The sequence below is a fragment of the Paenibacillus sanfengchensis genome, assembly GCF_036864765.1.
Taxonomy (GTDB): domain Bacteria; phylum Bacillota; class Bacilli; order Paenibacillales; family Paenibacillaceae; genus Fontibacillus; species Fontibacillus sanfengchensis.
Genome location: NZ_JBAGJC010000009.1, coordinates 115,344 through 173,014, shown reverse-complemented (window position 1 = coordinate 173,014; position 57,671 = coordinate 115,344). Strand labels below are relative to the sequence as shown.

Annotated in this window: 53 protein-coding genes (2 of these 53 cut by a window edge); 34 read left to right on the top strand and 19 right to left on the bottom strand. The window is 53.6% G+C overall.

Going from position 1 to position 57,671, the window contains the following annotated elements; all coding sequences use genetic code 11:
- On the top strand, positions 1 to 1,776 hold the 3' portion of the coding sequence (locus V4U84_RS19385) for an alpha-amylase family glycosyl hydrolase (RefSeq protein WP_334077778.1). It extends 1,302 nt beyond the left edge of the window; only the last 1,776 of its 3,078 coding nucleotides appear in the window; its start codon lies off the left edge, out of view; the stop codon is at positions 1,774 to 1,776.
- A 685-nt stretch (positions 1,777 to 2,461) separates the two neighbouring features.
- Here the strand turns inward: V4U84_RS19385 and V4U84_RS19380 are convergent.
- From V4U84_RS19380 to V4U84_RS19365, 4 genes are all read right to left on the bottom strand, one after another.
- Entirely contained in the window at positions 2,462 to 3,004 is a 543-nt protein-coding gene (locus tag V4U84_RS19380; protein WP_334075855.1) for an HXXEE domain-containing protein, read from the bottom strand.
- Between the two features lie 18 nt (positions 3,005 to 3,022).
- A complete protein-coding gene (locus tag V4U84_RS19375) occupies positions 3,023 to 3,613 on the bottom strand; it encodes a TetR/AcrR family transcriptional regulator (RefSeq protein ID WP_334075854.1) in 591 nt (196 codons plus the stop codon).
- A gap of 160 nt (positions 3,614 to 3,773) precedes the next feature.
- Positions 3,774 to 5,579, bottom strand: coding sequence for a SulP family inorganic anion transporter (locus V4U84_RS19370; protein WP_334077777.1), 1,806 nt, complete (start codon positions 5,577 to 5,579; stop codon positions 3,774 to 3,776).
- 44 nt (positions 5,580 to 5,623) lie between these two features.
- Positions 5,624 to 5,953: an ArsR/SmtB family transcription factor gene (locus V4U84_RS19365; protein WP_334075852.1), complete on the bottom strand. Its 330-nt coding sequence runs from the start codon at positions 5,951 to 5,953 to the stop codon at positions 5,624 to 5,626.
- Positions 5,954 to 6,163: 210 nt separating this feature from the next.
- Between V4U84_RS19365 and V4U84_RS19360 the strand changes: the two genes are divergently transcribed.
- On the top strand, positions 6,164 to 6,490 hold the full coding sequence (locus V4U84_RS19360) for an antibiotic biosynthesis monooxygenase (protein ID WP_334075851.1): 327 nt from the start codon (positions 6,164 to 6,166) through the stop codon (positions 6,488 to 6,490).
- Between the two features lie 154 nt (positions 6,491 to 6,644).
- On the top strand, positions 6,645 to 7,436 hold the full coding sequence (locus V4U84_RS19355; RefSeq protein WP_334075850.1) for an exodeoxyribonuclease III: 792 nt from the start codon (positions 6,645 to 6,647) through the stop codon (positions 7,434 to 7,436).
- A 192-nt stretch (positions 7,437 to 7,628) separates the two neighbouring features.
- On the opposite strand, the gene V4U84_RS19350 is transcribed toward V4U84_RS19355, so the two are convergent.
- Positions 7,629 to 8,822 carry a VanZ family protein gene (locus V4U84_RS19350; RefSeq protein ID WP_334077776.1) on the bottom strand — a complete coding sequence of 398 codons (1,194 nt, stop codon included), beginning with the start codon at positions 8,820 to 8,822 and terminating at the stop codon, positions 7,629 to 7,631.
- Between the two features lie 511 nt (positions 8,823 to 9,333).
- Between V4U84_RS19350 and V4U84_RS19345 the strand changes: the two genes are divergently transcribed.
- The 5 genes from V4U84_RS19345 (at position 9,334) to V4U84_RS19325 (ending at position 14,740) form a co-directional block, all read left to right on the top strand.
- A complete protein-coding gene (locus V4U84_RS19345; protein WP_334075848.1) occupies positions 9,334 to 10,743 on the top strand; it encodes a deoxyguanosinetriphosphate triphosphohydrolase family protein in 1,410 nt (469 codons plus the stop codon).
- A 188-nt stretch (positions 10,744 to 10,931) separates the two neighbouring features.
- Positions 10,932 to 11,390, top strand: a complete 459-nt coding sequence (locus tag V4U84_RS19340) for a flavodoxin (RefSeq protein WP_334075847.1) — start codon at positions 10,932 to 10,934, stop codon at positions 11,388 to 11,390.
- Complete coding sequence (locus tag V4U84_RS19335) at positions 11,387 to 12,094, top strand: hypothetical protein (protein ID WP_334077775.1); 708 nt, start codon at positions 11,387 to 11,389, stop codon at positions 12,092 to 12,094. Before V4U84_RS19340 ends, V4U84_RS19335 begins: the two co-directional genes overlap by 4 nt.
- Positions 12,095 to 12,212: 118 nt before the next feature.
- A complete protein-coding gene (locus tag V4U84_RS19330) occupies positions 12,213 to 13,496 on the top strand; it encodes a cytochrome P450 (protein ID WP_334077774.1) in 1,284 nt (427 codons plus the stop codon).
- A gap of 434 nt (positions 13,497 to 13,930) precedes the next feature.
- Positions 13,931 to 14,740: a hypothetical protein gene (locus tag V4U84_RS19325; protein WP_334077773.1), complete on the top strand. Its 810-nt coding sequence runs from the start codon at positions 13,931 to 13,933 to the stop codon at positions 14,738 to 14,740.
- Between the two features lie 112 nt (positions 14,741 to 14,852).
- Here the strand turns inward: V4U84_RS19325 and V4U84_RS19320 are convergent, their stop codons facing one another.
- The gene (locus V4U84_RS19320; RefSeq protein ID WP_334075843.1) at positions 14,853 to 15,422 is read right to left on the bottom strand and encodes a thymidine kinase; all 570 of its coding nucleotides are present in this window, start codon (positions 15,420 to 15,422) and stop codon (positions 14,853 to 14,855) included.
- 174 nt (positions 15,423 to 15,596) lie between these two features.
- Here V4U84_RS19320 and V4U84_RS19315 point away from each other — a divergent pair, with 174 nt between their 5' ends.
- The 5 genes from V4U84_RS19315 to V4U84_RS19295 all read left to right on the top strand — a co-directional run bounded on the left by V4U84_RS19315 (position 15,597) and on the right by V4U84_RS19295 (position 20,897).
- A complete protein-coding gene (locus V4U84_RS19315; RefSeq protein ID WP_334077772.1) occupies positions 15,597 to 16,652 on the top strand; it encodes a DUF1963 domain-containing protein in 1,056 nt (351 codons plus the stop codon).
- Positions 16,653 to 17,149: 497 nt separating this feature from the next.
- Positions 17,150 to 17,953, top strand: a complete 804-nt coding sequence (locus V4U84_RS19310; RefSeq protein ID WP_334077771.1) for an RNA polymerase sigma factor — start codon at positions 17,150 to 17,152, stop codon at positions 17,951 to 17,953.
- Positions 17,842 to 18,675: a pentapeptide repeat-containing protein gene (locus V4U84_RS19305; protein WP_334077785.1), complete on the top strand. Its 834-nt coding sequence runs from the start codon at positions 17,842 to 17,844 to the stop codon at positions 18,673 to 18,675. The genes V4U84_RS19310 and V4U84_RS19305 overlap by 112 nt, the downstream gene beginning before the upstream one ends.
- A gap of 68 nt (positions 18,676 to 18,743) precedes the next feature.
- Positions 18,744 to 19,595 (top strand): MerR family transcriptional regulator, encoded by an 852-nt coding sequence (locus tag V4U84_RS19300; RefSeq protein ID WP_334077770.1) that lies wholly within the window; start codon positions 18,744 to 18,746, stop codon positions 19,593 to 19,595.
- A gap of 201 nt (positions 19,596 to 19,796) precedes the next feature.
- A complete protein-coding gene (locus tag V4U84_RS19295) occupies positions 19,797 to 20,897 on the top strand; it encodes a C45 family peptidase (protein WP_334077769.1) in 1,101 nt (366 codons plus the stop codon).
- Between the two features lie 14 nt (positions 20,898 to 20,911).
- Here V4U84_RS19295 and V4U84_RS19290 read toward each other — a convergent pair whose 3' ends face one another.
- From V4U84_RS19290 to V4U84_RS19275, 4 genes are all read right to left on the bottom strand, one after another.
- On the bottom strand, positions 20,912 to 21,796 hold the full coding sequence (locus V4U84_RS19290; protein WP_334075837.1) for a MerR family transcriptional regulator: 885 nt from the start codon (positions 21,794 to 21,796) through the stop codon (positions 20,912 to 20,914).
- A gap of 76 nt (positions 21,797 to 21,872) precedes the next feature.
- Entirely contained in the window at positions 21,873 to 22,406 is a 534-nt protein-coding gene (locus tag V4U84_RS19285; protein WP_334075836.1) for a hypothetical protein, read from the bottom strand.
- Between the two features lie 61 nt (positions 22,407 to 22,467).
- Positions 22,468 to 22,986 (bottom strand): DinB family protein, encoded by a 519-nt coding sequence (locus V4U84_RS19280; protein WP_334077768.1) that lies wholly within the window; start codon positions 22,984 to 22,986, stop codon positions 22,468 to 22,470.
- A 183-nt stretch (positions 22,987 to 23,169) separates the two neighbouring features.
- Entirely contained in the window at positions 23,170 to 23,760 is a 591-nt protein-coding gene (locus tag V4U84_RS19275; RefSeq protein WP_334075834.1) for a TetR/AcrR family transcriptional regulator, read from the bottom strand.
- 208 nt (positions 23,761 to 23,968) lie between these two features.
- Here V4U84_RS19275 and V4U84_RS19270 point away from each other — a divergent pair, with 208 nt between their 5' ends.
- The 4 genes from V4U84_RS19270 to V4U84_RS19255 all read left to right on the top strand — a co-directional run bounded on the left by V4U84_RS19270 (position 23,969) and on the right by V4U84_RS19255 (position 27,966).
- Positions 23,969 to 25,126 carry an MFS transporter gene (locus V4U84_RS19270; protein WP_416367276.1) on the top strand — a complete coding sequence of 386 codons (1,158 nt, stop codon included), beginning with the start codon at positions 23,969 to 23,971 and terminating at the stop codon, positions 25,124 to 25,126.
- A 102-nt stretch (positions 25,127 to 25,228) separates the two neighbouring features.
- Entirely contained in the window at positions 25,229 to 25,774 is a 546-nt protein-coding gene (locus V4U84_RS19265; protein WP_334075832.1) for a DUF1697 domain-containing protein, read from the top strand.
- A 132-nt stretch (positions 25,775 to 25,906) separates the two neighbouring features.
- Complete coding sequence (locus V4U84_RS19260; RefSeq protein ID WP_334077767.1) at positions 25,907 to 26,404, top strand: PH domain-containing protein; 498 nt, start codon at positions 25,907 to 25,909, stop codon at positions 26,402 to 26,404.
- Complete coding sequence (locus tag V4U84_RS19255; protein ID WP_334077766.1) at positions 26,401 to 27,966, top strand: PH domain-containing protein; 1,566 nt, start codon at positions 26,401 to 26,403, stop codon at positions 27,964 to 27,966. The genes V4U84_RS19260 and V4U84_RS19255 overlap by 4 nt, the downstream gene beginning before the upstream one ends.
- A 31-nt stretch (positions 27,967 to 27,997) precedes the next feature.
- Here the strand turns inward: V4U84_RS19255 and V4U84_RS19250 are convergent, their stop codons facing one another.
- The 5 genes from V4U84_RS19250 to V4U84_RS19230 form a co-directional block, all read right to left on the bottom strand.
- Positions 27,998 to 29,110: an ABC transporter permease gene (locus V4U84_RS19250; RefSeq protein WP_334077765.1), complete on the bottom strand. Its 1,113-nt coding sequence runs from the start codon at positions 29,108 to 29,110 to the stop codon at positions 27,998 to 28,000.
- Positions 29,111 to 29,125: 15 nt separating this feature from the next.
- Complete coding sequence (locus tag V4U84_RS19245; protein WP_334077764.1) at positions 29,126 to 30,268, bottom strand: ABC transporter permease; 1,143 nt, start codon at positions 30,266 to 30,268, stop codon at positions 29,126 to 29,128.
- A gap of 16 nt (positions 30,269 to 30,284) precedes the next feature.
- Entirely contained in the window at positions 30,285 to 31,238 is a 954-nt protein-coding gene (locus tag V4U84_RS19240; protein WP_334077763.1) for an ABC transporter ATP-binding protein, read from the bottom strand.
- Positions 31,239 to 31,299: 61 nt separating this feature from the next.
- Positions 31,300 to 31,887 (bottom strand): TetR/AcrR family transcriptional regulator, encoded by a 588-nt coding sequence (locus V4U84_RS19235; protein ID WP_334077762.1) that lies wholly within the window; start codon positions 31,885 to 31,887, stop codon positions 31,300 to 31,302.
- A gap of 494 nt (positions 31,888 to 32,381) precedes the next feature.
- Positions 32,382 to 33,044 carry a DUF2625 family protein gene (locus tag V4U84_RS19230; RefSeq protein ID WP_334077761.1) on the bottom strand — a complete coding sequence of 221 codons (663 nt, stop codon included), beginning with the start codon at positions 33,042 to 33,044 and terminating at the stop codon, positions 32,382 to 32,384.
- A gap of 113 nt (positions 33,045 to 33,157) precedes the next feature.
- Here V4U84_RS19230 and V4U84_RS19225 point away from each other — a divergent pair, with 113 nt between their 5' ends.
- From V4U84_RS19225 to V4U84_RS19180, 10 genes are all read left to right on the top strand, one after another.
- Entirely contained in the window at positions 33,158 to 33,808 is a 651-nt protein-coding gene (locus V4U84_RS19225; RefSeq protein WP_334077760.1) for a hypothetical protein, read from the top strand.
- Between the two features lie 40 nt (positions 33,809 to 33,848).
- Positions 33,849 to 35,165 (top strand): WD40 repeat domain-containing protein, encoded by a 1,317-nt coding sequence (locus V4U84_RS19220; protein WP_334077759.1) that lies wholly within the window; start codon positions 33,849 to 33,851, stop codon positions 35,163 to 35,165.
- 213 nt (positions 35,166 to 35,378) lie between these two features.
- Positions 35,379 to 36,338 carry an AAA family ATPase gene (locus V4U84_RS19215; RefSeq protein WP_334077758.1) on the top strand — a complete coding sequence of 320 codons (960 nt, stop codon included), beginning with the start codon at positions 35,379 to 35,381 and terminating at the stop codon, positions 36,336 to 36,338.
- Between the two features lie 13 nt (positions 36,339 to 36,351).
- Entirely contained in the window at positions 36,352 to 36,987 is a 636-nt protein-coding gene (locus tag V4U84_RS19210) for an RNA ligase family protein (RefSeq protein ID WP_334075822.1), read from the top strand.
- 161 nt (positions 36,988 to 37,148) lie between these two features.
- The gene (locus tag V4U84_RS19205; protein ID WP_334077757.1) at positions 37,149 to 37,952 is read left to right on the top strand and encodes a hypothetical protein; all 804 of its coding nucleotides are present in this window, start codon (positions 37,149 to 37,151) and stop codon (positions 37,950 to 37,952) included.
- Between the two features lie 614 nt (positions 37,953 to 38,566).
- Positions 38,567 to 39,628, top strand: a complete 1,062-nt coding sequence (locus V4U84_RS19200) for a suppressor of fused domain protein (RefSeq protein WP_334077756.1) — start codon at positions 38,567 to 38,569, stop codon at positions 39,626 to 39,628.
- A 29-nt stretch (positions 39,629 to 39,657) separates the two neighbouring features.
- Positions 39,658 to 40,503: a metallophosphoesterase family protein gene (locus V4U84_RS19195; RefSeq protein WP_334077755.1), complete on the top strand. Its 846-nt coding sequence runs from the start codon at positions 39,658 to 39,660 to the stop codon at positions 40,501 to 40,503.
- A 35-nt stretch (positions 40,504 to 40,538) separates the two neighbouring features.
- The gene (locus tag V4U84_RS19190) at positions 40,539 to 41,606 is read left to right on the top strand and encodes an ankyrin repeat domain-containing protein (RefSeq protein ID WP_334077754.1); all 1,068 of its coding nucleotides are present in this window, start codon (positions 40,539 to 40,541) and stop codon (positions 41,604 to 41,606) included.
- 17 nt (positions 41,607 to 41,623) lie between these two features.
- On the top strand, positions 41,624 to 42,424 hold the full coding sequence (locus V4U84_RS19185) for a hypothetical protein (protein WP_334075817.1): 801 nt from the start codon (positions 41,624 to 41,626) through the stop codon (positions 42,422 to 42,424).
- Between the two features lie 47 nt (positions 42,425 to 42,471).
- The gene (locus V4U84_RS19180; RefSeq protein ID WP_334077753.1) at positions 42,472 to 44,760 is read left to right on the top strand and encodes a hypothetical protein; all 2,289 of its coding nucleotides are present in this window, start codon (positions 42,472 to 42,474) and stop codon (positions 44,758 to 44,760) included.
- A 231-nt stretch (positions 44,761 to 44,991) separates the two neighbouring features.
- Here the strand turns inward: V4U84_RS19180 and V4U84_RS19175 are convergent, their stop codons facing one another.
- Positions 44,992 to 46,281 carry an XRE family transcriptional regulator gene (locus V4U84_RS19175; RefSeq protein ID WP_334077752.1) on the bottom strand — a complete coding sequence of 430 codons (1,290 nt, stop codon included), beginning with the start codon at positions 46,279 to 46,281 and terminating at the stop codon, positions 44,992 to 44,994.
- Between the two features lie 78 nt (positions 46,282 to 46,359).
- Here V4U84_RS19175 and V4U84_RS19170 point away from each other — a divergent pair, with 78 nt between their 5' ends.
- The 3 genes from V4U84_RS19170 to V4U84_RS19160 are packed head-to-tail and all read left to right on the top strand — an operon-like array spanning position 46,360 to position 49,612.
- On the top strand, positions 46,360 to 47,742 hold the full coding sequence (locus V4U84_RS19170) for an SMI1/KNR4 family protein (protein ID WP_334077751.1): 1,383 nt from the start codon (positions 46,360 to 46,362) through the stop codon (positions 47,740 to 47,742).
- 20 nt (positions 47,743 to 47,762) lie between these two features.
- A complete protein-coding gene (locus tag V4U84_RS19165; protein ID WP_334077750.1) occupies positions 47,763 to 49,091 on the top strand; it encodes a DUF1963 domain-containing protein in 1,329 nt (442 codons plus the stop codon).
- 56 nt (positions 49,092 to 49,147) lie between these two features.
- Positions 49,148 to 49,612 (top strand): hypothetical protein, encoded by a 465-nt coding sequence (locus V4U84_RS19160; protein WP_334077749.1) that lies wholly within the window; start codon positions 49,148 to 49,150, stop codon positions 49,610 to 49,612.
- Positions 49,613 to 50,130: 518 nt separating this feature from the next.
- Here V4U84_RS19160 and V4U84_RS19155 read toward each other — a convergent pair.
- Complete coding sequence (locus tag V4U84_RS19155) at positions 50,131 to 50,502, bottom strand: hypothetical protein (protein WP_334077748.1); 372 nt, start codon at positions 50,500 to 50,502, stop codon at positions 50,131 to 50,133.
- Positions 50,503 to 50,631: 129 nt separating this feature from the next.
- Between V4U84_RS19155 and V4U84_RS19150 the strand changes: the two genes are divergently transcribed.
- Together V4U84_RS19150 and V4U84_RS19145 are read left to right on the top strand one after the other, a co-directional pair.
- A complete protein-coding gene (locus V4U84_RS19150; protein ID WP_334077747.1) occupies positions 50,632 to 51,339 on the top strand; it encodes a DUF4274 domain-containing protein in 708 nt (235 codons plus the stop codon).
- Positions 51,340 to 51,395: 56 nt separating this feature from the next.
- Positions 51,396 to 53,078: a DUF6138 family protein gene (locus tag V4U84_RS19145; RefSeq protein ID WP_334077746.1), complete on the top strand. Its 1,683-nt coding sequence runs from the start codon at positions 51,396 to 51,398 to the stop codon at positions 53,076 to 53,078.
- A gap of 118 nt (positions 53,079 to 53,196) precedes the next feature.
- Here V4U84_RS19145 and V4U84_RS19140 read toward each other — a convergent pair whose 3' ends face one another.
- Positions 53,197 to 54,585: an SMI1/KNR4 family protein gene (locus tag V4U84_RS19140; protein ID WP_334077745.1), complete on the bottom strand. Its 1,389-nt coding sequence runs from the start codon at positions 54,583 to 54,585 to the stop codon at positions 53,197 to 53,199.
- 78 nt (positions 54,586 to 54,663) lie between these two features.
- On the bottom strand, positions 54,664 to 55,686 hold the full coding sequence (locus V4U84_RS19135; RefSeq protein ID WP_334077744.1) for a hypothetical protein: 1,023 nt from the start codon (positions 55,684 to 55,686) through the stop codon (positions 54,664 to 54,666).
- Positions 55,687 to 56,089: 403 nt separating this feature from the next.
- Between V4U84_RS19135 and V4U84_RS19130 the strand changes: the two genes are divergently transcribed.
- Together V4U84_RS19130 and V4U84_RS19125 are read left to right on the top strand one after the other, a co-directional pair.
- On the top strand, positions 56,090 to 56,359 hold the full coding sequence (locus V4U84_RS19130; RefSeq protein WP_334074935.1) for a hypothetical protein: 270 nt from the start codon (positions 56,090 to 56,092) through the stop codon (positions 56,357 to 56,359).
- A 447-nt stretch (positions 56,360 to 56,806) separates the two neighbouring features.
- Positions 56,807 to 57,671, top strand: partial view of a WD40 repeat domain-containing protein gene (locus V4U84_RS19125; RefSeq protein ID WP_334077743.1) — the 5' portion only. Its footprint extends 866 nt past the window's final position; only the first 865 of its 1,731 coding nucleotides appear in the window; the start codon lies at positions 56,807 to 56,809; the stop codon falls past the right edge of the window.

The following is a 57,671-nucleotide window of genomic DNA, read 5'->3' as shown; positions in this document are numbered from 1 at the left end:
TTTAACGTATTAAGCTATATTTCCTCGCACGATACTAAGCTGTACGATCGGGGAGGGTTAATTCAAGCCGGCACGGCGCTTCTTTTGTTGCCGGGCGGAGTGAAAACGTTCTATGGAGACGAGGCGGCGAGGGCTTTCGGAGATACCGGCTCGGATCCTCAACAGGGGACGCGCTCTTCGATGAACTGGAATCAGCTCAATCAGAATGTCCTTTCGCATTGGCAGAAGGTAGGCCAATTCCGGAATCAACATATTGCCGTAGGAGCTGGGAGCCATGCCAAAATTGCCGACAGTCCCTACACCTTCAAGCGCACTTATGACAAAGACGGGATTACCGACAAGGTGGTAGTCGCCATAGGCGCTTCGGGGACTACCCAGGTGAACGTGGCGTCCGTGTTTCCGGACGGAACCACCGTCAGGGATGCCTATACCGGGGATGAAGCCTTGGTAAGCGGAGGTGTCGCCACACTCACGCCGGGAGCCCATGGACTCATCTTGATCGAGCAAATCAAGGAATCCGATTTGCCGGCCGTGTCCGCTTCTCCCGCGGGCGGCAGCTTCAAAACCGAGACTTTGGAAATCAAACTGCGTGTCAATAAAGCCGAAAGCGGAAAGTATACCTTGGACGGAAGCGATCCCAAACAAGGGATCAGCTACACAAACGGAACGGAGATTACGATCGGCGAAGCGATGGAGTTTGGCGATTCGGTCATGCTGCGATTATACGCTGAAAATCAACACGGCTCCGCCCTGCAAGAGTTTAAATATACCAAAAAAGACCCCAACAGCGGTTTGACGGTTCACTTCAAGAAGCCGGCCGATTGGGGAGCGCCGCAATTGTATTATTACGATACCATCCCCAAGGTAACAGAACCCACTTGGGCAACGTCTCCTGCGATGATCAAGGAGAGCGGAGAGTGGTATGCTTATACCATCAATGGCGTCGACAGTGCAACGTTGATTTTCCGGGACAGCAACGGTAGGCAGAATCCCGGAAAAGGCCAGCACGGATTCGTAAGAACCTCGGAAGGCTGGTACGACGGAACCTGGCATGAGTCGAATCCGGACGGGGTTGGCGACACGGAGCCGCCTACGGCTCCCGGCGGTTTGAGAGCCGACCGGACTACCGATACGACGGTGACGTTAAGTTGGGACGCTTCTACCGATAATGTAGCGGTAACGGAGTATGACATCTACCGCAACAATGTGAAGGTAGGCAGCGCTTCAAAGACAACGTTTACGGATACGGGGCTGACACCGGAGACGGCTTACCAGTACACGGCAAAAGCGCGCGATGCCGCCGGCAACGAGTCGCCGGTCAGCGACAGGGTGGAAGTGACCACTGAGCCGGCCGGAAGCGGAGGCAACAAGGTGACGGTCTACTACAAGCACGGCTTCACCACACCGTTTATCCATTACCGTCCGGAAGGCGGAAGCTGGACGACTGCGCCGGGGGTGGCCATGGAGCCGTCCGAGGTTGCGGGATACAGCAAGCTGACCATCGATATCGGAACGGCTTCGCGTTTGGAGGCCTGCTTTAGCGATGGGAAGGCGAACTGGGACAGCAACAACCAACGAAATTATCTCTTCAACGCCGGAACATGGACATACAACGGGAATGGCGATATTCAGTCAGGAGTGCCCCATGCCTCGACTTTGGAATCTATCGACCCGGCCCCCGATGCATTGGATACTCCTGATATTCCAAATGGAAAATCCGGTGACTCCGATGGTCCAGGCAGTTCTCCCGAAGAGCGGGGAGCGGAAGCGGCATAATTCCTTAGGAGATGCGAGGAGCCCGTGTCATTAAAAGACACGGGTTCTTTTAAGTTACACCAAGGTTCATTTGTCAGCGCCAGCTTCCCTTTGAAGCCGGGCAGATGAATAAGGGCCTGTGCTGCCCGCCACATTAACGGTCTTTTGGGCACTAACCCGCACACGATCTGAGACAGACCTTACCTTACCTGCATTGATGGAATCGAGAATGAATTCCTGCAAAAGGTCAGGCTTTCCGGCTGGTACTAATGCCTGAGGGAAGTCTAACGGCTGTACCAGCCGCTATTTAACGAAAAGTAACCCTTTCGAAATTCTAGCGGTCGTGAGCGCCGTTATTTCCCTGGATTCTCGCCCAAACAGCCTGTTTATGCGAAATAAGCGCCGTGGCGACCGTTAGAATGGGAAGTCGGCGTTTTTAGGGCAAATAACGGCTGTGGCAACCGTTAGCGTTAAAATGCGCCGGCGGTTAGGGAAATGGGGAGCGCTGGATCCAACTCGCCACACCGAGGCGACAAGTTTCAAAATAGGCAGGACTCTGTCAGGTTTGATGCAGCTTCAGGGCCTTGAATGCAAACCCTGATTTCGGGGCCCGCATCAGGGCAAGGCCCTTTTTGACCGCTATTTTTCCCCCGAAGCCGAATCGGGCCGAAGTAGCGCCCCAAAAGGCCGCTATGGCGGAGGCGGATTATCCGGCATAGCGGTTTCTTCCCCTGATCAGCAGAAACAGAGCGACCGGAACGATAATCAGCATCAAGATCAAGGCCCAGATCAGGTCCCCCAAGCCTACGACACCTTCCGAGAGCAGACGGTAATAGGCATATAGCGAATAAGGGAGCACGGGGAAAACGGCGGTAATCACGCCGGGGGTGTATTTTTTTAAATATAGTGCTTGCCCGACATGGGTGAAAACATGAAGAAAGTAGAGGTGGAGTGCCGCTAGGAAGAGCAGGTACACGTGAAAAAAGACGGCCAGCCCCGTTGCGACGACGATGATCGTATAGACCGCAAATACATCTTTGGCGAAATGGAGCGTGTTCATGCGGAGGGAGGAGCCGAGAATTTTTTTAAAGAAATCGGGTAAAGTGTCGTCGAGATGATCGCGATGCCGGGTGGCCCATTTCTCCACGGTGAGCAGTTCTTCAAAGTCATGGAACAGGAAAGTCACCGGGAATAGCCAGAACAGGCTGACCAGTTGAATATGTTCGTTCAAAAAAGGCAATAAACTCACGGGAATCCCCCCAATATATTAAGCATGACTCGCCGGATGAAGCAAAATGCCGTTCAGGAACAAACGTCCCAACTGTTCACCCATTTCCGCCGCAGTCTTGTCTCCGGCAGTCCCGTATTTGTAAATCAGTCGTTCCACCGAGGCGACAACCGACTCCGCGGCGAGCTCGGGGTCCACCTTGGGGCTGACGATCCTCGCCTGTTGATTTCGGAGCATATTGCCGCTGATTTGCCGGACAATGGAATCCCGGAGGGAAGCCCCTCCCTCCGACTCGAGCAGCGCAATGCGGGTGAGGTTGACGTTTTGCCCCAGCAGGCTGAACAGTCCAGTAAAAGTATGGATGACAAACGCCTCCAGCGCTTCGGGGGACTTGTTTCCGGCCTCGCGTCCCGCATCGGTAAACGGTTGGAGCTGTTCTTCAAATTTGCCAAGCAGCTCCTGCAGGATCTCATCCTTGCTCTTAAAGTATTGGTAAAAAGAGGCCTGAGTGAGCCCGGCCGTTTTAACGATTTGACTCACGGTCGCGGCGTGATAGCCCTTGTCGGCAAAAAGCTGCTCCGCCGCCGCCAGCAGCTTGTTCTTACTCGCTTCTCCTTTAGAGGTAAGCATTTCTCCGGCCTCCGATCATTCATATTTTTATTATAACTAACTAATCAGTTATAAATTAATATAAACGAATGGACGAAAAAGGTAAAGCTCCTTCCGTTCCCAAGCCGGATCGGCGGGTTCGGAAGGAGCCCGGTTAAATGCTCGTTTTGAGAGCGCCAGTCTAACGTAGCGAGGGCTTGGGCCTTTGCTGTTGAAATGCTGGTTCCGCCGCCGTCGCCGTCGCCGCAGCCTTAGCCGTTATGGTGGCTGGGACCTCGGCCAGGCCGCAAAATCCCGCGCATTCGCTGAAGGCGAAGTGCCGGCATCCTTGGCATTTGTCCTTGTTTAACAGCCCCAGCACATATTCTATCGCCTCGCCGGTATGCTCAAAGAAATTCCCCTCGCCGATGAGTTCCAGCGCACCGGTCTTTTGAAGCAACCGGCGCGGCTGGTGGCGCAAGCCGGTAACGACGACGCTCACCCCTGCCGTCTGCAGACGTTTCACGAGCGAGGCAAAATTCGCTTCCCCCGTCGTGTCCATCAGGGGCACCTGGCTCATGCGGAAGATCACGGCCCGAAGCTCCCGGCGCTCCAGCCGGACACCGAAATCGGCAAAGGTTTGGGAGGCTCCGAAAAACAGTGGGCCGTTCACCGTAAAGATAGAGACCTGAGGGCAATCATGATCCTCGGTAACGGTATGTGCGCTCACTTTCTTTTTGCTGGAGGCGGGATCCGGCAGCACCTTATCGACGGTGAGCATATCGCTCATCCGCTTGATGAAGAGCAGCACGGCAAGGACGAGCCCGATTTCCACGGCCGTGGTGAGGGTGGTGAACACGGTCAGCAAAAAGGTAACCAGCAGAATGACGGAGTCGCTTGTCCGCGTCCGGAGCAGCTTGGCGAACGATTTGCGTTCGCTCATGTTCCAGGCGACCATCATGAGAATCGGCGCCATGGCGGCCAGCGGGATATTCGAAGCATACGGCGCGAATACCGCCACGATCAGCAGCACGACCACCCCGTGGATGATGCCGGAAAAAGGCGACACCGCTCCGTTTCGGATATTCGTGGCCGTCCGCGCGATCGCCCCGGTGGCCGGAATGCCGCCGAAGAACGGGGTGACGATGTTCGCGATGCCTTGACCGATCAGCTCCCGGTTGCTGTTATGCCGGGTTCCCGTCATTCCGTCGGCAACCACGGCCGAGAGCAGAGATTCGATGCTGCCGAGCATCGCGATGATCAGGGCCGGCTGCAGCATACTGCCGATATGATCCCACGACAGGTCGAGTGAATGGAGGCGGGGCAGGCCGCCGGGAATCGTGCCATAGGCGGAGCCGATCGTCGCCACCTTCCCCGGAAAGAGCCAGGCCGCGGCCAGCGTGGACACGATGATGCCGACCAGCGATCCGGGCACTTTCGGCAGGACCTTCGGCGTCAGAATTAAAGCGGCCAGACAGATACAGCCCGTCAGCACGCTGAAGATATTCAGGGTAGACAGCCGGCGGGCGATTTCGAGCATACTTTCATGGAAGTATTCGTGCCGCTCGACGCCTTCAAGCCCCAAAAAACCGGCGATTTGCCCGCTAAAGATCGTGACGGCGATGCCTGCGGTAAAGCCGATCGTCACGGGGCGGGGAATAAACTTGATCAAGGCCCCCAGCCGGAACAAGCCCATCAGCAGCAGTATAACTCCCGCAAGAAATCCGGCAATCAGCAGGTTCTCGTAACCGTACTGAAGCACGATCGCCAGCAGAATGGGAATGAATGCCCCGGTCGGTCCACCGATCTGGAACCTAGATCCCCCCAGCAGCGAGATGAGAATGCCGGCCACGATCGTTGTATATAGTCCATACTCCGGTTTGACCCCCGAAGCGATAGCGAACGCCATGCCGAGCGGGATCGCCACAATCCCCACAATACAGCCCGAGATCAGATCCTGGCGCAAATCCCTTGCCTGATACCCGCTAAACCGTCCTGTCCACTTCATTCCTAACCCTTCTTTTCCGCATGTTGTTTTTAAGTCGGATAATTTTACTTTTCTTTACGAATGCCTTCCAGTAAGGAGATGGATTCCACCAAATGGTTGTCAAAAATCTGCCGGGCCACCGCCAACAAATCCTTGATCAAAGGATCGCGGAGGGAGTATACGACTGTTGTGCCTTCTTTTACCGTGTTGACCAGATTCTTGGCCCGGAGCACGGACAACTGCTGGGATACGGCCGAGCCTTCGGAACCGAGTATCGTCTGTAGTTCATTGACATTCCGTTCCCCCTCGCATAGAACCTCCAATATACGAATACGCATCGGATGGGCCAGCGCTTTGAAAAATTCGGCTTTAAACTGCTGCAAGCTCACGTCCATCGATTGAAGCCCCTCCTTTGTCTATATTTTCGTATATTCAAAAATTTGAATATTGAGAACAATGCCAACATTGTATCATGGGCCGGTTTTAAAAAATGTGATGCTGCTCATAGGAGAAGTACTAACAAACTCGCCATCAATTGACATTGATAATTATTATCAATTAAACTAGCAGAGTGATGTGTTTGTAATTTTAAGGAGGCGTTATCCTTGTTTGTCATGACGAGAACGATGCGAATCGAAAAGGGCCACAGCGATAAAGTGGTCGCCCGGTTCAGCGAACCGAGCCCGCTCCATGAAATGGACGGATTAATCGATGTCAGCGTGATGGTGAATACCAAGAGCAAAGAGGAAGAAGAAGTGGTTGTGGTGATCCGCTGGGAATCGCAGGAGGCCTGGAAGAACTGGGAGAAGAGCGATGCCCATATCCAAGGGCACAAGGAAAACCGCGGTAAGCAGCCGCCGGCGTTCGTCCTCGGCACGGAGGTCAAAATGTACGATGCCGAAGTCGTGAAACGGGGAAAGGCTTCCCGCTAAACTCTAACCTTTAGGGCCGAATAATCCGGCCTCATTCATTTTGCCGCCATGAGGCGGCTTTTTTGTTGATTGACGTTTTTTTTGGACAAAGGGTACAATTTTATAAAAAACAGGGGTGTACGGCCAGGCGCCAGCCCCCGGCAGGGAGAGAGAAATGAAGCTGGTTTCATGGAACGTCAACGGGCTGAGAGCCTGTGTGAATAAAGGTTTCTACGATTACTTTAAGGAGGCGGACGCGGATATTTTTTGTGTTCAGGAAACCAAGCTGCAGGAAGGCCAAATCTCGCTGGAGCTTGGGGAAGAATACAAGCAGTATTGGAATTATGCGGAGAAGAAAGGCTACTCCGGCACCGCCGTATACAGCAGAATCCAGCCGCTGTCGGTGCGCTACGGGATGGAAGAGAATGAAGAACCTGAAGGCAGACTGGTCATTTTGGAATATGCTGAATTTTTCCTGGTCAATGTCTACACGCCGAACGCCAAGCGCGACTTGACGCGGCTGGATTACCGGCTCGAATGGGAGGACCGCTTTCGCAACTTTCTAGTGAAATTGGATGGACGCAAGCCGGTGATCGTCTGCGGCGATCTGAACGTAGCCCATCGGGAAATCGATTTGAAGAATCCGAAGTCGAACGAGGGCAATTCCGGATTCACGCCCGAAGAGCGCGGCAAGATGACGCAGCTGTTGGAATCCGGCTTTATCGATACATTCAGACATTTTTACCCCGACCGGGAAAACGTCTACAGCTGGTGGTCGTACATGCCCAAAGTGCGGGAGCGGAACGTCGGATGGCGGATCGATTATTTTTTGGCTTCCGCCCGGCTAGCGCCCTATCTTGCGGATGCACGGATCGATTGCCATATCATGGGAAGCGATCATTGCCCGGTGATCCTGGAAACGACGCCCGAGTCTTTTTCCCATATGGTTAATATTAACAAGGTCTAAGATAGCTATATAAATTGAACTTAAGGGGGTGAATTGATGGGGTTGGTTTATTGAACGATCGATGCAAAAGACTAACAAAACTTTGAACCGGGAACGCCCTTTAATCTCGATAACGTTTTTTAATATCCGTACATATCTGCAGGACAAGAAACGCCCGCTTCCTTTTGGGAAGGGGCGTTTCGTTTCGCCTTGTTAACTTTGGGAGGCGTCCGATTCGGCCGCAGGTTGCTTGAACAGGATGCGATGGTGTGTGCCGCTTATTTTTTCATAGAACAGTGTGGAGTCTTTCTTGAGCAAATGCTTGACGAAATGGATAAAAAACCACCCGTCCAGGATCAGGACGAACATGGCCACGACCCATCTCAACAATCCGCCCAACGATCCCGGAGCAAGGACGACCGTATAATTCAGCCCGATAATCACCCAGTAAAGCAAACCGTAGCGGACTATGAGGGCAACCAGCGAAACGGATTCGGAATCGTTCTCCTTGGTACGGAAATGTTGCAATGCCGCCAGGATGCCCGATTCCTCCGCGTTTTGGCCGGGTTTCGGCACCGTGGCCGTCAACCGGATCCGCACCAGCCATTTGCCGAACGTGCAGCCGCCGGTCAAATAAGGCAGCAGCATGAAATACAGCCCCGTCGCCACGAAATAGGGGCCCGGGATTCCCAACTGGTAGCAAACGGTCGTGAGGAGGACGCAGAGAAAAATATCAAACATCCACGCCAGCCCGCGCCGGGTGTAGGAGACTCTTTTGGTGGACAGGTCGATGTTTTTGTCCAAGTGTTCGATTCGGGGGAGAAGCCCGGACAGCCATTCCGCGGCGAGAAAACCGATCATCCCGCCCAGCGTGTTGGTCATCAGATCGTCGATATCAAACACCCGGTAAGCATGATCGAACACGCCGTAAATCCCGGTGAGCTGTGTAATTTCAATGAATAGGGACAGCAGAAAGGACAGTATTAAACACCGGAAGGCTCCGGAACGAAAATAGTAGCGGATAAACATCCCGAACGGAATGGTCAGGAACACGTTAAACACGACCTGAAGGAAAGCCCGCTCTTTGATCAGCCGCCAATAGGTGGAGGGCTCCCCTTTGACGACCGTCGTTTCTTTTAGAATGTCCTGGATAAAATTAAAGGGAATCCCTTGGACGGCCCCTCCGGCAAGCGAAGGATTGTGGCGGGTCGACGGAAACGGCAGCATAACGAGAAAGACCGCGTTCATCAAATACAGCAGAAACAGATATAAAACGAACGCGCGGACTTTGTTGATATATCCGTGCCGGCGGTATTGGACCACAAGGAAAGGCAGCGTAAACAGCAGCGCCGCGAAAGGAAACGCCATAAAGGCATAAGATATGGGGAACAAGTAGGATTGGATCATTATAAAAAGAACCTCCGGTATCATCAAATTCTCGATTGTATTATCTTATCATACGACGAATGCAACCTGGTTTAAGTTTAGTTTAAATATAAAAAACTTTGGCTTATTAAGCCAAAGCTTGAGCTCGTTCCGGGGAAGCCCCGGCGGTATAGCCTTCCGAGACGATATCGGCAAAAGACAAAGATGGCGATCAAGTAGACGGTAAGAACCATTGGCGGCTACAATAGCATAAAGCAGGGGGCTCCTTCCAACAGGGAACTCTTTGGCTCAAATTAACGGGAATGCTTCCCGGTAATTTGCTGCTTACGCGGTGGCTGGGGCGAATTACCTGGAAAAAGTCCCGCTATACGGCCAGAAATGGCGTGGTTCTGAGGTTGGGGCGTATAATAGATGGTGTTTTTCCAGTTAATTGAATTCAAAGGCCAAGAGCGGCGAATTTAACGGGAGGTTGTCCCGTTAAATTCCGCATCTGGCCTGATGCAGCTTATATAGAGAAAAGGAGTGCGGCAACATGAATATTCAGGAATTGAGAGAACACCGGCAGTATCCCGATAATATCGGGCATGAAACGAATCGCGCGACGTTCGAGCGGGACTATTCCCGGCTGATCCACTCGCCGACCTTTCGGCGGCTTCAGGGAAAATCGCAGGTTTTTGGCGCGGGGACCGGCGATTATTACCGGACGCGGCTGACCCATTCGCTGGAGGTCGCGCAAATCGCCAGGGAGGCGGCACGCAGCCTGCTGCGGGCCTATCCGGCCCTGGCGGCGGAGACGGCGGAGCATCCGGGCCTGATCATCGATCCCGAGGTTGTGGAATGCGCCGCAATCTCCCATGATTTCGGCCACCCGCCATTCGGGCATAAAGGGGAAGAAGTGCTGCAGCACATTCTGAATAACCTTATCGGCGAGAAGGTCCGGGAGGCGATGAAGGAACGCAATGCGGCACCGGGGGAAGAGGAGACGATCCGGCGGGAGATGCGGCATAAGTATGAGCATTTTGAAGGCAATGCCCACAATTTCCGCTTGATGATGTTCCTGGAGAAGCGGGAAAATATCGACGGGCTGAACTTGTCCGACGCCGTCCTGCTCGGCACGAACAAGTATCCATTTCCCGGAACGGAAAACGTAAAGGGACTTTACCGGCACGAGTGGCAGTATATTTCCCATATCCGGGACCTGTGGGGAATGCCGGCCGGGAAGAAGACGTTCGAGGCCCAATTGATGGATCTGTGCGACGATATCGCCTATTCCGCGCATGATCTCGAAGACGGCATCAAAGCCGGAAAGATCGAAGTCCATGAGCATTTTTTGTTCGATTCGCATATTCAGCGGCTGATTGTCGAGAAAATTTTGACGTTGGACGACTTCTTCTGGAAGGGATGGGCACCTGCGCTGATTCAGGTCAAGGTGGAGGAGGTTCTCTCTTCTTTTCTCAACGTATGGAATGCCAAAATGCCGATCTGCGACCACGATTACTCGCGGACCCGCCGTGAAGTGAAAGCTTACTGGGTCAGTCTTTTTGTAGGGAGCCTTGGTGTTGTCGAAGACGGGAACTGGAAAAAGGTCACGTTTGTAAAAGAAGGGCGTGAAGACGAAGATATGCTGCGGACCGTCAGCGTTCTGAAGAGCTTCGCGTGGGTCACCATGATCCGGGACCTGCGGGTTCAGCGGCTCCAGAAGCGCAGCGCCTGGATTATCAAGAGGCTGTGGGACGCCTTTGTCGATCCGGTCACCTCGAAGTCGATCATTCCCGGGGACTGGCTGCGCAGATTCGACCGGGACCAGCAGCGGAGAGATCCGATCTGGACCTGGGAACATATGATCATCGACTATATCGCCGGGATGACGGATGCCTATGCCGAGAAGATCTACAACGAGCTGTACGGGCTAAAGGTCGGAACGATTTACGATATGGACTGAAAAAAGCGTACAGTATGAAAATGAAACCCGCTCAAGTCTGCCGCGACGATGGGCGGGTTTTGTTGTGTGGGAACGTAAGGCACCGGACTGAGAAAAAGGGTGTTTCGCAACCATTCACAATTGACAATGATAATCATTATCAACTATACTTCGGATATTAAATTACTCACCATAAGGGGATGAGGAGTATGAGCAAGATTATCATTGTCTATGCCAGTTTGACCGGCAATACGGAGGAGATGGCCGAACTGATCGCCGAAGGGATTCGTGAAGCCGGAGCGACAGCCGATTTGAAAATGGTGGAGGATTGCAGTGCGTTCCGCTTGACGGAATACGATGCTTTCCTGCTTGGGACATACACTTGGGGAGATGGAGAATTGCCCGACGAATTCATGGATTTTGCGGAAGAAATGGAGGAGATCCCGCTTCAAGGAAGCACCGCCGCCGTCTTTGGGAGCGGGGATACGACGTACCGGTTATACTGCGGGGCCGTGGACGAGTTGGCGGAGCAACTGAGGAAGCTCGGCGCAACGATCGTTCAGGACAGCTTGAAAGTGGAGTATGGGCCAAGTCCCGAGGAAAAAGTGCTGTGCCGCGAATTCGGCTTGAAATTTGCCAAAAGCCTGGAGGCGGTTTCCAGGAAATGACGAAGCGCATCGTGGATTATGTATTGGATGAATGGATCAGGTCGCAGACCGACTGGGGAAGCCGTGACGCTGCTCAGCCCAAAATAACCTGGCAGCATCGCGTACAATACGCCGTAGGTCATGCGGTCAATGATTATTTCACCATGGATCCGGCCGTTCGGGTCCATACGCCGATCCAAGTGCTGCTCAATCGGCGTTGGCCGCGCAGCAGGGCCGATTTTAAAGACCCGCTTCATTATTGGCGGGTATATAACCGTATCGTGGCGCAATTAACGCGGATCACGGGGGAAATGATTTACGAGTACCCTTTAGCGCTATACGAGAATTGGGAGACGCAGGTGACGGAACTGGACGTACAATTGTCCGTCATCTTCCAGGCCGTTTGGAAAAGCGAAAGTGGAGGCGGGCCGAATCAAGTAAAGGTGCAGAAATTTTTAGTGGAAAATAACGAGGAACTTGTCAAAGCGTTTGTCCATACCGCCCATGTGTTCTGGCACAGCGCTTACGGCGAGCCGCCCGGTAAAATTGAAGTACATGCGCTGCTGGATGAGCGAAAGTATATTTTTACAAGGGAGATGCTGGATCTGCAGAAATCGCTCGATTATGTGCGGTTGCTGGCGGAAACGGTGGATGCCCGAAGCGGGACCGAGAAAGCGGACAAGCGGGAAGGCAAAGTGGAATGCCAGGCACCTGCGGAAGCGTGAAGAACCAAAGGTCACTTGAGCTTGCCGGCTGAGCAGAATTTTGGGGACAGTGATTACCGGATGGCAGGAAGCGGTAAAGATATAAAAGAAGCGATGCCATGAAGGGAGAACGGCCAAAATGAGTGAGTTTGAGCGAGAGTCCGTACCGCATGAAAAAACGTTGGACAGCAGTGTGGCTCTGATGACTGAGGGATATGAGTTTATTTTTAACCGGCGCAAAGCGTTTGGCAGCGATATTTTTGAGACGCGGCTGCTTGGCAAGCCGGCCATTTGCATGGGGGGGAAGGAAGCGGCCAGACTGTTTTACGATACCGACCGTTTTCACCGGCAGGGCGCGATCCCGAAGCGGATACAAAAATCCTTGTTCGGCCAGGGGGGGGTGCAGACGCTGGATGGCCAGGAGCATGCCCACCGGAAGCGGCTTTTTATGGACCTGATGACGCCGGAGCGCCTGAAGCAGTTGGAGGGGATCGCGGAGAAGGCGTGGCTGGACGCCGCGGAACGCTGGATCGGGAGAGAAGCGGTCGTTTTGTTCGACGAGGCGAGGGATGTGCTGTGCCGTTCCGCCTATGAATGGGCCGGTGTGCCGTTGGACGAAGACGAGGTGCAGGAGCGCGGCCAGGAATACATCGAGATGGTCGACGCGTTCGGCGCGGTCGGCCTGCGGCACCGGCGGGGAAGACAAGCCCGCGCCAAGGCGGAACGGCGGATCGCGGAGCTGATCGGCGAGATCCGTGACGGCCTGCGTCAGGTGCCGGAGGAAACGGCGGCACACGCGATGGCTTGGCACCGCGGCTTGGACGGCCAATTGCTCGACGCCAAGGTGGCGGCAGTGGAGCTGATCAATATTTTGCGGCCGATCGTCGCGATTAGCTGGTATGTCATGTTCAGCGCCATGGCGCTGCATGATTACCCGGCATGTGCGGACAAGCTGAGAATGAAGGTGGACGGGGATGGGCACGGGGATTACACTCAGTGGTTTGTTCAAGAGGTCCGGAGGTTTTACCCGTTCACTCCGATGCTTGGAGCGGTGGTAAGCCGGGATTTTGTCTGGCGGGGCTGCGAATTCAAGGAGGGAACGATGGTTCTGCTGGACCTTTACGGAACCAACCGGGACCCCGCCCTCTGGGAGGATCCCGAAACCTTCCGGCCGGAGCGTTTTCGCTCCTGGGAAGGCGGTCCGTTCGATCTGATCCCCCAAGGCGGTGGGGATCATTATACCGGCCACCGCTGCGCCGGGGAATGGCTCACGATCGATATGATGAGAGTGAGCCTGGACTTTCTGGTGAACCGGGTCACTTACACGGTGCCCGAGCAGGACTTGAACCTCAAGCTGTCCCGGATGCCGGCGATGCCGGAAAGCCGGTTCGTGATTAGTGAGGTGAAGTGGGCAGGGGGCTAAGGGGCGGAATATTATGCCGCTCCTTCGTCAGTATGGCGCAGACTGCTATTGCGTTAGCCCTGACGGAAATCGCGGGCCCCGGTGCAGCGCAAGTCACTCTAGCGGAGATCGCGGGCTCTAGCGGTGGTTGCAGGCTCTAGCGGAAGTCACGAGGCTAACGGAAATCATAGCACCTATTTGTGCTGATCCCCGGCAAAATGACCTCAATTTAACGAAATAGCAGCTATTTCGTCCGGTTAGAAAGCCAATTGGGCTGGAGCGGTCGAAATAGCGGCTATGGCTTCCGTAAGTGAGAGCCGAATTGGCCGTCGTCTAACTTAATTAGGAAATATTTGGTGGATTTATCTCATAAATCTTGGAATTTGGTCGATACATATGGGTAGGAGTAGAAGTTAATGACATAAGGGGACTATCGGATAAGGGAGGCAAGGGAAGTGAATATATACGAGGTTGGGGCAAGGGATTATCTGAATGCGCTTAACTACTCGAATAATCCAATTGAGAATTCGAGGTTTGAGCCCGACTTTCGGGAGTTACTGGGTACCACTTTGAAAAATGCAAATAACAAAAGTACATTCGTTAGCGCTGAGCATAGTTTAAAAGAAATCTATCCTGATCTGAAATATCATGTTTTGGATGCATCCCGGTTTAAATACTGGGAGAGACTGGACTTTCCGACGTCTAAGCTATTTAAGGACACCGTCGATGAAAATACGATCAATGAACTAAGCTCATGGAAGCCCAAAACTCGTCTGGCCTCAGGCTATGAACCCTGGGTGCAGCAAGATCTTGAAAAAATACCGAGCGGTGCCCACGTTGTGATCATACATCCGGAGGTTCAAGAGAAAATGAACTCGGATTCAGAATACGCGAAACAGATCGCAGCCAAGGTTAAAAAATATTTTGATGACGATATTCGCCTAAATGCAGCCATAGATCCGGAATCCGTTGAAAGCATGTCCCAATTGGTCACTATTAAGGAGAACGGAGAAATTGGGTATCATCACACCGTCTGCGACGGACCGTCAGAGCAAAAAGATGACTTTGAAGAAGCCGGTTTGAAACATAGTATGGAGACGAGCCGCGATTTTGGTGCATTACGGGGGATGAAGCTTCCCTTTTCACCTCCGTTAGTAGAACTTCTGACAACACCGTCGCTCGCGTTTGGGACGGATTACAGCTCAATATACGCTTTATATAGTTTAAATCATAAGCGCAAAACAGATATTGGCTTCTATTTATAACCACCCGGCAGGCACGCATTTTTGGGAGGACAAGCTGCCCAAAAGGGTAATCCGTATAACGGGGATTGCCTCCCTTTATCTGAGTGCCTGCCCGGCAGAAGAGGCAGTTTAGCTACAGCGGAGGGTTCGCATGGCATTTCCGGCATACCGGATAATACGATTCGTTGCCTCCGATTTGGATTTGCTCGCCGGTGTAGACGGGCTTGCCGTTTTCCACCCGCAGGTTCATGGTGGCTTTCCGCGCGCAGAACCAGCAGATCGTCTTCATTTCCTCGATTTTATCCGCATATATGAGCAGTTGCCGGCTTCCCTCAAAAAGGTGGTTCTGAAAGTCGTTCTTCAGTCCGAACGCCATGACCGGGATGTCCAGCTCATCGACGATGCGCACCAATTGCCGGATGCTGCCTTCGCTTAAAAATTGGCATTCATCGATCAGCACGCAATAGAGCTTGGGGGTATGATTTTGGACGATGCCGAAAATATCCGTCTCCTCATCGATTGGGATCGCTTCCCTGCGCAATCCGATGCGGGAAGAGACGTAACCCACTTCATCGCGGTTATCCAACGCTGACGTAAAAATAAGGACCGGTTTGTTCTGTTCCTCGTAATTGTGGGCCACCTTCAAAATTTCGATCGATTTGCCGCTGTTCATCGCTCCATATTTGTAAAACAATTGTGCCAATGTGGGACGTTCCTCTCTTTAGATCATTTCGATATAGCATGACCATTCTATCATAAATCAAGCAGGGCGTTGGTCCCGAATTGCAAATTTCCGCCTTGCCCCTAAAGCTTATTTCCAGGGATTGGATTATAATGGAATACAGATTGCAAAAGAAAATTAAAGGAAGGTAAGCCGATGACAGATGTAAGAAATGAGGAGTTATTTGTATCTTTAACGGAAGCGGATAAAATACTTGATGAGGCGCTGGAACAATTGGTCTCCGGAGATGAGGAGATGTGTAGGGAACTATTATCTTCCCTGGTCTGTTACAGAGAATATAATATTTCGCGCTCTCTGCCCAAACTTATAGAGCATGGGATGTATTATCCCGGGATCCTGTTTAAAGATGCCGGACCGGAGGTGCGGGATCGATTGCTTCAACAGCTGGAATGGGACGTTGAAAATTTCGACTTCCTGCTGCCGGCTTTAAGCTGGATTGGTGATACGGTAGTGGTAACCCGGTTTCAAGAGTGGAGGAAAAATCCCCCTTCCTGGGCGGAAGAGCTGCCTGTTCCTCCGGAACAATATACATATGCGGCCGGATGGGAGCTCGGCCAAGACGGGACGCGTGTGGATCTGATCCGAAGCCCCGCCTATGCCATCCTAAGGAGGAAGGAACCGTCCGCGGCAGTGCTCGATAGCGGGGAACCCGGCAAGTTTTTGCTGCCGGATCGTGAAAACTGCCCTTGGTGCGGCGGTAAGCTGACGACTCTTATGGACGTAGATGCCCACCATCCGTCGCTCTCGGGTTGGTCCTTGCGGCAGGAACGGTTGCATTTTAAAACCTGTATGAGGTGTGGCTGCTACAGCACTATTTTTATGAAGTCGGATGATCGGGGAGTCGCAAGCTGGAGCGAGTACAATGAAAAGCCGGGATATATGCCGGAGATCGATTTGGGAGATTACGGTGAAGAATATCTGAACTTCGGGCCATTGCTTGAGTTGGAAGCCAAGCCGCGTCTCATCTTTCATACGGCGGTTTGGGGCTTGACCCAGACGAATTCCCAAATTGGCGGGCATCCGAGTTGGATTCAGGATGCGGAGTATCCGGCTTGCCCTTGCTGCGGCGAGAGCATGCACTTTATCGCTCAACTGGATTGGAGTGAACTGGAGGAGTACGGCGAAGGAATCCTGTATATGTTTTTATGCGAAAAAGACAAGCTGACAGCTACGCTATTCCAACAAAGTTAAATGAGGGGGCCGGATGCCGGCTCTCTTTTTTAGTTATATAGGTTGAACTATTTGAACTATTGATTTGCCTATTGGACAGCGGGGGAGGGGGGCTTTTCACACTCTTGGCCTACAGCTCATGGTTTGGTTCAAATTAAAGGGAATTCTTCCCGTTAATTCGGTGCCTATGCGGCCACAGAGGCTATTTAGCTGGAAAACATCCCGCTAATCCGCTCAAAATTGTGGATATCGGCCATTGGGCCAGGAAATAGATGGAGCTTTTCCAGCTAAATCCGGCTTCAGGGCCAAGTGCAGTGAATTAACGGGAGGTTTTCCCGTTAGTGTGTAGACGCCGGCGTCGAAGGTGACGCTTTATATCTACAATTGTGGATGTTGGCAACGTTTTCCGAAACCATTTCACTTTTACTAGCGTCAATTCTCTAAATCAACTTATATAGTGAAAAAAATTGTAACGAATTGCGGTTTGGCCGGTCTAATTGTCGTGAGGATGTGAACAAGTGGCTGACTTTGAAGAGATCTATCGCCAGTGTTTTCGCGAGGTGTACCGGTTTGTATATTCACTAAGCCGGAATGAGGAACTGTCCGAGGAAATTACCCAGGAAACGTTTTTTAAAGCGCTTAAGGGGATCGACGGCTTTAAAGGCAACTGCAAGCTCAGCGTGTGGCTCTGCCAAATCGCCAAGCATACTTATTTTTCCCACCTTGAGAAACAAAAGCGTTTTTTGCCGGAGCTTTGCACCGGCCTCTCGTCTACCCGTGAGAACCTGGAGGACGTCTTGTTGAACAAAGATGAAACTCTGCGGATTCATAGAGCGCTGCATCGGCTAAAGGAGCCGTACAAGGAAGTGTTTAGTCTTACTATGAAGTTATCGATGTCGAAAATAAGATTTATCAAGCGAAATACGGCGGGAACCATGAAATTCGGGCTTTTTATTATGGTGAGGGAAAGAACCGCATTCTCGTTTGGAAAAAAGGAATGGACCTTCCGGCGGCCAGCCCTAAGGTGGAAGCCTGGTTTCAGTAGCAACCCGCGATTTCCGCAAACTTTCTCTGTTCATCTCTCCGGGGCTGCGATAAAATTTAGGCTAGGTTATCAGAGGATTAAGGTCCAGGAAGAAGGAACAAATGAATGTCTGAAAAATCAACAAAAACCCAAACGTCTTCATTTTCCGGCGAAAGCCGTTTCCGTTTGCAGGCGGATTGCGAAAGCTGCTTTGGGCTGTGCTGTGTGGCGCTGCCCTTTGCGGCTTCCGTCGATTTTGCCGTCGACAAGCAGGCCGGGCAGCCCTGCGCCAACCTGAAGGAGGACTTCCGCTGCGGTATTCACAGCACGCTTCGCGAGCGGGGGTTCCGCGGCTGTACGGTGTACGATTGCTTCGGTGCCGGCCAGCAGGTCTCGCAGGTGACCTACGGCGGACGGGACTGGCGGCAGGCACCGGAAACGGCCGGGCGGATGTATGAGGTGTTTCCGGTGATGCGCCAGCTGCATGAGCTGCTGTGGTATTTGACGGAAGCGCTGGAACGGCAGGAGACGCTGTCGATTCACCGGGAGCTCACCTCCGCGCTGGAGGAGACGAAGCGGCTGACGGAGCTTGACCCGGAAGCGCTGATCAAGCTGGACGTGGCGGCCCATCGCGCGGAAGTCAACGCGCTGCTGCTGCAGACGAGCGAGCTGGTGCGAAACGGGGCTATTCGCCGCCATAAGGGTCCCTGGAAGCCCCACAAAAAAGCGGGCCGGGGCGCGGATCTGATCGGCGCGAATTTAAAGGGAGCCGATCTCAGGTACGCCAATTTGCGCGGCGCCTACTTGATCGCGGCCGACTTGCGGGGAGCGAATCTGCGGGTGGCCGATTTGATCGGTGCGGACTTGCGCGATGCGGATATCCGGGGAGCCGACTTGAGGGAAAGTCTTTTTCTCACCCAATTCCAGGTGAATGCGGCCAAAGGCGACGCGGGGACGAAGCTTCCCGGCGGGATTTCCCGCCCTTTCCATTGGCTGGCGTCGGGCGGGCCTTCTAAATAATAGGAACGTCGTCAGTCGCCGCGCGGGGGTTACTCCGAACAGCGATCTCTGAAAGGAAGGCTTTTACGATGTACTCAATAGGAAAGTTTGCGGAAATCTGTAACGTTCCGGTTAAAACACTGCGCTATTATAGCGACATCGGGCTGCTTGAACCCTCTATCATCGACCCTGTCACGAATTACCGGTATTACGATTATGACAAAATACAAACCGTTAAAAAAATTGTGCTGCTCAAAAGCTGCGAATTTTCTCTGGCCAGCATTAGGGAGTTTATGGAAAACCCGGATCAAGAGCAGTGGAGCCGCTTATTTGAGGAGAAGCTTCGCGAGCTTGAGTGTCGGAGAAAACAACTGGATGAACAAATGGAAGAACTTCACCGGTTAAACGGACAAGTGACGCAGGAGGCCTGCCTGCTCCCGGGTCCTCCGATGTCCGAATGTTACCTGGAGGAACGTAAAGCCATCCGGGTATATACGATCCGGAACAAGATCAAGCCGGCCTTGATCGATCATCTGGTCAAGGATTTATTTGACCGGGTTTACGCGTTCAACTTAACCGTTGCCGGTAAAATGATGGCGATTTTCCATGCGAGAGGTTTGGATCAGGGGGCAGCGGATGTCGAGCTGCTTATGCCCGTTGAGGATAAGCCTCGGATCAGCGGCTGCAAGATGTTGCCGCAGGGAACCTACGCCTGCATAGACATCCGGGGGCCTTATTCCGAACTGGGCGCGGGATACGAAAAGTTGTGCCGATGGATCGAAGAACGAAGTTTCACCCGGGTTGGCGAATTTATGGAAATCTATGAACAAGGGCTGGTTCCGTCCGAATACAACGGGAAAGAGATTCGTCCCGATCTCAGTCTTCATCCCTCCGAGTTTATGACTAAACTGTGCGCCGCAGTCTCTGTACCTCTTAGTTGAGTGGCTGGTACCGCGTCCGTCGGAAGTCTAACGGCTGTGGCAGCCGCTATTATGCGAAAAATGATCCTCTCGAAAATCGAAAGGGGGTAAACTCTCCAGTTGCTGGAGGGTTTATTCTTTTTTATGTAAAGCCAAAAGGCGCTCGGATACGGTGTTTGAAGCGGTACGGGGGCTTTTGCAAAGAGAGGGGAGACCGTAGAAATGAGAGTTATTCCGGCCTATTTTTCTTACCTGGAAGGTGATAGTTACGCAGTTGGCCAAGAACAAGGTGAAGAGGTAAAGTCGATGGTTTGGGCAAAGGAAGCATGGATTTCGTCCAATCCCATGGGGCAAACGCGCTACAAGGAACTGGCAAAAGTAATGGATGCGTACGCTCCGGGACTTAGCGAAGAAATTCAAGGGTTTGCAGACTCGTTAAACGTGGAGATTAGGGCTTTGAAGTTTTTTGATGAAGCTTATTTGAAGCCCGGCGGATGCAGTTTGGCGGCGGTTTTGCCTTCCAAGGCCAGCGATCGCAAAACTTATGTTCTCAGAAACTACGACTTGTCTCCGGAAATTTCCGATATGCGGCTGTGCTCGACGAACATCACGGGAAAATACAGCCACAGCGGGTTCTCGGTTTCTTGTTTCGGTCGCAGCGATGGGTTGAATGAAAAAGGCTTGTCCGTTGCCTTCGCCTCCTGCGGCATTCCGGTCGGGATGCATCCGGGCATGAAAAAGCCGGTTTCAGCCGGTTTGCAATTTATGGTGATCGTGAGAGCGTTGCTCGAAAATTGTAAAAATGTCGAAGAAGGCATTTTCTGCTTGAAGGATATGCCGATCGGGGCAAATATGAACCTGCTTTTGGCGGATATTAAAGGGGAGGCCGCCGTCGTGGAGACTTATGATGGCAAGATGGCCATCGCAAGGGCCAGCCGGGAGGCGGGTTATATCAGTGCTACGAATCACGCCGTACTGCCGGGAATTGAAGAGAGAGGAGTGCTCCGGCAGTCCAAGGTCCGTTACGACCTCATCCATAGCACGCTCGGAAGAAGTTTGTCGGTATCCAAACAGGAACTAAGGGACTTAACGTTACGGGAGTATCCCGAGGGGATCACCGTCCATAACTATAAACAGAATTTTGGAACCGTTCATTCGGTATTGTTTGATCTTCATGCCGGGCAATTGGAGTTTTCTTTTGGCTCGCCCTTGGAAAATGAAACATATAGTTTAAAAGTAGGAGAAAGGTTCCCTTTCAAGGAGTTAAGTGTCCGGGTGCCCGATCGGGAATACGGACCCGAATTCTGGGCGATGGAGGAATAGAATCGGCCCCCGGCTTATTCCGGGGGCGTTTTTGGATTAAATTCACTTAAAAAGTAGGCGTTCGCCGCCTCCAGTTTCCGATGATATTCCCGATAGGAGCTGCTTAATATTTTCAGGTTGGGTATAAAGATGTCGTGATATCCGCTCCGGCTTTGGAATTCCCTTAACGATTGCTGCAAACGGTAGGCCGGACTCGCTTTAAATGCCGCGGATTCCCGGTACTCCAGCCAGGCGGAGATGGAATCCCGGCGGGCCGACAAATACTGTGGCACATCCAAAAGGGCGTCTTCGAGATCATCATGGATCTTTTTAAAATCCACCCTGCTTAATGCCTCGAACGAATTGCTCAGAATCTGCTCCGCCTCCTCGGAAAGCTCCAGTTCGCCGGTTCGGTCGAGAAAGTCGATGATCCGGTGATAAGCTTCTATTTTTTGCGGGCTATCCAGGGGTTCTCCCAGGTATTTTTCAAAGTGAACGTACAGATATTCGCCGAATTTGCCGGGAAAAGCCTGCAGCAGCTTCTCCTTAACGGGAAGCATTTCGTCGAGTCTCCGCTCAATGTCATCCAAGGTTGCGCCCAAATCGTCCGGATGCCGCTCCAGTACACCGCGCAACGCGTCAAGCCGGGCCTGGTCCTGTCGCAGCTGTCTTTCCTTTGTCAGCAAACAATCCCGCAGCGCACGCTGCTTGTCTCCGCTGCTTAGGACATGCTTAATATCCTGGACGTTAAGCCCGAGCTTTCGCAGCACAGAGATTTCTTTAAGCGTCCGTATATCCTCCGCTCTAAAGTCCCTGTAACCGTTGGAATTATAGTGAACGGCAATCAGCCCTTGCCGCTCGTAGTAAGCGATGGCCTTCTTGGTCAAGCCGCTGATTTTTGCGGCCTCGTGAATCAGCATGTAGCATCACCTCGGGTGTGAGTTTAAACCCGTCCCCAAGGGAACAGTCAATAGAAAGTTCGGGGGCCCAGCGGGGTTAGTATTTTTCCAGTATCAAAAAAACGAGCTTACCGTCGAGTTCTCCGTTTTCGGGATACACAAACTCCGCTTTTAGCCGGTTTTGCTTATCATCATAAATCCTCGCGGTCAGCCCTTGCTCACGGTCATAACCGCGCACGACAAAATCGGTTCCCCAGCGCTTCTCCACTTGCGCCATATCGGTGGTCGTCCCGTCCCCAAAGCTTCGGAGACCCTTATCGGACAAGGTTTGCAGCTTCACAATCGTTCCGCGTGAATCCAAGGCGACCATGAAGTCTTCAAAGTATTTGTATTGCAGACCGTGTTGGGTTCGGTCTTCAAAGTCAGGCGATGGCTTAAACTGAGAGAAATCAACAGAGCCCGCAGTTTGACCCGGCCTTATATTCATGATGGACAAATCCGTCAGAGCGGTCGATTTTAGGGTCCGCATTTGCCATTGATCCCTCAGAAAGGGAATACTCATAAGGATCAGGACGCCCATAAGAAATGAAGCCATGACGAGTATGTATTTTTTATTGCGGCTGTTCAACATAAGTTCCCTCTTTACGTTGGATTAGGAACGGCCCGGAATTCTCATTCCGGGCCGTTTCCGCTCATTGGCTCAAAATATACAGATAATAACCGTAGTCGGTCGGCGTTCCCGGATACCCCAATTGTCTAAGCATCGCGGTGATATTGCCGCGGTGATAAGTCCCATGGTTCACCATGTGCTGGAGGAAGTCCACGCCGCGAGCCTGAAAACCGCCGGACGGGAAATAAGCTTCCAAGTTCTCGTGGCCTTCGATGAACTTCCTGAATTGTCCGGCCAGTTCATCCTGCATCAGGCTTAGCTCTTCAATGTGCTTTCCCCGGGTTTCCGCGACAATGGCATCCACCTTATTTTTCAACTGTTCATAATATTCGGGCGAAGTATCCGTGACCCCGCTGGACTCAAAAAATTCGAGCCACCCGCGGTCAATAACGTAGATATGGACCATCGTATCGTAGATCGTCGGAAATACGCTTTGAACTTCTTTGCGGTAAACTTCTTCCGTCAATCCCTCTAAATGCTCGCAAACCTTCCGGTTTGCCCATGCGTGGTATTCAAATTGCTGCAACGCATATCGGTTCAAAATGCTCTCCCCTTTTCTCAAGGGAATCGCGCAGGTTAAGGGCAATTATACGCGGGTCCCCTTATTCATTTGCCCGTGGTTCGCTATCGTTTTCATTGTGAACGCCTCCGTTTTGTAGGATATCCCTATATTACCATCCAATAGGTGGCGAAGAGGGGGAACTTTGTTTATATTTATTTTTTCTTACCTTATAGAGTCAGGAAGCAGCATTAACGCCGTAACAATGCAGCTTTCGATCCATGCCGGATCCGGATTTGATTTCTTCAGAACTGTAATTCCGATAAAAGAGGCAACCAGAGTCTGCGCGACGGCCCGTTTATCCAGGGGTTCGCTGAGCTCTCCGGAAGCGACTCCGCGCGCAAGCGTTTCTTCAAAAATCGCCGCCAGATATTGTTGATGCTCACGGGTCAATATTTCAAACCTCGCCTCATGGGGAGCCAGTTCCACCATCGTATTAATGCAAAAACAACCGTTCCGCCCTTGATCGGACCCCGGAAACGCCCCCTCCCGAAAAAGTTTCCGAAAAGCTTCTTTCACGGAGGTTTCTTCTTTTAGCTGTTCACGGATCTGCTGGGCATGCAGGTGATTGTACTTGCGGAGCGCCGCTTCGAATAGGGACGATTTATCACCGTAGGCCGCGTAAAGACTAGGCTTTCGGATCCCCATCCGGGCGGTCAGGTCGCTTAAGCTGGTGGCTTCATACCCCTTCTCCCAAAAAAGATGCATCGCCTCGGTCAAAGCCCTTTGTTCGTCGAATTCGCGAATTCTGGCCATGGTACTTCCTCCTTATGCACGTTACCGATCAGTATAAAATAATCATAGGGTTTAAATCCGGTTTCGTCAATTCCGGTTGACATTAACGAAAGAAAGCAGTTAATATTAACGAAAAATTAAATACCGATTGGTACAAAAAAGGAGGTTGTTTTGTTTGTCCAAACCCATACTTCAGCCCGATTCCAATCCGGGAACTTCCGAGTATTCGATGCACCTCTCCAGAGCCGCTGCTGTGCTCTATGCCTTCCTGTGCGGCACCGCGGTGGCCGCCGTTTACTTTTCCCAGCCGCTGCTCGATGTAATAGCGATTGAATTTGACATCAGCAAAGCCGTGATCGGGACGGTGATCACGGCGACCCAGTTGTGTTATGCGCTGGGGTTGTTTCTTCTCGTTCCGCTGGGAGATAGGCTTGAGCCGCGGCGGCTCGTCACCTGGATGCTGCTGCTGTCGTCTGTGGCTTTAAGCCTGGTGGCGTTCGCGCCGAGTGCCGTTGTGCTGTTTCTCGGCATGGGGATGGTCGGCTTTCTGGCGGTCGTTGCGCAAGTTCTTGTTGCGCTGGCTGCGGCGAGATCTTTACCCGCCGACCGCGGCAAGGCGATCGGTCTCGTTACGAGCGGCATCGTCATCGGAATTCTGCTGGCCCGGACGTTTTCGGGCACGTTGGCGGACTTGTCCGGCTGGCGGATGGTATATATCGTTTCCGCCGCCATTTCCGTGATCCTGGCCTGTTTCTTTGTAATCGTCACTCCAGCCGCTACCAGACGTCCCGCCCCCATTTCCTATTTGAAATTACTGGGCTCGATGAAAGATTTGTTCCGCATTCCTCTGCTGCGGGTCCGCGCGATGCTGGCCTTTTTTATCTTTGCGGCCTTCGGCACTTTATGGTCCTCGATGGTCTTGCCGCTCAGTTCCCCGCCTTTTTCGCTAAGCCATACCGCGATCGGTTTATTCGGGCTTGCCGGGGCTGCGGGCGCATTGGCGGCCAGAAGTGCCGGACGGCTTGCGGACAAGGGGCTGGGGCAAAGAACGACCGGCTGGGCGCTGCTGCTTCTAGCCCTCTCCTGGGTGCCGATCGGGTTGATGCAGAAGTCATTATGGATTTTTGTTCTGGGAGTCATTATGTTGGATTATGCGGTTCAGGCGGTTCACGTCACGAATCAAACCATGATTTTAAGCGTGCTTCCGGAAGCGAGAAGCCGGTTGACCGCGGGGTATATGATTTTCTATTCTTTGGGCAGCGCCGCGGGGGCGGTAGCCTCGACTTTGGTTTATTCCCGGGCGGGATGGCTCGGCGTCTGCATATTGGGAGGAGGAATCAGCACGGCGGCGATCCTGTTCTGGGCCGGAACCCGGAAAACGTCCTGACGCTTCGCCGAGAAGCGAAGTGTTCGCCATTCAACTTATATATATACAAAAGCCGGCCATTCAAATATGATTTTAATAATAGATTTTGAGAGGAGGAAATCGGTGATTTATATTGCCCTGCTTCGCGGAATTAATGTCGGAGGAAACAACAAGATCGATATGAAGCAATTGAAGGCGACTTTCGAACGGGTCGGGATGAAGGATGTCGTGACCTATATTAATACGGGAAATATCATATTTAACTCGGAGATGCAATTGAACACTGAGCTTGCGGCCATATTGGAAGCGAAGATTCAGACGGATTTCGGCCTGCAGATTAAAGTGGTGGTTCGCAGTTTCGAGCAATTCTCCCGCATCACGGAGGCGCTTCCGCCCGACTGGACCAACGGTCCTGCGATGAAAAGCGATGTGCTGTTTCTCTGGGATGAGGTGGATCATGAGAGCTCGTTGGAGCAGTTGGTGATCAAACCGGAGATCGACCGGGTGCTCTATGTGCCTGGAGCGATTCTTTGGTCGGTGGACCGGGAGCACGTAACCAAGAGCGGGATGCAGAAACTGATCGGGACGAAGCTCTACTCTAAGGTTACAGTAAGAAACGTCAATACGACCCGTAAAATCTATGAGCTGATGAAAGCTGCAGGGCATTAACTAAGGCAGAGGCAGCATCACAACGAATCTTCCTGCCCTCTGAAAATGTCACGGCCGGTTCAGGTGGACGCGATAGCGATCCGCCCCGAATCGGCCGTGTCTACTAGATTCGGTTGGAAAGGAGGGGTTATTTTGCCCAATAAAATCAGGGAGCCTCTTAATCGATTATCCCAACATGCGGTGAAAATATGGATCATAAACGAGATAATCGGGAGCGTTATCGCTTTCCTGGTGCTCGGGGTACTGTTCTATCTGGATGCCCGTTTTTCCTGGGTGTTCTGGGTGGGATGGATTCTGATAGGCTCCGCGGTTCTGGCGGTGCTGCTCACACTGTGGTCCGTATTTATCCACCCATTCCTTCTGTACGCAAGATGGCGTTATGAGGTATCGGAACAATTTTTGCAGTTAAAATACGGGGCTTTTACGGTAACGAATGAGCTGGTTCCCATGACCAAAATTCAATCGGTAGCGACCAAGCAGGGCCCGCTGCATAGAAGGTACGGCGTCTGCTCGGTTACGGTCAAAACGATGGGCTCCTCCCATACGATTCCCATGCTGGACCATGATGTGGCCAAAGCGTTAAGAAATCAAATCGCCCGTTATGCCAAGCTGAAAGAGGTGGACGAATGAGCCGGGCCAAACGTTATCATCCTTTGGTTATGCTGCTCGGAATCTGGAACCTGGGGAAGAATACGGTCTATTTCTTTTTCTTCTTGTTTGTGCTCAAGGCGGGCTCGGACACGGCCTGGGTGAAATACGGGAGGCTCGCTCTGTTCGCCGCCGCCGGTATCGGCTTATTGTCCATCGGTTGGAGTTGGCTGACCCGCCGGTATCAGCTCGATGATACTTCATTCCGTTTAGAGTCAGGGGTCTTCGTCAAATCGAAAAAGGTCATTCCGTTCGCCAAAATTCAAAATACTAACCGCCATACGACGCTGTTTCACCGGATTTTCAAGGTGACGGCCATCCGGTTTGAAACCGGGATGGAGGGAGATGACGCGGCCGTGGAATTTCGCGTCATCTCTTATGCGGAAGCGGACCGCTTGGAGAAGCGGGTCGCCGGTTTGGCTCGGCCGGAGGAAGATTCAGACGCAGCGGACGGGAGAGAAGAACAGGTGGCCGCGGAAGCCGCGGCGCGGACGGCATCCCCGGATTCCACACGTTCCCCGGAAGGGCCGCGGACTCCGAAACCCGAACGGATGCTGCACTTCAGTCCGACGCGGAAGGACTTGATCAAAGCTTCATTCACTTCGCTAAGCTTTCTTGTTCTGATTCCGGTGCTTTTTTCGCTTTACTCCAAGGCCGAGGATTTTATCGATCTTGAAGACACGGCTCAGGGCCTGCTCGCCATGCTGATGAGTTCCTGGTGGCTGGCGGCTGCGGTAATCGTATTGTTGTCCGGCGTTTCCGTCGCTTTAGGGATCGCCGTGACTTTTTACAAATACGGTAAATTTGAAATTTCCTCGGACGAGGAGCGGATTTATATCGCCAAGGGAATGGTTGAGACGACAGTGTTCTCAATCGCGAAGGAGAAGGTCCAGGGGGTGGAAATCACCCAATCCCTGATGAAACGCCTGCTTGGCTTGGCGGAGGTACGGCTGATTACGGCCGGCGGAGCGGGGGATGAGGAGCGGGAAGTGAACTCGCTGTATCCCTTCCTGCCGGTGCAGCGGGCCTACTGTCTGATAGCGGAAATGCTGCCTGCTTATGAGATCTCCCCCGAGATGAGCCCTCTACCCCGCCGCTCCTGGGGAACAAGTATGTTCAAATACGGCTGGTTTTGGGCTGCGGCTACGCTGGTTCTGCTTTGCTATTCTCCGCCGGTTCCCGGGTGGATGTCTTTTGTGGATTGGTGGATGATTACGGCGGGACTGTTCATCTGGACGCTGGTATGGAGTTTACTGAATCATTGGAATACCGCTTATGCGATTCATGGTCACTTTCTGCAGTTTCGGACCGGGGGGCTAACTTCCCGGCTGTTTATCAGCAAAAGGGAAAAAATGATCGAGGTCAAGGTGACGCGGAATGTCCTGCAGCGCTGGCTGGGGCTGGCGTCCGTCCATCTTGTAAACCGGGCCCGCCCGGTCCTCCACCAGAAGCTTTCCGACGTTCCCGCCGATTGGGGGCAGTCGTTTTACGCGTGGTATGCGGAGAGGACGAGGGAGGTCCGAATTCAGGAGGACTCGGTTTAGGCCGTCGGTTTTACGGCTTGAGGTCGCCTGGTTATTGCCCGTTAGACATTCGGGCTCCCGCCGCACCTTTGTAAATGGCCGGAACACATAGCAGGGAAACCGCCATAACGGCTGTGATCGCGATGATTTGAGATAGGGCTAACCCGGATGAGAAACGGTGGAGCACCGGATTAAACCACTCAAACACGCGCGAGAGAATCCAGTATTTGGAAAACATCTGTGACCCGGGAGGTAAGACACTTACGCCTATGAAGCCGCCGGCTCCGAAAAAGGTCGCGATCGAAGTCACCAGAATGACCGGCTGGAGCACCCGGTAATTTTTCAACCATAATGCGATCAGCATGCCGAATACGCTGCACGCGATCATCACCGGAATCATAAATAGATAAACCTGCAGCAAATTCACGAGGTGAATCTTCATCCGGAAAACGGATACCGCCAGCAGCAAAGGCGGAATGGAGCAGAGCCATGTCACGGTCAAGGAGGCGAGGATGTTGCCGATTCCCGCGGTCCATAGCGGCAGCGGAGTCAAAAAAATCTCCTTGCGGGTCCGGTTCTCATGCTCGAAGGCAAACAAGTTGGCGGCGGTCAGAGCGGCTCCCAAAAACAGAGACAGGAGCACGCAGCTTCCGGCGATAAACGAAACGCGCCAAACATCCTCGGCCTTTTCGGTTTTCAACTGCGGGGTGAACAGCAGCTCGTTGCGGGCCTTCAGTTCATCCAGCAGACTGTGCTCCAGCCGGAGCCTGACATTCTTCATCATATCGGTGTTTACGTTATAGGTTTCAATGCTGACTTCCCGGGTTACTGCGTAATCCTGGGGGATTCGAATCAGCATTTGTAGCCTGCCTTCCCGCACAAGCGCTCTGGCACTGTCCAGGTCGGTTTCAACGATACGGTAGTAAGGCGTAATGTTGGAACGGCTCTGTTCGATGCTGGCTTGCAGCGTTTGCGACGAAGGATCTCGGGACTCGTTAATGAGCCCGATCGGCCATTGATCTCCCCCGGCTCCCATAATGACCGCGGTTAAAAACATGACGATCACGGGCAGAAAGAGGGGGGCGGCCAACAGTTGCTTTTGCCTGCCGAGCAGCTTTAAATTACGCAAATACGTTCCCCATATGGCGTACAACTTTTTCTTCATAAACGGGTTACCTCCTCATTGGCCCTGAGAATAGGACAGGCTTTTTTTCATTCGGTAGCTGGAAAGCCATGCGAAAAAGGCGGAAAGGATCAGGAGGGGCAGTAATCCATCAAATGCGTACCCCGATCCGGACTCGAGAAAAGTTCGCCTCATATGCTCAACGGCCTGGGAAACCGGGATCATGTCCGCCAGACGCCACAGCACTTCAACCGGCCCGCCATAGGCGAATCCGCGCAAGGAGGATTCATTGCCGCAGACCAGGTAAAGAAAGATGCCGGTGACGGCGGAGAAGGTAATCAGCGGCATCGATTTCCGCAGCCAGACGCCGAGCGCGGCTCCCAGCGAACCCCCGAACAGAAACAGAATAAAGATCCAAAACCAGAGAACCGGGTCCATCCGGTGGAGTGGGAAGTCCAGCGTTGCCCCCATGATGCCCAGGACCAGCAGCACGCTCGCCATCGTCTGGACAAAGGCGGTGATCCATTTGCCGCTAATCAAGGAAAGGAAGCCCACGGAAGTGAGAATGACTTCTTTGCTCGTACGCTCCTCCCATTCTCTTGATATCAAAAGACCGGTGTTAACCATGGAGGCGTAGATCGCTGTAAACATGAGAAGGCCAAGAGAAACATAAAGCTTCATGGATACATCGCGGGGAAAACGGCTGTACGCTTCGTCAACGTGGATCAGGTTGAGCGGAGCGTTCTCCTGCTGAAAAAGATAGGCGGCATGGTCCAGGCGAAGCTGAAAGTTCTTGGTGGCATCGGAGTTCAGGTTGTGAACATGCAATTCCACTTGCGGCCTTGAGCGGCCTTGGGCTCCAGCGCTCAGTTCGGCGTCGAAGTCGGCGGGGATGACAATCATGGCCGCAGCCTCGCCCCGCCCATACCGCTCTTTGGCCTCGCGCGGATCGGTCGTATCCACCGTAAAATAAGGGCCGTCTACGGAACTCATCTCCGTCAAAATGGAGATCAGCTTCTGGCTGTAAGGCCCTTGGGATTCCCGCGCGATGACGACCGGATTGGTGGCGGATACTTGTGTAATGAGCGAGTACAGCAAAACGAATACGACGGGAACGATAATGCCGAGTAGCAGCAGGGAGGGGTTCCTCCAAGTGATGGTCATGTCTTTGCGGACCATAGCGCGAATTCCTTGCAGCATGGCAGTTTCCTCCTTATTAGTTCCTCAAATTACGCCCCGTATAATGCAGGAACACATCATTCAGCGTGGGCTCCTTCAGCTGAAAAGTCACGATTCCATACTGCCCGGAGGGAAATGCCTGCAAAAGCTCAAGTGCAACGGCTTTATTCGGTACCTGAGCGACCGCTTTGTTATCCGTAACCGAGAAAACGGTCGGCAGCCGCCGTTCGCAGGCGGTTTCCGCCAGGTGCGCCGCCTGCTCCGGCGTCGCAAAGCACAGCTCCAATTCGAGGTTCATCATGTCTGTTTTCAACTGCTCCGGCGAACCGGCCGCCGAGATGACGCCTTTGTCAATGATGACGATGCGATCCGCCAGTTCGTCCGCTTCCTCCATGTAATTTGTTGTCAGGAAAATGGTTCTGCCTTCTTCGGAGGCAAGGGATTTGATCTGGTTCCAGATCGAGTTTCTGGACTGGACGTCGACGCCCAAGGTAGGCTCGTCGAGGAGGATCAGATCCGGAGAAGTCAACAGCGCGCGGGCCAGCGCCAACCTTCTTTGCATACCGCCGGAAAAGGTGCCGACTCTGTCTTTTTGACGGTCGCTTAAACCGACCAGATCCAGCATTTTCGCGATGCTCGGCTGCCACTCGGCTTTGGGCAGACCGTAATACTGCGCATGAAAAAGCAGATTCTCCCTGGCGGTAAGATCGTTGTATAGCGCGGTTTCCTGAGGGACGACGGCCAGCCGGCTTCGGACGTGCCGGGCATCCTTTTGCGGATTCATATCGAACACGCGAACATCGCCCCCGGTCGGTCCGCCTAACCCGTTAATAAGATTGATGCAGGTCGTTTTGCCGGAACCGTTCGGGCCCAGCAGACAAAAAATCTCCCCCTTCTTTACTTCGATGGAAAGCTCGCGTAAAGCATAGAAACGCTCCTGCTTCTTTCGGGGATAAGAGACCTCCACCCGATTCATTTTGATGACATTCATCTCATACACCTCTTTAATTTATTAAGTACTCACTAAGTGAAATAACCAAAAAAACAGAATTTCAGAGGATGGCTTTTAAAAATTGTTTAACCGTCGCGGTGATATATAGGACATGCTCTTGTTTATCTTTGGCATTTCGCCCGAAGAGAAGAAAGTACATCACGAAGGACGTGTGCATATTGCGGACGGCCAGGTGCAATTCCGGGGATTGGGGGATCCCCTTTTCGGTCAAAAGACGGACGAGCGGCTTCATGCCCGCTTCAACCAGTTGAACCAAACGCTGGTGAATGGCGGGATTGCGCTGAGCCTCGCCAAAAAACATGACGATCAGCTCGGATTTGGCATGCAGCGTATCCAGTAATTTCGTGAAATAAGCAAAAAGAAGCTCTTCCAGCGAGTTCCCCGTTGGGAAGTCCCGGATGGCCTTTTCCAAATCGTTGTTCAGGGTATGCTTGTCAATGACCGCCCATAGCAATTCTTCTTTGGATGAGAAATAATGATAGATCAATCCGTCCGTAACCCCGGCTTCCTTCGCGATATCTTTCGTTGTACTCGCTCCGAAACCCTTGGCCGAGAAAACGCGGAGGGCGGAATCGATCAAACGGTTCTTCGTTTCGGCGGCTTTTTGCTGCTTCAAGTTTAGGGTCATGTATATTCGCCCCTCCATTTCACTTAGTGATTACTTAATAAAATAAAACTTTCAGAAAAATTTGTCAACTCTTAGTCACGTTGTCCGTTCGGGGTTACCGCTAAAGCTACTAGAACCGACGCTTATTTGGCTTGCCACTTGAGGCTTTGGGGGAAAACATCAAGATTTTGCTGGTCCATCCGGCCAAGCTCCATCGCAACACAAGGAGAACCGAATATTTAGCTGGAAAACCTCCCGCTAATTTAACCCGCATAGCCGGAAGCCCGCAATTAACGGGAAAACCTCCAGCTAATCTCCGGTGAAGAGGCAGACTCGCCCCTTTTGGGCGGAAATAGCTGGAGAAATTCCAGCTAAATTGCCCCCTGAGGACGTTATGAGCCAAATTAACGGGAGAAATTCCCGTTAATGGGTTGGACTTTCGAAAGCGCGGTCCGTCGTATAGGGAATCGTTCCACCCCAATACGAAGAGCGCCCTGGGCCTGGGTCCGCGACGTTTATTTGGCTCCTCCAACGGCAACGCCCCAGGCTTCCGCAACGGAAACGGGTGATTTCCGGCTCGTCTCTCCGCCGCCTTCCGCGGTCCAGAGGGGAGGGTAATAAGCGAAAACCTGCCCTTCCTCGAGGCGTTCCATATCGGCTTGCCAGCCTTTCCAGCGGAAGGTCTGATAGAACAAATCCAAATCGCCCTCCGCGAGCCAGGCCAGGAAACCGGAATATTGCAGGTCGGTTGATTCCCATTCCAGCGTATCCGGCGCGAAATAATAGATAAGCCCGCTTCGTCCGAATTTGTCCGTATCCAGCGCAAAAAAGCCTCCGGCCGCATCATAAGCGACCACCAGCAAGCCGTCCTCGGGCGTGACTACTGATGGTTCCGACCCCAGTCCATTCCAGGAGCTCAGACTGCCGAAAATACCCGGACCGCCCGCTCCAAGCAGCGTAATCCAACCTTCGTCCCACCGGATGCCTCCCGTCTCGTAAGCCACCGCTCCCAGATAGGACTTTGTACTCACTTGCAAGTTGTATAATGTGTCTTTCGCCGATTCCCGCACGGCGGGAGCGATGATATATGGATTTTTGCCCTGGCGCAGCAGCTCAAGGATCTCCTCCCATGCGTGGTTTTCCCGATCCACCAACGCTTCCGCCGAAAAACTGAACATGCTCATCCCTGCCTTTCTGAATACTTTGTACCTACCGCTTCCTAGCTTTTCCAGTGTATCATAAAAAGATAGGCCTATGGAGTGGGACTCTTAAGGCAGAGGGGAGGTAAATTGTGGAGGAGTTGAAAGCTGCTTTGCAGCGTTTCTTGGAGCAGCAGGATCTTTACAATGCGGAGTTTGGGTTGTTCGAAGAGCATGAGATCCGTCTCCGCCCCGAGCCGGTTCACTGTGAAATCGACGAGCGGATTCCGGTTTCTCCGGAGCTTATGTATTTATACAGCCATTACGAAATGAGAGACTCGAAGGCGGAAGGGACACAGAAGCTGAGGAATGCCGCCGTTGAGATCGGGGATGCCGCCGTGCTGTTTTTTGCCGCGCCGGAGCATTTGCACCGTCAACAGTTGGGCTATCGCTGGATCGGTCAGAACGAGCCCTACCGGGAATCCGAAACCTGGCCGCGTCAGCACGTGGTCATCGCCAATTTCAATGACGACCCGTTGATTGTCGATACTTCTGTGCCGGTTTCTCCGGTATATGCAGGAGTAGCCGGGGGACGACCGGAATGCGTCGCGTCCTCGCTGGGAGATTTGTTCCTGGCGCTGGCGATTTTGATCGAGGGGGCGCGTGATTTTGGCGGAGAAGTCATAGACGAGGAAACCTATGAGACCAAACCGGCTTATTTGGAGCGAATAGAACCGCCACTGCGGGCATTGCTGGGAATGGAGCGTGCGGAACACCTCTGCGAGTTCTTATCGTTTAAGTAAATCGCAACGTCGAGTCACGATACATAAGGAGATTGATACGATGAGTTGGTTGAATCAAGAAATCGCGGAGCGGTGGCGGACGGAAGGGAAACGCTACGCTTCCGACATCAACGAATATGTCCGGGTCGGCATGGAAACCGGCTGGCCGGAAGATCTCAAGCCGCCGGAGGAGGACCAGCGGCGCAGCTTCGCGGGAGAGATCCTCGACATGATTCGCGGCGCCAATCGGGCCGGGGAGACGAAACGCCTGCGGGAGGAAATTCCGCCGGCATCCTGGCCGATTACCTCCGAATTTCAAGAGCGGCTCCAGCCGGTCAAACCGCTGGCTTTTTTGCGGGACGGCAGCTTGCTGGTGCATGTCGGCGGCCAGCGGGAACGGGGCACGCTTTATGTAGCCCGGGAGGAGGGCCTTAGCGCAGTGTCCGGCACGTGCTTCGCCGGAGGCTCGCGGGACGGCGAATACGTCGCTCTGGTCGATGAGGAAGGCATTCGCGTGGTTCATGGCATGACCGCCGATACGGAAGGCGAACGCGTAGCCGTCTACCTTTGGAAAGAGGTACAGGGCAAGCTGAAGGCGGCGATTCCGGGTCTGGAATCCCTGGCCGATGAAGCGCATCCCGAGAACGTGATGGACGAGGTGATTCCTTTTGACGCGGGGAAGAAACTGCTGCTCGTTTGCGGGTACGGCGTTTACTTGTTGGACAGCGAGGGGAAGGCCGAGCTGCTCTATCCCGAACTCCCGGACCTCATCGAATATGAAGCGGAAGATACCATTGAGGATATGGTTCACGGGGACGTCTCGCCCGATGGCCGGTGGCTGGCTTACGGCACGCAGGGAAGCACGCATATGCTGAAGGATTTGCAGAGCGGGGAGGTTTATGCTTTCGAACCGGCGTCCAGCTACCCGCACTTTGCCCGTTTTTCAAAGGATGGCCGTGAAGTGTGGTACAATGCCTGCCACTTTTATAACGGGGCGACGATGAAGGTACCGTTTGCGGAGTATGGACCGGAGCGGCTAGGCGGCGGGGAGACGGAGTGGCCTTTGACGAACGAAGAGATGCGGGTCTACGCGGGCGTGTCTTTGAAGCAAGGCTTTATTCTCGGGGACGCCTACGGCTATCTCAAGTTGATCGACGGCGATGGCCGGGAGATTTGGCGGTATTTCGTAGGCAGTACGATCTTCGGAATGACGGTAACCGTGGACGATAAGATGCTGGCCGTCGGCACGTACGGGGGCATGCTCCATCTGCTGGACCTGGACAGCGGACGAAAGAGCGAATACAGCATCGGAACGGCCGATATTCTGGAAACGGACCGCTGGATGCTGTGGCGGGGCCAGGAGCCGCTGCGCTGGTAATTCATACAATAAAAAAAGAGAATGATGGTTTTCTATTTTAGAATTGGCACGTAAATTTTGCGGAAAGCAAGCTGCATACCCTTGTTGAATCGGCGATTTAATGTGTTTAATCCATTAGAGCGCCGATTTTTTTGTTTAATCGCAAATACCTTCTGCATAGGAAAGCGGGTTGATATACTTGAGACATCAAGCCTTGGAAAGGAGGTGATGAAGATGAGTACCATTCATATGCTGACCGGTATTCCGGGCAGTGGCAAAAGCCACTATGCGAAAGAATGCTGCAAACGGGAAAGAGCCGTGCTGGTGGCGACGGATGCGATCCGGGAAAGGCTGTTCGGGAGCGAAACCCGGCAAAAAAACACCTACCGCATTTTTGACGAAGCCTTTGCCGAGATCGAACGGGCGCTGGCGTCCGGGAGAAACGTCGTGTTTGACGCGACGAACGTAGCGAGGGACCGGCGGATGCAGTTTGTAAAGCGATTCAAGGAGGTTCCGGTGGAATGCCATATTTTTACCACGCCTTACGAGCTGGCCCGCGAACGGGTGCAGCAGCGAAAACGCAAAATTGAGGACCGGGTGCTGGAGAAGTACGCAAAGAACTTCGAGTTTCCCGTGTTAGCCGAAGGTTTCGACAAGCTGCACCTCGTTCGTACGCCCGCGGAAACCGGGCTGGAGAGGGCCGAGCTGGAACAACTGCTTGCGCGAAAACCGGGGCATGACGAGCTGTTTGCTTATTTGCGCAGTTCTCCCTATTTTAACGTAATGCTGGGTTATGACCAGGAGAATCCCTATCATTCCAAAACGTTGTCCGAGCATACTCAGGCCGTGCTGGAATATGTCGATGCTTTTTACGAAGGGGAATACCTGCTGGAAATGCAGCTGGCCGCCTTGTTTCATGACGCGGGCAAACCGTTTTGCAAGGTCTGGAAACCGAACCGGGGCTATTTCTCGTATTTTGGACACGAGCATGTATCCGCGGCGATCGCCTGCCACGTTCTGAAGGAACTCGGGTACGAGGACGATTTTATTTTGCATGTGGTCGATTTGGTGAGCTTCCATATGGAGATTCTGCACGGCGGAGACGCCGGAGCGTCAAAGATCTATCATTTGCTCGGCGACCGGATGCTGGCGGAGCTGTATTTCTTCGCCGAAGCGGACACGTTCGGCAAATAGAGGAGGTGATGAGATGAAAGTGAAATATCCGAAGACGATGCACCTGCCGTGGTCCAGAAGCTATACCGACGATGACAAGATTCTGCGGAATACGGAGCATTTTGCGGGGCGGGAGGTCGTTATTACCGAAAAAATGGACGGAGAAAACACGACGATGTATCGCGATTTTATCCACGCCAGATCGCTGGACAGCAAAGACCACCCTTCACGTCATTATGTGAAGACACTCCACGGCGGCATCAAATATTTGATCCCGGAAGGATACCGGCTGTGCGGGGAAAACGTGTTTGCGAAGCACTCGCTGTCCTATACGAATCTGCCCGGATACTATATGCTCTTCTCGGTATGGGATAACCGCAACATTTGCCTGTCTTGGGATGAGACGGTAGTCTGGGCGGAGAAGCTGGGAATTCCGACGGTTCCGGTGCTGTATCGCGGGATCTGGAGCGAGGAAGCCGCCAAGGCGTGCTACACGAAGCAATCCCAATGCGGCGGGGAACAGGAGGGGTACGTGGTCCGGCTGGCCTCCGAATTTCCTTACGAGGAATTCAAGCGCTCGGTCGCCAAATTTGTCCGGAAGAATCATGTGCAAACCGACGAGCATTGGCTCAGTAAACCCGTTGAAGCGAATGGACTGGCTTCGTCTTAAACCGGGAGGGTCCGTTTTCCGGCGAGCGAGACTAGTTACTTTTTATTGAATTTGGATGAGGAGGGATTATCATGTAAGGCTCCATTTAAACAACCAACATACATAAGAAATGATGAATTTATACTTACTTATTCACAAAAACAAACACGGAGGTGGTTGCCGTGAACACGGGGATTGCGATTTACGATACGGAGGGGATTACCGCGCGGGAGGCTATGGACATCGGCGTGTCTTTTTTCGAGATGATCGGCGTCAGCGTAAACTCCGCCACTTATTATAGGCTTTTAAGCGACGGGGACCATGAAGGGGATCATGATTTGTTCGAGGTTTCTCCGGACCGGCTGAAAGAGATGGTGCTGCGCGGCGATTGCGAGGCGTACTGGCTTTACCATGAGCGACAAGGATCGGTCCCCTGGCATGCGGCCTTTAGCCGGCAAACCGGGGAGTTCGGCGGCTTTCCCCATCTGACGGCGTTTTGCGAATTTCCCCTTGAAGAAGTTTACGCTCCGCTGAAAACATGGCTCGAAAATTTGGCGAAGCGATTCCCCCGCTTTTCTTACGGGATCATTTACAGCGCCGAAAAGATGACCGACGCTTATTTATACGCGGCGGGAAATGGAGGGGCGGCCGTGTATCCGTATGAGAACCGCTTTGCGTTCAACAAGGAAACGCCCGGTTTATACGGAGGAAAGGGGCGGTATTCCGGGGAGATGCTCCGGATGGTGTACCCTGGCAACCTGGTAAACCGCCGGCATCTGCAGATCGATATCGGCGGGGTCAAGCTGGGGGAATGGATCGTTAGCCGCCGTGAGCACGGAAAGCTGACGGAGCTCGGGAACGATTTTTGGCTGTGGGAGTTGGACGTGGAGCAACTCGACGCGGTCAACCAGGCATGCGGGGAAGCCGGAATATCGGTGGCCTGGAAGCCCGTCGTTCCGAAGAAGCCGAAGCGTAAGCTGCCGTGAACAGGTGGGGGGGCTGGCTGGTATCCGACGGCTTGGTTTCTATTAACGGGAATTCCTCCCGTTATTTTGGTGCCTATACGGCTGCGGAGGCGATTTAGCTGGAAAACCTCCCGCTATTCCGCCTGAAATTGTGCAGATCGGCCATTGAGCCGCGAAATAGATGGAGCTTTTCCAGTTAAATTCGATTCAAGGGCCAAGAGCGGTAGATTAGCGGGAGGTTTTCCCGTTAATCAATATTGTCTGATGGGTGCTAGTGCCCCATCTGACAACCTTGATTAGAATTCCTGCATATTTGCATGTTTTTTTCCTGTTCGGAACAAAAATTTCAAAATTCCTGCAATTCTGCAGGAAATTTCGAGGAAACCGACTCGTCTCACTAAAATCGCTAAAAATACCTGCATATTTGCATGTTTTGGAGTTGAAAGTGCGCTCGGCACCTTGACCGCCGTGGGCCCAATACGATTTGGATGTATGTGGGCGCGAGACTGTGTACTAATCGAGTATGGGGAACTAGGATCGTTTCATGCACATTAGAGACTCTTGACACCTCGGGCTGAACCTGAACTTAACAAAATTTAGCAAAACAAAATCATCATTTGGAGGAATGAAAAATTATGAGCGAAGAAGTAGTGACAACCGGATGGGATGCGATTGAAGAACAAATGACCAGGCTGTACGGGGCGCAGGAGCCCAAGCATTACGGCACGGCGATCCCCTATATGCTGGGGGGAAAGGATCCGCTGGACGGCCTCAGCGCTTACAAGGCGGATAAGCCGTCCCCGCACTGGCACATCGTGACGTTCGGATTTTCCGAGCTTTACGAGAAAGAATCGGAAGATTCCGATTACAGCGGCTATGGATTTGAGCTTACTTTTCGGGTGGCGCGCAAGGAAGACGAGGAAGAGCCTCCAATATGGGCGCTGAATCTGTTGCAAAATATGGGACGGTATGTGTTTAACAGCGGGAATATTTTCGCGGCCGGCGATTATTTGGACGCCAATGGGCCGATCTGCCTGGGGGCCGATACACTGCTGACCGCCCTGGCCTTTATGGAAGATCCCGAACTGCCTGCCGTACATACCCCGAATGGACGGGTTGAATTTCTGCAGATGGTCGGGATTACGGAGGATGAGCTGGAGGCGATGAAGACATGGAGCACGCTGAGCGTATTGGAGGCCAGCCGGGCGGCGCTCCCGGGATATATCACCGACTTGTCGCGCGATTCCCTGCTGCAAATTCCCGCTGTAAACGAAGCGGTTCAGCAAGGGATCGAGCGGGACGGTTCAAGCACCGGCTTTTTGTTCGTGGATCAATTGGCCTGGGCGCCCGGCAAGAATCGTCTGCTCAGCAAGACGCCGGCCGTGCTCACTTTGGGAGCCAAGCAGGCTCCGACGGTAGGCAAACTATTGCGCGGCCGGCTTCTGAAAGGCAAGGACTTGACCCTGGCCAGTCATGATTTGCGGGTGGTCCTGAAGCCGGGAGAAGAAACCGGCTACGAGGCGGGCGAAGATGAAGTGCGGTTGACGCTGGATGCGGCGGCCGCGGACGAACTGTCGCGTACCCTGCAGCCAAGGGAAGAGACGTTGCGGATTTCAGCTTATAAAGGATTGGTCATTCAAATTGAGAAAACCCATATCAAAGATCAGGATGGCAATGTGGTATCCACGATCGGATAAGCGGGAGAAGAAGGGGCGGGAGTAACGTCATGAAAACGCGCAGCGGAGGGAGAGCGCAGTTGAAGGTGGTCTGTCTGGCGGAGGAACCGATAGAGCAACTGCCCTATACCGCCGCAGCACCCGGAAGCCAAGGGGTGTCCTACGAATATTTGCCGGTTTACCTGGGGGAGATGCTCGGACTTCCGGACGAGGTGGATGCGCTGATCGTGGCTTCGGATCTCCAAGGGATGGCAGGGCACGGGCCGCTAGAGGGACGTTCCTCCCGACTGATTGGCGAGGAGTTGCCGGAACTGCTGGCCTTGCTGCTGGAGAACTGTCTCCCCCGGTTCAGCCCCGAACGGGTCGTCGCGCTCCTGTGCGGTGACCTGTACGGCGATCCGGGCCAAAGAGGCTCCAGCGGCGACCCGCTTCCGGTCTGGGAGGCGTTCCATCGGCAGTTTGGCACCGTGCTTGGCGTAGCGGGCAATCACGATTTGTTTACGGCGGAGGGGAGCGCCAAGCTCGAGGCTGCCCCGGGCGTGGATTTCTATGCCGAGCCGAAGACGGCTCCGCACCGTGGGCTTGTCGTTGGCGGTTTGGGCGGCGTGACCGGAAGGGCGGGCAAGCCGAACCGGAGGCCCGAAGCGGACTACTTGAACGCGCTGAGAAATCTGCTTCGCCGCGGTCCGGATGTGCTGCTGCTGCATCAGGGGCCGGACGTGCCGGCACTGGGGCTGCCCGGTCATCCGGGAATCCGGCGGGAGCTTGAAGCCGCGCCGTCTCTGCTGGTCTGCTGCGGACATGTCCATTGGGAGCGGCCCTTGGCGGAGCTCGGCAACGGTACGCAGGTCATCAATGCCGACGGGCGGGTATTGGTCTTTACGGCGGCGGAATAAAGTTTGGCCGGATTTATGGCGGAGAGGGGACAGTTATGTACAAGATCAAGGATAAAGGGAAGTTCGAAACTTTGCCGGAAATGGCGTTATTCATCTACAAAGGGGATGTGGCGGCGGTAGAGACGATGCTGGCGGATGGATGGAATATAGAAGAGAAGATGAAGTTGGGGACCCATATCAAGTTATCCTCCCTGGATCTGGCCCTGATTATGGATCGGCTCGAGATTGTGAAGTTGCTGGTGCGGCACGGTGCGGAGTTGAACGAACCGGGAAATCCGGCCTTTCTGCTGGCGGTCCGGTACGGCCGGGAGGAGACTGTCCGCTTCGTCCGGGAGCAGGGGGCCCGAATCGACTTGGTGAACCATGTCGGCTCGGGGGCTTATCAGGAAGCCTACTACGGAAAGTCCGGCCATATTCCGCTGATCCGCGAGCTGGGGCTCGACCTACGGGAGCACGGGGGTAAAACGCTGCGCACTGCCGTTTCCGACCATAAGTTGAACATCGTCGAATATTTGCTGGACCACGGGGTCGATATCAATTACAACGAACCGGACATGGTGTACCCTTACCGGGCGACCCCGTTGACCGTTGCGGCCAGAAACGGAGACATGGCCATGGTCCGCTATCTGGTCGAGCGCGGGGCGGATGTTACTCTGGCCGAAAAGGACGGGGAGCGGCCGTATACGATCGCGGTAGCGGCGAAAAACCGCGAAATGGCGGAGTATCTCAAAGCGCTGGAACCGCCGGAGTTTCATAAGCGGAGCAACAAGCTGCATGCGCTCAAAAGCTATCATCTTCCGGCGGAGCTGGTGGCCTTTTTGAGCGGGGATGAGCTTCGCCTTACTTTGCCGGATAACGAATACGATGTGAATTATATCGATTTCTTCAGCCTGACCGACACGATCGAAATGAAGCTCGGCCGTAAAAAGCTGCTGCGTCTGTCCGCCGAGATGGACAATTACAGCGATATCCTTCTCGTCTGGCATCCCGGCTCCAAAATGATCGGTTACTATGACGTGGAGCATCAGGAATACGCGCCGCTGGCGAAATATGCGGAATTTATGGCGAACCCCGGAGTTTATGTGGGGCAAATCTTTGAGTGAACGGGAGGCGTAAGGCGATGGATGCCAAGGCCAAAAAAATATTGCTGAACACCTACTGGAGCTCCGGCCGCTGGAGAGCGGGCGGTCCGCTCTGTACGGATGAAGATTTCGAGTATGCGAAGAGCAAAGGCGTTATGTTCGACCCGGTGACGATCTCGCATGACGAGTGCATTCGCCGGCTCCGGGAGCTGCACGAGAAGTCGATTACAAAGGATAAAGTGGTACGCGCCTTCCTGCACAGTCTTTCCACGCGCAAGGTTTACTTACGAAGTGCCCTTTCCAGCTATGCTTTAACGTACGACTTGCCTTTACATACCTACACGGAACAGCCGGCCGAACAGCCGAGTTACTCCGCTTGCAGCGCTTGCAACGACAGAAGGCTGATGGCGAACGAACAATATATCAATCAGGACTGGAACGTCCTAAATTTTGAACGCGTGAAATGGGGAGGCGTCCGTTTAAACTGGCTGATCTATTGCCTAATGGATTTAGAGTTGCTTGCCGGACAGGAAGAGGAATTGGCGGTCAGCGCGGAGGACGTGACGATTCTTAAGCGCATGTTTGAATCGGTGGAAGCCTGCGGCGATAAAGAAGCGGCCCGGCAATTGGAGAAACGCTGGAAGGATGTTTTTCCGTCCAATGGCGACGAACGGGATTCTGTGATGGAAATCTGGGGATACGCCGGGCTGCTGCAGTCCGGAGACGACTACCGGAAGGAACGGGGCCGCGGCACCGACTTTAACTCGATGGCCACTTGGAGAGGGGAAGACGGTTATTCCAGAGAAAAGGCGGAGTTCTATTTCGGGGCGTATCTGTAAGGATGGCTGAGAACGGCCGTGTGTTTTAGGAAGGGAGAGGTCGTAAAGTGAAAAAAATGCGGGGAATATCGCTGCTGAATCTGGTGTTCTTTATACCCGGAATTCTGTTAAGTGTGTCCGTATGGAACAGCTACAACCGCTATATCGGGAATGTCGATGAATACCTGCCGACTCCGAAAGGGGTTTATGCGCTGGATGAGGGGAACAAAGCTGTGGGGGTTTTTGAAAAGGACCTCGGCGAAGAGGAGTTTACGGCTCGGCTGTTTGATACCGCCACCGGAAATGTGCTGAAGGAGTTCGTCATGGACTCCGACTTTAGCGGGGAACTGGGACCGGCGGTATATCAGCAAGGCGGTGTGATCATACCGACGTATAACACCAGCAACGGGCTGCGGATCAACTTTATCCGCCCGTCCGGGGAGGTTGAAGAACTGGCAAGATCAACGGTGCACATACCCGGGGGAATGGGCTCGGGGACTTATTCGTGGCGCGGCCGGCTGATTGTGTCGGGGGAAACGATAGGGCAGGCGCTCTATCTGGCCCAGGTGAAAGACGGGAAGCTGCAAATCGCGAATTTCAATAAGCCCGATCTACTTCCGGCGAGACCTGTTAGTGTGAACGAAGTTCACCGCAGCTTTGAGAACGATCAGGCGGTCCCGATCTTTTCGGTGAGCCTGAAAGACGACAGAACCGCGTTTGTCAGCGGGATTATGGACAAAAACGGGCGGCCGCTCGTACTCCTGCAAAACAAGGAGGAGAACACATTCGACGCGGAGGACCGGGCCGGGGCGAGTTTCGCCAAGCACTTCGGCTTCAACAACACGAAGCTGGTCCGGGAGAATAGCGACTATCCCGGGAAGGCCGTGTTTTATAACGCGGCCAAGAGCGAATGGGGAGCCTCTGTACCGACGCCCAAACCGGTTTATCAGGCCAAGGTTTTTCTGCTGAACGACCAAGAGGTGCTGATTGCCGGATCGACGGCGGAAGATGAGCTGAACGGGACTGTGCTGGGCTATGTGTTCAATGAGAAAACCGGGAAATACAGCGATGCCACCGATTTGCTCGGAAAGCTCTCTTATGAGGATTTGAAAGGGGAGGATATCGAGTTCCACAAAGAACCGGACAGCGATACGCTTTACTATGTAAACGGTGAGCATGCGGCGGCGGGATTTGTCAATGTCAAAAGCCGGGAGGCCAAGGTGTTCGGGGGCGATCTGGTCAGAAGCTGGGTGGTCGCCGAAAACGAAACGCGCGTATCGTTTTCAAGCTTTTGGAATTACGTAAGGCAAGGCGGCCCACTCGTGATCAACTGGGCGGTTTGGCTGTTTATTCCGTTGGCCACCATCTTCAGCGGAGCTCTGCTTCCTCGCCTATTGAGTGGAACGAGATCCAAAAAAATCGCCGAAGGTGTAGCGCTGCCGGGCAAGATCGTCGATATGCGGGAAACGGGCCTTTATGTGAACGAGCGGCCGCAGGTCGGGTTTACCGTCCGGTTCGAGGACGAGGGGCAGGTTAAGGAGATCGAAATCAAGCAGGTCATCTCGTACCTGAATGATATTAAGGTCGGAGATCCTGTCATGATCAGCTATAACCGTAAAAAGAACAAGGCCGTGTTTATCACGGAAGAAGATCTCAAGGACATGGGGCAGCAGCCGGGAACGGAGCCGGAAATTATCCGCAACGCGGTTCTGCGGCGGATCGAACCTTACGGCAGGGTGAACCGGGGACAGGCGCTGCAGCTCCACTTTACGGCTGACGGGCGCGATTACGTCGTGCCGGTGGTGCAGCCGCCGGGGTTCGAATACCGCGTCGGCGAACGGGCTTCCCTGGCGCTGATCCAGGGGACGGTGCGGCTTTACAGTTACGGAAACGGAGGCAGTTTTGAAAAGTCGGAGCAGTTTACCCTGGAGGGCGAAGTGCTCCGCGTGGAGGAGTATCCGATTACGATCGGGGGACGGAAGCTCATGCTGTTCGAAGTTCTGCTCACGGAAGGTTCGGTGCCTCTTCGCAAGATAAACAGCCTTTATGTGCCGCGGGAACTTCCGGTGAAAGCCGGCATAACGGTTCCTGTCGCGATGCGAAAAGACGACTACTTGAAGGAAGTCCGGCTGCATCGCGGCGGCAAGCAGGGAGCGGCGAAGGTGACCTCGGTCCAGTACGACGGCACGCTGGGGGAACGGCCGCTGGCCACGATCACGCTGGAAAGAGGCGGCATGACCTACCGGATGACCCAAACGATCGAACCGATGTACGGGGTGGAGGTCGGCGACGAACTCTGGATCGCTTATGACGAGGCTTCGCGGGAGGCGATCATCGTCAATTACTCTTCGATGTAAGGATCTTTTGAGGCGCTATTTTGTCCGATTCGCTGGACGGCGTGATATAGCGGTCTTTTGGAGTCTTAATTTGAGGGATTGCGGGCCTAAACCTGATTTCGGAACCCGTATCAGGGAAATAAGGCGCTTTTGGACCGCTATTATTCCCGCGAAGCCGAATCGGGCCGAAATAGCGGCCCAAAAGGCCGCTAATACGGTGAGTAGGGGAGCCTAAGGCTTCCCCTACTTGCTCTACTTGCTCCTCAACAGCTGAACGAGCTTCTTATAGTAAGCCGCCGCGTCCTTATACTTGCGGAGCTCCTCGGAAACGACGGCCAGCGTCTCGTACAGCGGCTCCAGCCGATTGGCCTGCCGGACCGATTCGTAATAGGGCAGGCAGGCCAAAGCCTGTTCCATAAATGGCTCGTACCGGCCTTGGGCCAGCGACAGCCGGCTTCGGTAAAACAGCAGCGACATTTGCTGGTCGTCGTTATGTGCGGTCCGCGCAAGCATGGCGATCTCGCTCTCCAGCAAGGTCCACTGCTTCCGGCTTACGGCAAGCTCGCAGCGGTATACATGGATGAGCGGCCGGAACTGAACCCGGACCTCCTCGGGTTCCCGGAGAGTTATCTCTTCGTAACGGGCGATCTCCTGTTCGGCCTTGTCGTGTTCGCCCAGCAGGATCAGCATAATGATCCGATTGTTGATCAGCGCCGGAAACAACTCGCCTTGGTTGGCGGCGTAAACCAGGTTGGCCTCGGCCATCGTCAGGGCAAGGAGCGCCTCCTGAACCAGTCCGACCGAGAAGTTATAGCCGCTGTAGGCGATATAGAGTTCGGACAGACGATGGAACCAGCGTTGCTCATAAACGTGTTTCATCGTATGCTCAAAGGTCCGCTTCGCCTGGTCGAATTGCTTTAAATAGATGTAGGATTCCAGCATAAAATTTTGCGCCGTAATCCATATTTCCGTTCCGGGGTCAAGCATGTCCGCCAGATATCGGGACTGGTTCAACGCCTCGTCATAACGCCCTTGGGACCGGAACAGCTGGATACGGTAATAGTAGAGAGCTTTTTTCGCAGGCATCGGCAGTTGGGGCATGCTGTTGCCTTCGAGTCGGCCATATTTTTCGAGGAAAAAATCCAGGTAGTTCCGGTGTAAATAATCGTAGGCTATCGTGTTATTCCACTGCTGGTAGTAGACGGCTTTCATCAATGCGGTCGTCAGTTCGACGGTCAGGGTGTCGTCCTTGTCGGGGAGCTCGCCAACCTGCTGTTCATCGAGGGTGGCCGCCGACCGTGACAACAGGTCGAAGACCGCTTCCGCCCGCGATAGCGTTTCCTCCGACACGGACGAGGCCTCCAGCAGGTAAGCGGGGGTGACGCTGAGCCGGCCCGCGATTTGTACCGCCAAATCCTCGGGCAGCGGGTAGCGCTCAGCCAGAATGTTGGCGAAATGGGCCTGCGTAACCAGGCCGTTCACCAACTCCTTGCGGGCGATCTCTCTTTTTTTGCACAAATAGTCGATCCGTTCCTTTAACATCAGGCTTCGTGCATCCTTTCCGTTAAATGTCATCCCAAAGTATACCATAGTTTTTTTGGCTAGAAGGAGGGACCTCGTTTGAAAAATCAGTTGAATCGAATCCGCCGCAAGCTCGTGCTGGCCGCACAAGCGGACCCGGATTGTCGGGTATTCGGAGCCAGGTCCCATCGGTATAGGCTGAATGAACGGCTGAGTCCCGTGGAGCTGCGGCGCTTCGAGCAAACGCACGGCATCGTGCTGCCCGCGGAATATGCCGCTTTTCTGACGGAGATCGGGAACGGCGGGGCAGGCCCTTACTACGGGATTCACCCGCTGGGGACCAAGCAGTCCATAGAGATGGACCGCATGGGGGAGCCTGCGGCCCTGCGGCCCCAAATGAGCCAGGCTGCCATGGACGGGGAGCCGAACGATCCCGATCCCAACACCATGAGCGACGAGGAATATGACGACTGGGTCGCCAAGTGGGTTCAGGGATTGCTGAATATCGGCGAACAGGGGTGCAGCTATGAAACGATGCTGGTCATAACGGGCGAATACCGGGGGAAAGTGGTTTATCTGGATCTGGACAGCCACCGGTCCTTTTTTACATATGAAGAGCATTTTCTGGATTGGTACGAGCGTTGGCTCGATGAGACGATCGCCGGTTACGACGACTCTTGGTTCGGCATGGGCCGGGGCGGAGACGATCGCGCGCTGCTGGACCTGTATGCTGCGGCGACGGAAGAAGCGGTCAAGCTGGAGGCGTTGGAAGGGATGCTCAAGCTGCCGGAAATCGCCGATGAAACGGTCCTTTTTCTGGAGGAGCTATGCCGGGAGAGCTCGGGGGAAGCAGTCCGCCGGGCGCTGCAGGTGCTGGCCAAAACCAGGTTCGACCGGGCGGAACCGCTGATCCGGCACAAGCTGAACGGGACGGAAGCCGAAGGCCGCCTGCTTGCTCTGCAGTATATCAAGTGGTACATGCCCCCGGGAGAGCAGCGATTCACAGAGGAGATTGTCCGTTTGCTGCCGCGGGAAACGAATGCGGAGGCATTTCGCTTTATGACGTACATTTTGAACGATGCCGGCGTGGACATGGTGGCCTGGATGCTGCCTTTTTTCCGTCATCCGGACAAGGAGTTTCGCATACAGGCCGTTTATCAGGCGGGGAAATCCGCAAGAAAGGCCGAGTACCTGTCCGATTTCATGACAGCGCTCGAAGATCCGGAGGTCCGTGTGCAGCACATCGCCGTGCAGGCGTTGTCGGACGTGCCCGACCCCGTATTGCTCGAATCGTATGAACGGCTGCTCTGGCAGCATAAGACGGACCAAGATTATATCCGTTCGAATGTGCGCCGCCGTCTTGAGGAGTTTGGGTTTGCTGCTAGGGAGGAGATGGAACGGAAAGTGCCCGCTGCTTTGACGCAAGTACGAGGAATACTCAGAACGATATTGGACCCTGACCGGAGAGGGAGAGAGCGCTAAATTATGGAGGTGGAATCATCATGACCGAACGTATCCCTTGCAAAACGGAAGGATGCAAAGCAACCATTTTGCCGACCACGGCCGCCAAAACAGGCGGCTACTGCATGCCCTGCCATCAGTGGCAGGAACAGCAGAAATATCAAGCTTACATCGAGCAGAACCGCAAAACGGTGAACTTGTATGAGGGTCTGACGGATCCGGTGGAAATCCTCAAGATCATGCATGCTCCAAGGCGGCATGACCCGCTGATCCAATATGTGCGTTATCCGCTGAAGAAGGAACGGGTCTATGTTTCCCTAACGGCCGATCAGGCCGGACGGATGCTGGATTATGCGGTGGAGCTGTTGAGCGGGAGCGGAGACGGGGATAAGGATATTGCGGAAAATATCCTGTTGGCGCTGGTATGTTACCGGAACGAAAATATCGCCGGGGTGCTGCCCGAGCTCATGGAACGCGGTATCTATTATCCTTCTATTTTGTATAAGGATGCGCCCGCGGAGATCAGGAACCGCCTGCTTGAGCAGGTGGAGCAAGACGACGAGAACCGCAATCATGTCCTGCTGATCTTAAGCTGGATCGGCGATTCCGAGGTGGTCGGCCGATTCCGGGAATGGCGGGTCCACCCGCCGCAGTGGGCTGAGCGGCTGTATGTCGCGCCTGAAGTTTATGCGCTCGAAGCGGGCTGGGAGCTCACCTCCGATGGTGCGCGGCGCGATTTGATTCATCCGCCGAATTATGCGATTGCCCTTGCGGATGAGCCCGAGCCGAAGCTGGGGCAGGCTGATGCTGACGGGCCGCCGGTGGCAAGCTTTCTGGTCCTGGAAAGCAGTTCCTCCGTCTGTCCGTGGTGCAAAGGGAAATTGACCGCGCTGATCGATGTGGACGCTTCTCATCCGTCCGTGGCCTATCTCGGTCTGCCGACGGAACGTCTGCGGGTTGAAACCTGCGAGCGCTGCGGCTGTTTCGGCATCATCTACATGGAGCTTGATTCCCGGGGCGTCCCCGTCTGGAGCCGCTTTAACGTGGAGCCGGACTACCTGCCGGTCTTCGATCCGGAGGACAGCGAACCCTTCGATGCGGCGGGAAACGCAGGCGAGCCTACTCTGTCTGAGACGCCGCGATCCCCGTTTTACGCCGCAGAGTGGGGCATGTCCCAACAAGGCTCGCAAATCGGGGGGCATCCGGGCTGGGTCCAGGATGCGGAATACCCGCAGTGTCCCTGCTGCGACCAACGAATGCGGTTTGTCGGCCAAGTGGACTGGGATGATTTCGACATGGGGGAAGGCGTTTTCTACATGTTCGTGTGTCCCGAGGACAGGCTGACCGCGAGCGTGTATCAGCAAAGCTGAGCAGTGTAAGGGACGGTAGCAGCTAATAGCAAAAGTATAAGGAAGGAGGCTAGTCTATGTATATTGATTTTTCGATCATGGCCTCGATTTCCGATTTGGTATTGTATCCGGACGAGCAGCGCGACGAGTATATCCCTCATCCGAATTTTCAGGCGGTGATGGATGCGCTGAGCATCCGCGTTCCCGTGGAAGCCGTTTATGAGCGTTATTTTGATAATCCGGTGAACACGGGGGATGTGCTGGTATTCGGCAGGAAAGAACAGCCCGGTATTTGTATCGTTTTGGACACTTACCGTGATCCGCTGGACCAGTTGGATATGATTCGTTTTGGATGGCGGACCAAGGAAAATATAGAGAACGTTCAAAGGTTGTCACGGCTGTTATATGACGAGTGCGAGTACGCGGTATGCTATTCGGAGGGACAATCGGTGCTGCTCGATATGCTGCGTGAAGACAAGTATCCTCGTAAATTCCATTATATTACGTTGTTTGAGCAGAAAATAAAAAGATACTTGCTATGATTGCAAAGCCAGCATTAACAGCTGCTCCAATCCAGCGCGCCACATCAGAGGACCTTGATAACATAGAATACCTGCATATGTGTATGTTTTTTTTCTGTTTGGAACAATGATTTCAAAATTCCTGCAATTCTGCAGGGATTTTCGACGAAATCGGCTCGTTTCTCTAAAATCGCCAGAAATGCCTGCAGATTTGCACCTTTTTTCGAATCCCCTCAGGGACCGGACTGAAATTACCTGCAGATTTGCATCTTTTTGAAGTTGGAAGGATCAGAAAATGCGCTAGGCCCCTTGATCCCCGCGGGTTAAATACGATTTTTCCCTACTACGATGTCTGAAGGGGCACTAGTACATGGGGAGTTGCTGGACGGCAAAAGCGTTCGACTTAAAGAGGTACGGCGGAGTCAAGTCCCCGATTGTCCGGGGATAATCAGCTTGTTTTTCTGTCGGGACAAAAAACGGCCTTGTCAAAAGAGGGCTGTCCCTTATAGGACAGCCTCTGCACACCGTCAATCGCCGCGTCAGGTGGCGGGTGAGGATGTAGCGGCCGGTTCAGGGGACGATCCGCCGTTTTCGGAGCGGCTGGTCTCAAATTGCTGTTTGGCCGTATCGGAAATCTGTACGGTATCTCCATGCTCATTCGATACTTTATCTCCGTTCTCCGAGTCCTCCTTCGGCTGTACCTCCGCGTTCCCTTTAACTTCAGGGATATTGGCGAAAAGGGTCCCTACCGATTCCTGCTCCATCCGCATTTGCATCATTCGGGCCATCTTTCGTTTCTCTGCCGCGGAGGCGCCGTTTTGGGCGATGTGCATAAGCTGTTCCAATCTGGACGAGGGAGGAGATGGCGTGGAAGCATTCGACTTGAATAGGGATAGCGATTCAAGTTTCATGTGGAAAACACCTCCTTTAGTTGAGAATAGCTGCCACTCCTTGTTTATCGGCTAAATGGTTGGAATATTTAACCTGAAGGATTGTCGCTTACCAGTCGAATCTATCAAAAAGGGAGGAAGTCTAAGTCTATGAATTGGAATGAGGTCAGCCGGACGAAAGACTTGGATACGGTCCGAAACGCCGCAGCCGAGCTGGACGTAAACGAGCGGGACGATCGGGGCAGAACCCCGCTTATGCTGTTTCTGACGAATCGAATGCCGATTGAGGCTATTGAAGTGTTGCTGGACGCGGGAGCGGACCTGGAGGCGGAAGACAAGCTGGGGGATACGGCGCTCAAAAAAGCGGTCAAATTCAAGCAAAAGGAAGCGATCCGCAAGTTGCTTGAGACCGGTGCGAAGCTGGATTCGGCGAAGGGCATCCTGGCAACCGCCTGGAACGCGGCCCGCGGGAACAAAGAGATCGCCGATATGCTGATCGGGACAGCCGGTGCTGTCCGCCTTACATTGACACCGCAGGAACAAGAGGTCGTGGACGATATTTTGTATGAAGAATCCGGCAAAGACATGTGCGACAAAATCCGGCGTCTGGACTCCCCGGTTCTGCTTCATGCGGTCGTGGGCGGTTACAACTGGGACGACGGCCCGGAACCGATGCTCTGCGCATTCGCCAACCCGGCTATCCCGGAAATTACGCTGTTCGATATGTACGAGCTGCTGGATGGGGATTACTGGCTGGAGAAGGACGAGTCGGAACTTGCGGAGAGCCTGGAAGGGGAGCTTTGGCGGGAGCTGGCTCTGAAGTTAAGGCAGCGGCTGAAATTAGACGAAGAAGCATAGCATAAGCGTCATTCTATTTTTTACCCCTATTAATTATTTCACGGGAGGACAGATCAATGAATCAGGCGGTGGAGGCTTTTCTTAATGAGGTTTGGCAAGAAGTCATGGCGATTTACACCAAGGAAAGCGGGCGGATCAACGAACTTGAGCCCCGAAGCAAGCTGCAGGCAGGAATCATGGATTATCTTCAGGTGGCCTGGAGGAAGGGCAAATTCACCTGGGAAGCGGGAAAAATTCACATCGATACCTATGAGCCGTTCTCCTGGAGCGATAGTTCATATAAAATCGAAGCGGGTCCTTATATTGCGGAATTGACCGACGAGCAGCTAACGGAGGATTTTTTCCCTGCCTTGTGTAATCGGATAGATCAACTGTTTCGCTCGGAGGAGTTCGGTCCGTCCTTTTTTGATTTCCGGTTTCAAGTCGTGTTTGAATTTGAACGGGAGGCGTCCAAAATTTCGTTGAGCCGCCGACTGACAAATGAAGCCAAGCGGACGGAACTCCGCAAAACGCTGGAGCATTTTATTCAAACTCAAGTTCTTTCCGATTCACCCGACAACATGCCGAGGGAGAAGGACCTGTTCTTCTTTGCCGATCATTTGGTCGATCCGGAGCTGATGCGGCAGGAGGAGAAAGAGATCGACCCGCTGATCCGCCGGCTTTCTGCAAAGCTGCGTTCCGACCCGAGCCGCCACGACGAATGGGACCGGCACTGTACCGCCGCCTTTAACAGATGGGCGCAGGAGTATTTTTTACCGCGGTATTTCGATCGTATCCGTGACTATGGGAACTACTGGACTTTGAAGGTGGGACAGGATCTGCAAGCGGTTGACGGCGGTGAACTGGATTTCTTCCTGTATGCCGCCCTGCAGGTGGGGCTCAACGAGCCGAATAACCGTCAGGACTATTTGGAGCTGGCGGTTCAATTGGGCTCGCAGCGGGCCGCCGATTATTTGAAAACGGGCAGCGGGAAGTTTGCCAGCACCTATCGCGGAGAGAGGGTCGAAGGCAAGAACAACGATGTGACGCGGACGATCGAAATTCGGATTCTTTCCGAAGAAGCGTCGGCTTACGGAGAAGCTTTGGACTATATCATCGGCCTATTGCGTCAGGGATTTCCCAAAGGCTATCAATTGAAGCTGAAAAGCAGCCAGAAGCATTTTCTGCCGCTGAAAAAGCTGGCGAAATCCAAACTGCACCAGTTTTTTGCCAACGCGCTCAGTTATCCGGTCCTGTTCCCCAAGCTGGCGGAATATGCCGACATCGCGATGGAGGAGTTTGCGTGGTACGAGGATGTGGAGCCGGGGGAAAAATCGGTTATGCCGGGCACCTACGCCGTTATGGGACTGGGCTTATACAGCGAAGCTTATTTTCCGTTGGTCTGCCGCTATATGGAGCTGGTGGATACGGAGCATCAAATGGTACAGGACAGCTATGCGGAGGCGTTTATAGAGGCGCATGGATTACAGGCGGAGCATATGCCGGTATTTGTTGCGATTTTGCTGGGGGGCAATGACGAGGGCAGGCCGGTGAAAAATGCCGTCATCGACACTCCCGAGCTTGCCGAAGCGCTTGTCCAGGCGTTGAAGGGCAAAGAGATTCATGAACGCGAGCTGGTGCTGTGCCGGATTTTCGGGAACGTCAAAAAACTGGCCGCAGCGGCCCGGAAAGCTCAGCCTCCGCTGAAGGAAGGCCTGGAACAGCTGGTGGCGCTGCAAATGTTGACGCTGTTGAAGTGAACTCAAACTTCAGATTTGAGCGAAAAAGAGCCCGCGCCATTTGCGCGGGCTTTTGCTTATGCCACTCGGTTAGCGGAGGGCCGGTCATTCTGATCTGCCGGCCTGCCGGCCGGACGAATCAGGCTTCCTTCAATTGTCCGATCAATTCGGCCGCGGCCAGATCCGTAAACCGTAGCCGCTCGTGCTCCTTGACGATCCGCCCCTCCTTCAAGCGCAGGTCCAGCCAGCCGGAGATCCATCCGGGCGCATAGCCGCCTTGGCTGAATTCCCCCGCGCCGAAGGCGATGATGCTGGGGTAAATGTCCAGGTAGCGCTGGCGATCCGTATCCGGATAGGACTTGGTGTAAAGCCAAAACTGCACGTCATACATCAGGTACGAAAGTTCATCCGCATGAAAGGAAAAATGGCCTTTTTCTTCGACGATTTGCGTGCAGATGCGGCGGATTTTTTGCTCGATCTTTTCCACTTCCGTCACTTGGGCGCACAGTTCCGCGAGTAAGGGAGAGAAACTGCCGTGAGCTACGTTGTGCAGATCCGTGATCTTATCTTCGTCGGAGGTGTCGTATTCCGAACTATGCACGAGTCCTCTAATAAACGCCTCGAAATTTTCGGCCACGAAGGTAATCTCGTAGTCGTCTTCCTGATCGATATGAATGACCTCCGGTTCGCCATCCGGCCCGCAGGCCCGGTAGTCCAGCATGACCAGATCATGGCCTGCCGAAGGGCAGTCGCAGATCACCACGCCGATATCGGGATATCCCCATTCCTCGATCATAAACTGGCTGCCGAGATCCCCGCAAAGGGAGTAGCTTTTTTCCCGGCCGATGCCCAGGATGCCCGAAATGGCGATATGGTCTTCGGCCCAGGAGGTCGCTTCCTCCATCGGAAAGGAGGTATTCTTCGGAATTCCTCCGTTTTGCTGCTTCATCAGCGCGATATAGGATGCGGGCAGTTTGTATCCCAGCTCCTTCTCTACCGAAGCGATCATTTCATCGGTTGGCGGCGCGGAAACGTATTCCTTCCTGGCGTAGTCGCTGTCCTCCCAAAAATCGGCGAGCGGCATCCCCGCGAAAGGGACATGGTCCTCGCTCTCGCCCCCGGATTTCGAGGCGGCCTCCCGTTTGGCGGCAAGGCGCCGCTCCTGCCGTTGCTGCTTCTCCGCTTTCCCCCGGCTCATTTGCAGGAAATATTCGAAATCCGGATCGCCGGGTTCAAGCTGGTTCGAGGCGGCGAAGGATTCCGCCGCTTCTTTATATTTTTGCAAATGATAGAGAGCGTAACCGACCCGGTAGTGCCACACCGGATCCTGCTCTCCCGCCTCGGCGATGGTGCCGAGTTGAGCGAGGGCCTCCTCGTAAAGCCCCAGATTGTTATAGGCTCTGCCCAAGCGGCCTACGGCTTCATAATCCCACTCTTCTCCGGGAATCGCCAGAAGGGTGTCGACAATTTGCTGATGCTCGTCTTCCTCATGCCATCGGTTCAATTGTTCTATAAGCGTTTGGTCCATGATATCCCCCGATATTGGTGTAATTATCCTATTATATCAATTGGAGAATTAAACCAGCAGGTCCAAAGGATTCATCTTTTACAGGCGCAGGATTCGGCGATAATGCAGATAATCCAGTCGATCCACCCAATCGAGTTCGTTCTCTTTCAGGTCCCGATAATAGGTTGCAACCGGAAGGTACCCCCAGAAAATCCCCATCCCGCCGCAAATGTTGCAGCCGCCGTCCCCGCCTTTGCCGGATGCGGCGCCTTTCGGCGAGACGACCAGCTCAACGCGGTAAGGATCGCCGAGGAAGCATAGACCAAAGCCGTTGGGAAGCTCGAGGTCATAGGGCCGGTTTTCGTCCCCCTCTTCCAAATTAAATACGGTAATTTCGGGCCGGTCCAGTTCGCCGAAATGACCGACCTTCATCGTATAGTCAAAGCTGTCGCCCCATGGGAACAGGGTGCGGCTTCCGCCTCCGTAAAGGTACTCCCATTCGTCTTCCGTCAGGATACTGAAGGGCTTCTCCAATTTGCTGACGGACCATTCCGCAAAGTCCGCAGTATTTTCGAACAGATAGATCCGAATCCGGTCCCCGTCGCGTTCCAGTCGGTAGGACTCACTCACTTCATAACTTAAGGATATGGAGTCTTTGAAAAGAGGCAACTGCTTCCTGATATCCGCGTGCTTTTCGGGATCCAGCTCCGGTTCGGTTACCTCGGTCCACCCGGCGGAGCGCGGAGTCCTTTCCACCAGCATCGGGCCGATTACGGCCGTGCGCGGCGGGGACATCTGCTCCTGCAGCACCTGGCCCGCCTCCGACGCGCCCAGCCCCATAGCCTTCAGTCCTGTCAGCAGATCGTCCAGGGTGGCCTGGTCCATATCGCCCGGCCATTGATCGGTGCTCCAGCCTAGCGTAACCTCGTCACCCGGAACCCAGAGGAATTCACTCCCCTTATACGTAAAAATACCCGTTTCCAGGCATTGTCCATAGCGCTCAAACCGTTCGATTCCCCGAAAGGAGAAGCCCTCCGGCAGTCTTCCTTCCAACTCGCGCATGAGGCGTTCTTTTTCCGGCCTGTTTGTATTTTTCCACTCCGCGCGTTGCTGTGTGATCATGTTAACCTCCTCCATCCCGGCAAATAGGGTCTGCCCATGTAACCACTAGTATATCTTGGGGCAGTAGGGGGCTTCAATGATTCTCGCGGCCCACGGCCCGCCTGTACTTGCCAAATGCTTGATTCGTTCGTAGAATCCAATTATCGCCAATATCGATATGGTTATGTTGAAATTTTCAGAAAATCGGATGATAGGCAGATGATAAAGAAATGCGTTTGAACACCGAAATAGAGGGAGCATTGAAACAGCTTAAACGGGAATGGGAAAAGGCTGCGGATTTGCTTGATATGGCGATTCTTGCGCCACATGAGCTGGAGCGGGCAGCTATATCGCCGGTTCGATCGGACAATTACGAAAAGCCCTGGAGAAAGTGAATCGACGGATAGCTGAAAAAGAGGGACTGGTGCATAACCGGAAACTGCCGATCGCGGTCACCCGATCCGAACTGGACAAACTCGTGGCTGAAATTGTGGCTGAAGATGAATATGCCGACGTCGAGATATGGGAAATGATGCTGGCCCCCGCGTACGACGCAGCCCAGACCTACGAGGACAATCTGATCGGGCAAATTCGGGATTTGCTTGAGCAAGAGATCGAAATCCGGGAAATCGCCGACAGGCTCCAAATTCCATTGCAGCAAGCCTACGGCTACTATAAGCAAACCCGGTCCTGAGACCGTTTCAACTATTACCGTCAGGCCGGTCGCAACGTCACGGTCCGGATTGTGGCCGAGCTTCTAACGGAAGCCCTAGCCGCTATATCGTCCAAATCGGCCGGTTGCGGAATCTAACGGAAGCAGTAGCCGCTATTTTGGCAAAATGAGGTCAATTCGACGGGAATGAGCTCAAATAGGCGCTACCAGTTCCGTTAGAAATCCGGAAGCGCCAATCATCGCGAAATAAGGGCTATTATTTCCGTTAGGCCGCCGAGCAGCCTGGACCTCGGATAGAGCCACCTCGAAGCTCCAACTTTCGTAAAAGTGTGCGCAGCTCAGGCTGACGTAAGTGCCTTGCACGGCGTGGGCCTTCGTCAGCGGCGCGGGCCGGATTTTGGGTAAGCCCGCCCTGAAGGTGCTCGGTAGCCGTCTTATTATGTAAAATAAACGGGAGGTTAACGACCAATGGAGCATATGCTGAATAAATCCAGGGAATGGAATCGCACGGGAAGGTATGCGGACACGATCGCGTTATGGGAGCCGGTACTACAAGATATAAGCTCCCGAAACCATCTGCAGCATGGCACGATAATCCTTCCCGGTTTGTATTTTTATGCGGAGGCGGCGGTTCTGCATGGCGAGTTCGCCAAGGCCGCGCAGGCCGCCCGGCAATTTGAGGAGATTTACCGGATGACTGCCGAGGCTAATCAAGAGGAATTGGGGGAGGCTGTGCATATGAAGAATATGCTGCAAGACATGGCCTTCCTATTTTCGCGGGAACGTGAGAAAACGGATTGTCTGCGGAGTTTCGGCGGATCGTTGGAGTACGGAAAACCTCAGCCGGTATGGGCCTCCAGGATCAAATACTTCGTGGCGCTGGCGGACTACCTGGATTACAACGTGGTGGATGCCGAACGAAAACTTTTGGAAATTTCCGAGGAAGAAGCAGCGTTTTTCGCCGGCCCGATCGATGAACTTCGTCAGAAAATCAAGGAGCGAAGCCGTCTGGATTATAAGAGTTTGAGAGCGAGGCATCAGGCTTTTATCGAATTGGGAGATTACGAGGAATGGATCGTACAGGTGAGTTTGAACCCGGATGCTTCATTGCTGGCGGTCATGTATAGAGACGGTGAGCTTAAAGTGCTGCGTACGGCTGACGGAGAAGAAGTATGTTCTTTTTCGGACAGTAAGCCTCTTTTCCAAGAGGAAAAGGCGGGCGAAGCCGGCCTGGCGTTTAGCCCGGATTCCCGGTATCTAGCGGTAGGATTGGGCGTAGGGATCGTGAAAGTTTATGATTTTGCGAAAAAGGAACTCCACGCGGAATACGCCT

What these genes read in the sequence shown, in the direction of transcription:
- V4U84_RS19270 (WP_416367276.1), top strand. Translation starts at nt 23,969, where the DNA reads ATGCACCTCTCCAGAGCCGCTGCTGTGCTCTATGCCTTCCTGTGCGGC.
- V4U84_RS19230 (WP_334077761.1), bottom strand. Translation starts at nt 33,044, where the DNA reads ATGTTCAGTTTTTCGGCGGAAGCGTTGGTGGATCGGGAAAACCACGCA.
- V4U84_RS19285 (WP_334075836.1), bottom strand. Translation starts at nt 22,406, where the DNA reads ATGTTGAACAGCCGCAATAAAAAATACATACTCGTCATGGCTTCATTT.
- V4U84_RS19140 (WP_334077745.1), bottom strand. Translation starts at nt 54,585, where the DNA reads ATGGACCAAACGCTTATAGAACAATTGAACCGATGGCATGAGGAAGAC.
- V4U84_RS19155 (WP_334077748.1), bottom strand. Translation starts at nt 50,502, where the DNA reads ATGAAACTTGAATCGCTATCCCTATTCAAGTCGAATGCTTCCACGCCA.
- V4U84_RS19295 (WP_334077769.1), top strand. Translation starts at nt 19,797, where the DNA reads ATGAGAGTTATTCCGGCCTATTTTTCTTACCTGGAAGGTGATAGTTAC.
- V4U84_RS19345 (WP_334075848.1), top strand. Translation starts at nt 9,334, where the DNA reads ATGAATATTCAGGAATTGAGAGAACACCGGCAGTATCCCGATAATATC.
- V4U84_RS19330 (WP_334077774.1), top strand. Translation starts at nt 12,213, where the DNA reads ATGAGTGAGTTTGAGCGAGAGTCCGTACCGCATGAAAAAACGTTGGAC.
- V4U84_RS19335 (WP_334077775.1), top strand. Translation starts at nt 11,387, where the DNA reads ATGACGAAGCGCATCGTGGATTATGTATTGGATGAATGGATCAGGTCG.
- V4U84_RS19365 (WP_334075852.1), bottom strand. Translation starts at nt 5,953, where the DNA reads ATGGACGTGAGCTTGCAGCAGTTTAAAGCCGAATTTTTCAAAGCGCTG.
- V4U84_RS19195 (WP_334077755.1), top strand. Translation starts at nt 39,658, where the DNA reads ATGAAAACGCGCAGCGGAGGGAGAGCGCAGTTGAAGGTGGTCTGTCTG.
- V4U84_RS19210 (WP_334075822.1), top strand. Translation starts at nt 36,352, where the DNA reads ATGAAAGTGAAATATCCGAAGACGATGCACCTGCCGTGGTCCAGAAGC.
- V4U84_RS19375 (WP_334075854.1), bottom strand. Translation starts at nt 3,613, where the DNA reads ATGCTTACCTCTAAAGGAGAAGCGAGTAAGAACAAGCTGCTGGCGGCG.
- V4U84_RS19145 (WP_334077746.1), top strand. Translation starts at nt 51,396, where the DNA reads ATGAATCAGGCGGTGGAGGCTTTTCTTAATGAGGTTTGGCAAGAAGTC.
- V4U84_RS19275 (WP_334075834.1), bottom strand. Translation starts at nt 23,760, where the DNA reads ATGGCCAGAATTCGCGAATTCGACGAACAAAGGGCTTTGACCGAGGCG.
- V4U84_RS19350 (WP_334077776.1), bottom strand. Translation starts at nt 8,822, where the DNA reads ATGATCCAATCCTACTTGTTCCCCATATCTTATGCCTTTATGGCGTTT.
- V4U84_RS19315 (WP_334077772.1), top strand. Translation starts at nt 15,597, where the DNA reads ATGACAGATGTAAGAAATGAGGAGTTATTTGTATCTTTAACGGAAGCG.
- V4U84_RS19235 (WP_334077762.1), bottom strand. Translation starts at nt 31,887, where the DNA reads ATGACCCTAAACTTGAAGCAGCAAAAAGCCGCCGAAACGAAGAACCGT.
- V4U84_RS19215 (WP_334077758.1), top strand. Translation starts at nt 35,379, where the DNA reads ATGAGTACCATTCATATGCTGACCGGTATTCCGGGCAGTGGCAAAAGC.
- V4U84_RS19300 (WP_334077770.1), top strand. Translation starts at nt 18,744, where the DNA reads ATGTACTCAATAGGAAAGTTTGCGGAAATCTGTAACGTTCCGGTTAAA.
- V4U84_RS19200 (WP_334077756.1), top strand. Translation starts at nt 38,567, where the DNA reads ATGAGCGAAGAAGTAGTGACAACCGGATGGGATGCGATTGAAGAACAA.
- V4U84_RS19250 (WP_334077765.1), bottom strand. Translation starts at nt 29,110, where the DNA reads ATGAAGAAAAAGTTGTACGCCATATGGGGAACGTATTTGCGTAATTTA.
- V4U84_RS19220 (WP_334077759.1), top strand. Translation starts at nt 33,849, where the DNA reads ATGAGTTGGTTGAATCAAGAAATCGCGGAGCGGTGGCGGACGGAAGGG.
- V4U84_RS19150 (WP_334077747.1), top strand. Translation starts at nt 50,632, where the DNA reads ATGAATTGGAATGAGGTCAGCCGGACGAAAGACTTGGATACGGTCCGA.
- V4U84_RS19185 (WP_334075817.1), top strand. Translation starts at nt 41,624, where the DNA reads ATGGATGCCAAGGCCAAAAAAATATTGCTGAACACCTACTGGAGCTCC.
- V4U84_RS19190 (WP_334077754.1), top strand. Translation starts at nt 40,539, where the DNA reads ATGTACAAGATCAAGGATAAAGGGAAGTTCGAAACTTTGCCGGAAATG.
- V4U84_RS19175 (WP_334077752.1), bottom strand. Translation starts at nt 46,281, where the DNA reads ATGTTAAAGGAACGGATCGACTATTTGTGCAAAAAAAGAGAGATCGCC.
- V4U84_RS19255 (WP_334077766.1), top strand. Translation starts at nt 26,401, where the DNA reads ATGAGCCGGGCCAAACGTTATCATCCTTTGGTTATGCTGCTCGGAATC.
- V4U84_RS19165 (WP_334077750.1), top strand. Translation starts at nt 47,763, where the DNA reads ATGACCGAACGTATCCCTTGCAAAACGGAAGGATGCAAAGCAACCATT.
- V4U84_RS19240 (WP_334077763.1), bottom strand. Translation starts at nt 31,238, where the DNA reads ATGAATGTCATCAAAATGAATCGGGTGGAGGTCTCTTATCCCCGAAAG.
- V4U84_RS19355 (WP_334075850.1), top strand. Translation starts at nt 6,645, where the DNA reads ATGAAGCTGGTTTCATGGAACGTCAACGGGCTGAGAGCCTGTGTGAAT.
- V4U84_RS19160 (WP_334077749.1), top strand. Translation starts at nt 49,148, where the DNA reads ATGTATATTGATTTTTCGATCATGGCCTCGATTTCCGATTTGGTATTG.
- V4U84_RS19340 (WP_334075847.1), top strand. Translation starts at nt 10,932, where the DNA reads ATGAGCAAGATTATCATTGTCTATGCCAGTTTGACCGGCAATACGGAG.
- V4U84_RS19135 (WP_334077744.1), bottom strand. Translation starts at nt 55,686, where the DNA reads ATGATCACACAGCAACGCGCGGAGTGGAAAAATACAAACAGGCCGGAA.
- V4U84_RS19245 (WP_334077764.1), bottom strand. Translation starts at nt 30,268, where the DNA reads ATGCTGCAAGGAATTCGCGCTATGGTCCGCAAAGACATGACCATCACT.
- V4U84_RS19290 (WP_334075837.1), bottom strand. Translation starts at nt 21,796, where the DNA reads ATGCTGATTCACGAGGCCGCAAAAATCAGCGGCTTGACCAAGAAGGCC.
- V4U84_RS19370 (WP_334077777.1), bottom strand. Translation starts at nt 5,579, where the DNA reads ATGAAGTGGACAGGACGGTTTAGCGGGTATCAGGCAAGGGATTTGCGC.